We start from the raw sequence: 57,671 nt of genomic DNA, 5'->3' as shown, positions 1-57,671 counted from the left end.
TTCAAGCGGTGTATTGCCTGCGCCTGCGCCAAGACCAGCAGATGCCAAGTCAATACGTATTGCACCTGCATTTACAGCTGCAACAGAATTTGCCACACCCATACCTAAATTATGATGACCATGGAAACCAATTTCTATATTTGAATCTAAACTTTGACGTAAAGTATCAATACGATCTGTGACATCATTTGGCAACATATAACCAGCAGAATCGGTTACATAAATACAGTTTGCTCCATAAGATACCATCTTTTTCGCTTCTTCTAGAAGATGCTCAGGAGATGCCATATGCGCCATCATCAAAAAGCCTACAGTATCCATACCCAACTTACGAGCAGCAGTAATATGCTGTTCTGAACAATCTGCTTCTGTTGAATGTGTAGCCACACGAATGGTAGAAACACCAATTTCATGCGCCATATGCAAATGATCAACCGTACCAATTCCAGGAAGTAACAATGCAGTGACTTTGGCATTTTTCATCAACGGCACAACAGCAGATAAATACTCTTCGTCCGTTGCAGCAGCAAAACCGTAATTTACTGAATTTCCACCAAGACCATCACCATGTGTCACTTCAATCAGTGGGACTCCAGCATCATCAAGTGCAGTTGAAATGGCAATCATTTGCTCAATAGAGGTTTGATGACGCTGCGGATGCATACCGTCACGTAGTGTCATATCATTAATAATAATTTTAGACATAGTATTCATCCTTAAGCTTCAGTGGTTTGATTCGCAATGAGACGTTCAGCAAACATTTCAGCAGTACGTGCAGCAGCTGCCGTCATAATGTCCAAGTTCCCAGCATATTTAGGTAAATAATCACCCAAACCTTCAACTTCTAAGAAAATTGAAACACGGTTACCATCAAATACAGGACCATTTACAAGTTTATAACCTGGAACATATTTTTGAACGTCCTTAATCATGGCATGCACAGATTCCGTAATTGCAGCCTGATCAGGCTCACCTTCAACTAAGCAATGTACGGTGTCACGCATCATGAGTGGCGGCTCAGCAGGGTTAATGATAATGATCGCTTTACCTGCTTTCGCACCGCCAACCTGCTCAATTGCACCCGCCGTGGTACGAGTAAATTCATCAATATTTTTACGTGTCCCTGGTCCAACAGATTTTGTCGATACAGTGGCAATAATTTCGCCATAGTTCACAGACTGAACACGTGAAATAGCAGCAACCATTGGAATTGTTGCTTGACCACCACATGTCACCATATTCACATTCGGTACTTCGCCTGCTTCAAGCAAGGCTTCAAGATTGACTGGCGGTACACAAAATGGACCGATTGCAGCAGGTGTTAAGTCGATCATCAACACGCCAAGTTCATTTAACTTACGACTGTTTTCAGCATGCACATAGGCAGATGTTGCATCAAAAGCAATTTTGATTTCATCTTCTAGAACGTGAGGAAGTAACCCATCAACACCATCACTTGTGGTTTTAATACCCATTTTTTCAGCACGAGCCAAACCTTCCGATGTTGGATCAATACCCACCATCCATACTGGCTCCAACCATTCACTGCGTTGTAATTTATAAAGTAAATCTGTACCGATATTACCTGGACCAATCAAGGCACATTTAATTTTTTTCATGAACGATATCTCTTCAAAATAGCGTGATCAGACAGCACTCAAAAACTCTTACTTTTCTTTTTAATTGAAAATGTAGTCAGTTTTAATGAATTCATACTGTCGATGTAAAATCTTATTCCGCAGCGAATGCCGCAGTTACTGAACCAAAACCTTCAATTTCAACAAGGAATTCATCACCGGCATTGGCAACAACCATTGGCCCAAGCGCACCTGTTAAAATGATGTCACCTGCAAGTAATGGACGACCACGGCGTACCATCTCATCGGCAAGCCATACAGCAGCATTGAGTGGATTTGATAAACATGCTTTACCGATACCTTGAGAAACCACTTCCCCACGACAAGTCATAGTCATTTTGCAATTTACAAGGTCAAGATCTTCAAGTTTCACAGGACGTGAACCCAAAACATAAGCTGCAGAAGATGCGTTATCTGCAACGGTATCAATCAATGAAATTTTCCAATTTTCAATACGGCTATCGACTACTTCTACAGCAGGCAATGCATATTCAGTTGCACTGATAATATCTGCGTAAGTGTGTTTTTCTTGAGTTAAATCTTTATTGATAACCAAAGCAATTTCAGCTTCAACTTTTGGCTGAATCAGTAATCCTGCCGGAATCGCTTCGCCATCGCCATACGACATGTCGGCGAATAACATACCAAAATCAGGAGAGTCCACACCCAATTGCTTTTGTACCGCAACTGATGTTAAACCAATTTTACGACCCACCAAACGACGACCTTCAGCTAACGCACGTTGTGTATTTACTTCTTGCACAGCATAAGCAATATCCACATCTGCACTTTCACCACCCAATTGTGGGCGCACAGGTGCAATCGCATTTTTTGACAATTCAGCTTCTCTTAAAGCCAAAGCAACCACTTCAACACTTGTTTCAACAACAGCAGAATTCGACATCATGTTTCCTTAAACTGCAAAATGGGTCAGTCACGTTTTAGAGGGCTGAATTTCTACATATAACATGTGAAATTTGGCGTAAATATGGTGCAGATCATCTATGCAGTTTACCCACATCTAACCACTTCATATTTTAAAACGTGTACTTTTATAAACAGTTTAAGCATCGAGAAATTGCTGTTTTTGTGCCAATACTTATTTTATTTATGACAATAGTTAGAACCTATAAATCTTGTCTACCGTTTAGACTGAAACAAACATGTTTTAAAAATCAATAACAAAAGTAATTTAAGTATTCAATATTCATTATTTATCCTTTTTGAAAAAAATAGCATCTACGACTAAATGCTAATAAGGTGAATTTTAAAACATCCTCAATCTGTAAAAACTCAAATAGCATTTGATTGATGACGAATATAAATAACACCGAAAAATATGCAAAAAAAAGCCGTATTTAAAAGTTAAAACTTTCCAATACGGCACTGATTCATTCAAAATATATTTTATTTTAAATACACATAAAATCGGAAACTTAGATTGCCTCTTTCATGCGTATTTGTGCATTTAAAAATTGATGTAAAGTAGCGACATCAGCTACAACGGCTAATGGATTAAATGACTGTAAAACTGCGGGCGTATGCACGCCATAATTCACACCCACACGAGGCATCGCAATATTCTGAGCCATTTCTAAATCATAAGAAGTATCACCAACCATAATCGCATGTTCAGCTTTTACACCTGTAAATTGTAAAATTTCAGCTAACATCAGCGGATCAGGTTTTGACTTAGTTTCACTTGCAGCACGAGTAATTTCAAATAAATCCTGACTTTGTGTTTGCGCTAAAACACGATCAAGACCACGGCGGCTTTTACCGGTTGCGACTGCCAATTTTACATTTTGACTTTTTAAGTCCTGCAACATTTCAGCCACACCATCAAACCAACGATCATCTGTAGAATTTACAACATAATGATCGCCATAACATTTTAGAATATCAGCATGTAGCTCAGGCACTTGAGGAAATAAAACTTGCGCCACCTCAGGTAAACCTAAACCTATGATACTTTTAGCATCTGCTTCTGTCAGTGGTTGATCAAACTGTTTTGCAGCAAACATTAAGCTCGCCACAATTTGTCCAACTGAGTCAAATAGTGTTCCATCCCAGTCAAAAATAATCAGTTCCACAGGTTTTTGCATGATGACTCCAATATTTGATTCAACTGATAATCTTCTCTTTGATCTAAGAGCATTTCCCTCTTTTAAAAAAAGAGGGATTAAGAGAGATTTAAAATAATAATGACACAGTGACTCATTTAAATTTTTCATTCATCCAAATTTGTCGGTGTTTCTTTGTCTTTTTTCTGCGCACGGAGCTGAGCAATTAAACTTTGCATATCTTCAGGCATCGGTGCTTCAATCACAGGATAACCTGGAATTTCTAAACGCATTGCATGTAGACATAAACGGCGTGCTTTTGGTCCACGATATTCTGTTTCATGACCATATTTATCATCACCAATAAGTGGATGACCAATGCTCAAGCCATGTACACGAATTTGATGGGTACGACCTGAAAGTGGTGATGCATACACAAGTGTTGCATGCATAAAACGTTCTTGTACATTCCACTGTGTTTTCGACTCTTTACCTTCTGTCGATACACGTACACGGCGTTCGCCATTTGATAATTCATAACGATGCAATGGTTGATCAATCAATTGACGATCTAAACTTACCTGACCTTTAGTAATCGCTGCATAGGTTTTTTTAATTTTATGTTCACGTAAAAAATCTTGTAGCGTTTTCAAAGTACTACGCTTTTTAGAAATCATGACCAAACCAGATGTATCACGGTCAATACGATGAATCAGCTCTAAATACTTTTTACCTGTTGCCGCACGTAAGCCTTCAATTAGACCATACGCCACGCCACTACCGCCATGTACGGCAATACCTGAAGGTTTATTGACAACTAATAAACCTTCATCTTCATACACGACACGAGTAAGCAAACTTTGTGCAACTTTATCAGATACAGGTGCAGCATCTTCTTTCTGTTCAAAGAAAATTGGTGCAACACGAATTTGATCGCCAATTGCAAGTTTGCTTTCAGCTTTAACACGTTTCTTATTGACCCGTACTTGTCCTTCACGAATTAAGCGATAAATGCGGCTTTTTGGCACACCCTTAAGGCGAGAAAATAAGAAATTATCAATCCGTTGACCCTCTTGATACTCGTCAACTTCAAACCAAGTTACATTTTGCCATTCTTGCGTAGAATTCATACAGTTAGGAGATCCAATAAAAAACGAAATTTTGATTAAAAACTGATCATTTAGACTATACTTTTCATACAAAATAAGCCTCTAGCCCATAGGCAGATGATTCAAGGTTTGCTATAGTCAGCGCACGGATACCACCGTAAGTGAAATTTAGTGTGATCTTTTTCAAAAAATGAGAATGTCGCACACAGTATAAAATTCACGACAGATACGGAAAGGTCCCAAAAGAATATGCCGACGCCGAAGGCTTTATTATATCGGCAAAAAGACAAACTGTTGCGTTTAATTGTATTTAAAGTACAAAAATCAGTTTGTTTAAAAATATATGTCGCCAAACTGGTCATAGTCCAGCGATTGGTTTTAAACATAAACTGAAACACATCAGACAAGTTGCTTTCTTTAGAGTGTTATTCAGGACATAAGTGATTGAGGCATTGGAACTGCACATTTTGTAAAGATACGATGATAATTCCGTATCAAGACGCTCTCCAAATAGAGACGCTCTTCGAGCAATGTGACAGTGGAAAGACGACTACATTCAGTCATCCAATGCACCACTTCAAGTACCAGTGAAAAACTCAAAACTTTAATTGTGCAAAGATTAAAGAAGTAACGCAGCATCAAGCAAGATAGATCGGTATCAAAACCAACTTAAGTATCTAAAAATACAACAAGTTGGTTGTAACCTTAAATCATCAAGGATGTTTCTATGATTTAAGTGTTGATCCACCCAAATTGTAGATGTTCGCTTCACTTAAAATAGCGATTTGTCGGTGTGAATCACTACACTATTAGGTGTTACACCCATGAAACGTATGCTGATCAATGCAACACATGCCGAAGAAGTTCGCGTTGCACTCGTTACTGGTCACCGTCTATATGATTTCGATTTAGAAAATCGTACGCGTGAACAAAAGAAAGCCAATATTTACAAAGGTCATGTGACTCGCGTTGAACCCTCGCTTGAAGCTGTATTCGTAGAATATGGCGCAGGTCGTCAGGGCTTCCTATCGATGCGTGAAATTGCCAATACTTACTACAAAGCCGATCCTCGCCAAACAAGCAACATTCGTGAACTCATCACTGAAGGTACAGAGCTGTTGGTTCAAGTTGAAAAAGAAGAACGTGGTAATAAAGGCGCTGCACTTTCAACTTATATTTCACTTGCTGGTCGTTATTTGGTTCTTATGCCAAACAACCCGAAAGGTGGCGGTATTAGCCGTCAAATTTCAGGTTCTGTACGTGAAGAATTGAAAAATATGCTTGCATCGCTCAATACACCTCGTGGTATGAGCGTGATTGTACGTACTGCAGGTATTGGTCGCAGCCAAGAAGAATTGCAATTAGATTTGCAACACTTACTTGATCTGTGGGCACAAATTCAAAATACTGCAACATCAGGTCCATCGCCAATGTTGGTTCATCAAGAAGCGGGCGTGGTAACACGTGCAATTCGTGATTATTTACGTGATGATGTTGCTGAAATCCTAATTGATAATGAACAAGCATTTGGTGAAGCGTATAACTTCGTTAAAGCAGTTATGCCAAATCAGTTAGACAAGTTAAAAACATATACATTAAACGAACCATTGTTTGCACATTTCGGTATTGAAAGCCAAATTCAGACAGCCTACGAGCGTGAAGTTAAACTTCCTGCTGGTGGTTCGATTGTGATTGATCAAACTGAAGCATTGGTTTCAATTGATATTAACTCTGCAAAATCAACTCGTGGTCATGATGTTGAAGAAACAGCATTAAACACGAACCTTGAAGCAGCAGAAGAAATTGCGCGTCAATTACGTTTACGTGATATTGGCGGTCTTGTGGTGATCGACTTTATTGATATGACCAAAGAGCGCAACCAACGTATGGTTGAAGCCAAACTTCGTGAAGCAACACAAAGTGACCGCGCTCGTATCCAATTCGGACAATTGTCTCGTTTTGGCTTAATGGAAATGAGTCGTCAACGCCTGCGCCCTTCTCTTGAAGAGGCAACGGGTTATGTATGCCCTCGTTGTCATGGCACGGGTATGGTTCGTGACTTACGTTCTTTATCTTTATCCATTATGCGTAAGGTTGAAGAGATTGCATTACGTGAACGTCACGGTGAAGTTCAAATTCAAGTCCCTGTTGAAATTGCTGCATTCTTATTGAATGAAAAGCGTCACAGCCTTGTTTATTTAGAACAAACTTCGGGTGTACGTGTCACTGTATTGCCACATCCACATTTAGAAACGCCACATTACGAAATTTCATATAATCCTGAAGGCTTTGCACCAACAAGCTATGAGCGTACTGAAGCAACACGCTTAAGCGAAAAAGAGTTGGGTTATGAGTCATCTGAGTGGCACTTAGAAGAAGAGCATGTTCATACAGCAGCTCCTGTTCAAAGTAATAACAATAAATCACAAAGAAAACCGACTGCACAGCAACCCGTTCAACAACAAAATGCTCAGCAATCACAACAACGTGTTCAACAACAGCGCCCTCAACAGCGTCAGCAAAATGTTCAAGCACAAGCAGAAGTTGCATCATCAAGCCCATGTGCTTGGTTAGAAAATTTGTTTGTACAAAAACAAGCGCGCACTGTAGATCAGTCACGTACGGCAAACAATGCAGCAGCAGCAATTGAGCAAATGATCAATGGCGGTGCTGTGAGCCGTGGTCAGTTTGGTCAGGTCAATACCAACACAACCGTCAATACACCTGTTGCAACTCCTGCTGTTGTAGAGACTGCTCCTGTTGCTGAAACCAATGCTTATTTGTCTCCTGCTCGTGCACAAGACAATCAGCAACATCACTACACTGAAAAATCTTATGAAAAATCAGTAGAACGTGATGACAAACCTCAGCGTAACAACAAAAAACGCAACAATCCAAATCACAAACAAAAAGAAGTTCGTGAGCAAGCACCTGAACAACATCATCAGGTGATTGAGGAAGTTGTACAAACACCTCGTCAGGAACAGCGTCACGAGCAACGCCAAGAACCACGTGAACAACAAAAGCGTCCAAACCCAAAATCACGTCATGAGCGTCAGCAACAAGATCGTGAACAACAGTTTGATGCTCCTGTTGAACAACAATCTGTTCCGCGCCGTGACCGTAACAATCAACAACGTCCAAACCGACCAAACCGTCACCGTGACCCAAATGTCTTCAATGAAGATCAGCAAAGTCAAAGTAATGCCCCTGTTGCACAAGCAGTAGAAAAAGTTGCACCACAACTAGCGCAGGTAAAAGTCGACCTTGTTGATGCACCACGTCATGACAACATGAAAACTGCAATGGTCGTTAATGTTGATAATGAACGTAGTGAAATTGTTGCATTAGCACCACAGCACGTTAAAGTCGCAGCGCAAGTCCAAGCTCAACCTATCGTAACGGCTGAAGTTGTTGCAACCGTTGCTGAAGTTATCGTTGAAGCAGAAGTACCACGTACACCTGCAACAACTAAACAAGAGAAATCACGTTCTACAGACATTCGTGCGAGCAATGATCCACGTCAACGTCGTCGTCAGCAACGTGAAGTCGCAAAAACCAAAGCTGCTGCACCAAAGTTAAACCCTTCACAAGTTCCAACTTTAGGTCAGTACACGATTGGTAGCTTAATCCGCCATGTTTATGGTAACGATTGTGCCGTTCTGATTGAACAGTTTGGTTTAATTCCAACATTTAACCGTGCTTTGCTTAAATTCACAGAAGAGTTTGCAGCAAACTTAACGGCTGAAACTGTTGAAGTCGAAGTAGAGAAAAAGCCTGTTACTCGTGATGCTGTTGTGACTCAAGTCAAAGTTGAGGCAGAACCTGCACCTATGCTTGATCTAACACCGCCAAAAGCTGTGTCTGATACACGTGTAGCAAATGATCCTCGTGAACGTCGTCGTTTAGCAAAACAAGCAGCTGAGCAAGCACACGAACAAGCAAAGCATGCTCACATTGAAGAAGTGGCCCAACCAAGCGTTGAAGTAACCGAAACAGTAGTTGAAGATGTTGTTATTGCTGATGCTGCTGTAACAGAAACTGCCCAAGCTGAAACTGTTCAAGCAGAAGAATCTACCGTTGAAGCAATTATAGATGCTGCTCCTACTGAAGAAGAAACTGTTACGATTGATTCAGCCGTTACACCGACTGAATCAACTGGAATTGCTCTAACTGAATCGGTTACTAAGCAAGCCGTCAGTACAGATGAAGCACAAACAGACACATCTAGCGAAACAACAGATAAGGTGGATGATGAAAAACCTGTTCGCCCACGTCGCCCACGTGGTCGTCCACCAAAGAAAACACCAGTCGCAGAGTGATTGATCTTTAGATCAATTGCACAAATGCGATAAAATAAAAAAAACCAGTCATTCCGATGACTGGTTTTTTTTGTTATTTTTAAGGATATTTTTAACCTTTTTATTAAATTAGGTTGATTGCACTAGTTTTTAACCTATAAAAAGACAGGTGTATAAAAGCGCAAATATTTTGCTTCAAATCGGCATGATTGGATTACGAAAAATAACAGGATTTCTATGAGCCAGACACCACAAAATGACTTAATCAGCATCTCTGATGTTGTTTCACATCTACCAAAATTTCTCCACAAAGTACCTCATTTACTTACAGGTTTGTCACAAGCTTATATTCGCACTGCAAAAACGCCCACAGGTTTAGGATTGGCATTTGAACGTGCAGTTAAACGTAATCCTTACGGTGATGCATTACTCTTTGAAGAGCAGCGCTATAGCTACCAAGACTTAAATGGTTGGGCAAACCAAATTGCACACTATTACCTATCTATTGGGTTAAATAAAGGTGATGTTGTCACTGTCATTATTGAAAACCGTGCCGAACTTATTGCAACGGTCATTGCTCTTGCTAAAATTGGGGTAACTTCTGCGCTTGTGAATACATCACAAATAGGCAAAGTTTTGTCACATAGCATCAACCTTGTTAATCCTGTGGCCCTTATTATCGGTGATGAATGCCGTGAAGCTGTTGATGAAATTCGTCAAGATTTAAACATTCCTCCTAATCGTTTTTATTGGTTTGCAGATCAACCCACACAACAAGACAAAGGTACAGCACCTAACGGCTTCCAAAATCTTGCTGAAATTGTTGATCAATTTCCAAAATTTAATGTACCGACAACACATAAAGTCCAAGGTTCAGATGGTTTATTCTACATTTACACATCAGGTACAACAGGCTTACCAAAAGCCGTAATCTTTACCAACAGTCGTTGGACACTCGCTTACGGCACGTATGGTCACATTCTCAACTTAAAAGAAGATGATGTAATGTACTGCACTCTACCGCTTTATCATGCTACAGGTATGGTGGTGTGTTGGTGTGGTGTGATTGCAGGGAGTTCAGCACTTGCAATTCGCCGTAAGTACTCCACTTCACAGTTTTGGCCCGATGTTAAAAAATATAATGCTTCTGCAATTGGTTATGTCGGTGAGCTATGCCGTTATCTGATGGATGCACCTATTTCAGAACTTGATCATTCACATCGTGTAACCAAAATGATTGGTAATGGTATGCGTCCAAACATTTGGAGCAAATTTAAAGAGCGTTTTGGTGTAGAGGAAATTTTAGAACTTTATGCATCAAGTGAAGGTAATGTCGGTTTTAGTAATATCTTTAACTTTGACAATACCGTGGGCTTTTCTCCAACACCGTATGCCATTATTCAATTCGATAAAGAAAAAAATGAAGCCATTCATGATGCAAAAGGCTTTTGTAAAAAAGTCAGCAAAGGTGAAGTCGGTTTATTGATTGGTAAAATTACCAGTCGCTCTCCTTTCGATGGTTACACCGATCCTGAAAAAAACAAATCTGTAATTATGAAAGATGTCTTTAAAAAAGGAGATTCGTACTTTATTACGGGTGACTTAGTCCGTGATATTGGTTTCCGTCATGCACAATTTGTCGATCGATTAGGCGATACTTTCCGTTGGAAAGGTGAGAATGTTTCAACTACGGAAGTCGAAAATATTGTCAGTGAATATCCTAAAATTGCAGAAGCAGTCGTTTATGGTGTCGAAATTCCTGAAACCAATGGTCGTGCAGGCATGGCAGCCATTACCCTACTTGATGGCATGACACTCTGCGAGCAAGATTTAACTAACATGGTTCAAGAATTCAAAAAAAATCTTCCTGCTTATGCTGTCCCTGTGTTTTTACGTATACAACAAACCGTTGAAACCACTGGTACATTCAAATATCAAAAAAACAAGCTGAAAGATCAAGGCTATGATTTAAATCAAACTTCGGACCAACTACTTGTGCTATTGCCTTCAGCCACAGCATATACCGACCTGACTACTGAAATCCAAGCCAATATTGCAGCTTACAAGTATCGTTTCTAACCCAATAGCGCTTATTTTTTGAGTAAAAAAACAAAAGTTGTTGTATTTATAAGCAAACACCAACAACTTTTGAATTTTTTACTTGCGCTCAATGGAGATCTTGCTACAATACGCTCCATCAAATGCAGTGGTGCTAGAACAAAATTCTTGCACTAAACATTAAGATTTCATCTAAATGTTTGCTCAGGGTCGTTAGCTCAGCTGGTAGAGCAGCGGACTTTTAATCCGTTGGTCCCGCGTTCGAATCGCGGACGACCCACCACTTATTTTGATTCCTTGATGGGTCGTTAGCTCAGCTGGTAGAGCAGCGGACTTTTAATCCGTTGGTCCCGCGTTCGAATCGCGGACGACCCACCATCATCTTTCCAGATTTTCCTGAAAAGTAATTAGATATATCTAAAAAGATATCATCTAATTTTTGTAAGAATTGCATTTCGCTAGTCTTACAAGAAATTTAGAATTTCATTCTAAAATTCACTCAGGGTCGTTAGCTCAGCTGGTAGAGCAGCGGACTTTTAATCCGTTGGTCCCGCGTTCGAATCGCGGACGACCCACCATTTATTCCCCTCTTCAAGATTATTTCTGAACTTCTTTATTCTGCGTTTCTTCAACAAAACCAAATCTAAATTCATTTTAATTAGACAATCCATACTAAATTCAATGGACTCACTTTTTCAAATTTTTACTTTTTATCATACTCACTTAAAATGTTGTTACACCCATTCGTATTCAGAATTGGTAGAGTCTTGACTATTAATAATCATCGTTTCCAATCCTATAACAACCCATTGTATTTTTTTTTAATTATTTCTCTTCTTGCTTATTCCATTTTAGCTTCTAAGTGATTTTCGCATTTAGCCGTTAAAATTTCGTCATCACATAATTATGCTCAGGTGCATGATGTCCTTTCACTGAAAAATAATTCTTATTGGTCTTATCAACATTTAAAATTTTATCACGGTCTATAACCAAGTTTTGCTCATCATTAATGCTATAAAAAAATTGAATTCCTTCTATTCTTTTTACAATAATTTGATGATGTTCTTCATCATAATGCCATGTATTCTTTTTATAGTTACGATTGGCAAGCTCATCATGGCTATCATTACTCACTCGCCCCTTATATACAAAAGTTCGATGTGCCGTACCATCAGGCAGCAAGTTAATAATAAATTCTGCTGATCCTTTTTCACAATGCGCAAATTTATCTTCACAATTAATTTCAGTATGATAGCGCCCAACAAAAGGCATCGATACATTTGAAACCTGCGCTACATGATCATCCTCTAAAGCTTGTGTTACAGCAGGTCCTGCAGCTTCTGTCAATTTTTCCCCTTCATCATCTTGCTGTGTTTTATCTTCTGTAATCTTTTTTTGAGGCTCGGTAGCTTCTGAAGCAACCTGAATATCCTCATGCATGCTCACGTCATCTTTTTGTTGGTTTGAACATGCCATAAGTAATACTGCAAAAATTGCTGTATTAGCGATACTCCAAACTGTTCTGTTTTTACATTTTCTGAAAATTTTATGCTTAATCAAAAGAGTTCATACCTTTTACTTCAAACCCATACATCTAGATCTGTATATAGTAGTGATTATCCCACAGACTACCATTCACCTTTAGTGCCCTTTTACAAAAGTATAAAAATACACAACTACCTATTTAAACTCATCTCGCATTTTAAGGAACTCATTTAAATTATACTTACAGAGCAATAACAAAATAATTTTGCTCTAGACTTTAAGTCGAATAGATCATCCCCATATTTATAAATGAAGCAATATTTAAACTTTTGTTTCTCTCATTTTTTATTTTTAAAGGAGCCTTGAATGACCAATTCTGGTTTATACCGTTCTAACCGACACAATATGATCGCCGGTGTAATAGGCGGTATTGCTGAACGTTTTGGTTGGAATCCAACACTATTACGTATCATCTTTGTGGTGGTTTCCCTAATGAGTGCAGCCTTTCCAGGCATTTTGGTTTACCTTGTATTATGGTTGCTCATGCCAAAGCAAACACAACGCATTGAAACTCCATACAACATGCGTACGGTGTCTGAAGAAAACAATTTTCATCGATAATACATTTATATAGATTTCTTACTTCATTTTTATACTGCGATCATTACCCCAATGTATCGCAGTTTTTTTGCCTTAGGTTTGACTTTAAATAGTAAACTTTTAAAGCTTTATTTTTTCAGCAATAACTGTTGCATAGCTGCAATCATATCGGCACGACTAATAATCCCAACGATCTTTTTACCATCAACCACAGGAATATAATTGAATGACCGCTCAACAAAATAAGGAATTAAATCCTGAATCGGTTGCTGAGGTTGTACCGTCACTACTTGCAGATTCATAATCTGTTTCACTAAATGCTGCCATGATGTATGTACATCTGTTGAACCTTTAAACCACTCCACCACTTCATACAATGCAAGTGTGCCCACTAATTCATTGTCCACATTCACTACAGGCAAACTCATTAAATTGACCTGCTTAAACTTGTCTAATGCCTTATGAATGTCATCTTCAGCATGTAAAAAAATTACATCTTTACTCATAATGTCCTGACATAAATAATCACCGACCTGTCGAGCATTGGCATTTTCTTGTGCTTTTAGAATAATTTTCTGTAAGTCATATTCACTGATATCGAGTAATTCAGTCTGATCAGCAAGCGCATCTTTAATGTCCTGCGGTTGAATTGTGACTTTTTGGGTTGGCGTTGGATCTTTAGAACGCGTATTGATTTGCGCAACTTGAGGAAATTGCTTACCCAGCATTCGGTTATAAATTACCGCAACAATCAGCAGTAAAATTGAATTGAGTAACACAGGATAAAAAACAAATGCATAACCTAGTTGATGAATCGACTCACCTCCCATCACAGCAGTAATTGCCACAGCCCCACTTGGTGGATGTAAGGAATCTGTACTCATCATTAGAAAAATAGTCAGTGCAACAGCCAAGCTAAAGGCAAGCGTCGGCTCTGCAATGAATAAGGCACAGCTAACACCAATGACTCCTGCAATGGTATTACCTATTACAACATTCCACGGCTGTGCTAAGGGGCTAGCAGGAACTGCAAATAATAAGACCGATGATGCTCCCATTGGTGCGATATACCATGCATTAAACCCACCTAGCACGTGCCAACTGATTAATGAAGAAATAGCTAGACCGATGAGCGCACCAAATCCACATAACACGCGATCTTTAAAGGGTAAAACTTTAAAATTTGGTTTTAAAGTGTTTAACGAGTTTATTGTAAATTCAGACACAAATATCGAGCTCAGCCTTTCAAAATATTACTAAATTATACGATAATGATAATTTAAAGGTATATTTATTTTATATCTTCTATTATTTAATTCTATTTTCCAAATGAAAAGCTCTCGAAGCCTTTATGATCAATCAAGTGATAGCACAGCTTTAAATTGATCTGCCTTTTCCAATATATAATCATCTACATTAATATGATTAAACTCAGTATGATAAATTGATGGCTCATCCATAGAGAGATTGTCTAAATCCTCTATCAGATCATACTAAACCATCATTGTTGAATGATAAATCGTTTTAAATTTTGGATTAAATTTTATATTTTCACAAATTTCATTTAATTCACTGGCAGCATACTCAGGTTCAATTTCACCAAGAATCACTTCGTCGCAATAAAACTATAAATATGCATAAATTGCAATTTTATCAATTGGGTATGGTAATCCAACTTCCTCAATAGATTGAGTAAAATATGCTTCTGCAATATCTACATCAAGAAAAATTTCTAGCAATAACGAAACTAAAGTAATAATAGACTCTGTTTCAAAACCTTGCTCAAGTTTCAATACTGCCCAATCGATATACTCTTGCCCCCTTGGGTATGAATTAATTTTTTGCCAATAATTTCTAAATAATTCATCTATTTCTCATTTTATTTTGATCACATTATCATCATAACTTAGCCAAATATTTTGATTGAATTCTGACCTTTATGAAAAACAATATAACTTGACCTATACCCTTTGCCACTCCCTCCCAAAATCCTTATACTGAGAACCAATTTTTCTAATACTTATAGTGGATGCTGCATGAGTCGCGCCATATCGCATATCGATACATTCCAAGGCTTAATTTTAGCCTTACAAAACTACTGGGCTGAACAAGGTTGTGTCATTTTACAACCTTACGATATGGAAATGGGTGCAGGGACATTCCACACTGCAACATTCTTACGTGCACTTGGCCCTGAAACTTGGAACGCAGCTTACGTTCAACCCTCACGCCGACCGAAAGATGGTCGTTATGGCGAAAACCCAAACCGTTTACAGCACTACTACCAATTTCAAGTCGTCCTTAAACCAAACCCTGACAATATCCAACAGCTTTATCTTGACTCTCTCAAAGCGATTGGTATTGATACACTTATTCACGATATTCGTTTTGTCGAAGACAACTGGGAATCTCCAACACTCGGTGCTTGGGGCTTAGGTTGGGAAGTTTGGCTTAACGGTATGGAAGTAACTCAGTTCACTTACTTCCAACAAGTGGGCGGTTTGGAATGCTACCCTGTGACAGGTGAAATCACTTACGGTCTTGAGCGTTTGGCAATGTACCTTCAAGGCGTAGATTCAGTTTATGATCTTGTTTGGACAAAGGGTCAATTCGGTACTGTGACTTATGGCGATGTGTTCCATCAAAATGAAGTAGAACAATCGACTTATAACTTTGAATATGCCAACGTTGAAAAAATGTTTGAGCTTTTCGACTTTTACGAAGCTGAGGCGACACGCTTAATTGAAGCTGAACTTCCACTTCCAGCGTATGAGCAAGTCATTAAAGCATCACACTGCTTTAACTTGTTAGATGCTCGTGGTGCAATTTCTGTGACTGAACGTCAGCGTTATATTTTACGTGTACGTACATTGTCACGCTCAATTGCACAAAGCTATGTAGATGCCCGTGCGAAGCTTGGCTTCCCAATGGCTGAACCTGAACTTCGTGATGAAGTATTGGCGCAATTAAAAGCACAAGTTGAAAGTGACGCAAAAGCTGAGGAGAATAAATAATGTCTAAACATACCGTTTTATTCGAACTTGGCTGTGAAGAACTTCCTCCAAAAAGCTTAAAAAAATTACGTGATGCCCTATTGGCAGAAACTATAAAAGGTCTAAAAGATGCAGGCTTGGCTTTTGATTCAATCGAAGCCTATGCAGCACCACGTCGTTTGGCTTTAAAAATTGTCAATGTTGATGGCGCTCAAGCTGATACTCAAAAGCGTTTTGATGGTCCTGCTAAACAAGCGGCTTTTGATGCTGAAGGCAATGCAACCAAAGCGCTTGAAGGCTTTATGCGTGGTCAAGGCATTACCGTTGATCAAGTCACAACGTTCCAAGCAGGTAAAGTTGAAAAAGTTTGTTATTTAAAAGACGTAAAAGGTCAAAGCCTTGACGTTTTATTACCACAAATTTTACAAACTGCTTTGGATAATCTTCCAATTGCAAAACGTATGCGTTCAGCAGCAAGCCGTACTGAATTCGTTCGTCCTGTAAAATGGGTTGTATTGCTTAAAGATAACGATGTGGTTGATGCAACCATTCAGGATCATAAAGCAGGTAATGTGACTTTTGGTCATCGTTTCCATGCGCCTGAAGCAATTGTTTTGGCAAATGCAGATGACTATCTACCAAAATTAAAAGCGGCTTATGTTGTTGCAAATTTTGAAGAACGCCAAGCAATTATTGACAGTCAAGTGAAAGCACTTGCTGACGAAGTAAATGCGATTGCGATTGTACCAAGTGACCTTCGTGACGAAGTGACTGCATTGGTTGAATGGCCTGTTGCGCTTCGTGCAAGTTTTGAAGAGCGTTTTCTTGCTGTTCCGCAAGAAGCGTTAATTACGACAATGCAAGATAACCAAAAATATTTCTGCTTGGTCAATAGCGACAATAAATTACAGCCTTACTTCATTACTGTTTCAAATATTGAGTCTAAAGATCCTGCTCAAATTATTGAAGGGAATGAGAAAGTTGTACGTCCTCGTTTATCAGATGCTGAATTCTTCTTCTTACAAGATCAAAAGCAACCACTTGCTTCTCGTAAAGAAAAATTAGCCAATATGGTGTTCCAAGCTGAATTGGGTACGCTGTGGAATAAATCTGAACGTATTGCAAAATTAGCTGTGGCTTTAGCGCCAATTACAGGTGCAAACCCTGCCGATGCTGAAAAAGCTGCACTTCTTGCAAAATGTGACTTAACTTCTGAGTTGGTGGGTGAATTCCCTGAACTTCAAGGGATTGCAGGGACTTATTACGCACGCCTTGAAGGTGAAAACGTTGAAGTTGCAGAAGCTTTAGGTGAGCAATATTTACCTAAATTTGCAGGTGATGTTCTACCGCAAACCAAGACAGGTACAACCATTGCCCTTGCTGATCGTTTAGATACATTGACAGGTATTTTTGGTATTGGTCAAGCACCGACAGGTTCGAAAGATCCGTTTGCACTGCGCCGTTCTGCAATTGGTATTTTGCGCCTTGTGACTGAAAATAATCTTGATGTTTCGATTGAAGAACTCATCAAACTTGCTTTAGCTGCTTATGGCGATGTATTAAAAGATCACGGCAAGACTTTGGCAGATGCTGTGGCATTCCTTGAAGGTCGTTACCGTGCCAAGTATGAAGATCAAAGCGTTGCTGTTGATGTGATTCAAGCAGTTCAAGCACTTTCTCCTAAATCTCCGTTAGATTTTGATAAGCGTGTAAATGCGGTCAATCATTTCCGTAACTTGCCTGAAGCTGCTGCTCTTGCTGCTGCCAATAAGCGTGTTGCAAATATCTTGGCGAAAGAAGCTGAACCTACTGGTGAAATCGTTGAATCTAAACTGGTTGAAGATGCTGAAAAAGCGCTTTATACCGAGATTCAAAATGTACTGCCTGTAGTTCAACCACTTTTGGATGCAAAAGATTACACTGAAGCACTTTCTAAACTTGCAGCTTTACGTGCGCCAATTGATGCTTTCTTTGAAGGTGTCATGGTGATGGCAGAAGATGCTGAATTGAAAGCCAATCGTTTACGCATACTTGCGCAGCTACGTGACTTGTTTACAAGTATTGCTGATATTTCGGTGTTACAGCACTAAGCTAAATATTTGAAATAAAAATAAAACCCTGCTTAAATAAGTGGGGTTTTTTTTAATATCTAGAATACATAATACCAAAATGAATACAACAACCCCCAAAAGCCCTTATAGCATTGATCTCAAACTTATTCTAATTCATTTTTTATTGTTGATTAGCAGTTACTTAATTTACAAAAACTTTGCCTACATCCCTGAAAAAAAAGATATGAGTGGAATTTTTTTCATGCTCATTTCCGTCTTAGGTGGAATTGTAGGATTAATTGTATTAGCGGTTAGTTTGCCCCGTTTAGATCGTACAGTTCGAAACTTATCTATGTATAAGTTCTTTTTAGCATTTCTCTATTGGGTTTCAAGCACAGTTATTTTTATCTTTTTTGGAATCAGCAGATTTTTCTATAACAATCCTTTAGTCCTTTTTGTTTTTGTACTGATTTTCTATAGTAGTATTTATTTCTCAGTCGTACGTATTGCCGATATGCGTAAAAAAGATTGGCTAGTTTTGGGTGGGATTTTTGGTGCTTTTGTACTTTTATTCTTTTTACCAAAGATTTAGAAAATTAAGTAGTTTAAATTTTCTTAGATAGTTACGTTGTTTTTACAACTGTTACGGATCTTTCAGTTTTACAGCACTAAGCTAAATATTTGAAATAAAATGAGAACCCTGCTTAAAAAAGTGGGTTTTTTTATTGAAAGAATTATGAAAAAATTAGAAGCAACACTTATTAATCTATTTATGTGGGGCGAATTATTCTCAACTCAAGGAGTTCTTGACACTACAATTATACAATGTGAAGGTTTTGTATTTGAATTTAGACAACAAGACATCAAATTAAAGCAAAGTGAATATATTAATAAAACTATTTTAACTACCATAGTTACAGTTCGTGATATTACAGAAGAGCAAATTCCTCAAATTTTAGAAATTATTGATGATATATGTTGGTTACTTTCTTTTGCGCAACAAGCACCTATTTGTCGTCATAGTTATAAGATTGACAATCTAGAAATAGAATCAAGAAACTGTATAAGCTTCATTATAAATTCACCTGCTTACATCATTGAAAATAGAGGTAAATCTATTCGAAGTTTTATAGAACAAGTTTATCCAACCTATAAAGAATTAAAAAATCCTAGAGAATTAGAAGTAGTATTTGGCTATCTAATAGAAATCAATAAACCTAATCTTGCGATGGAAACAAAACTGATAATTTCTTATGTACTGATGGAGCATCTAAAAAGAACGTATGCTGAAATTATTGGATATATAAAAACTGACACTCAATTTAAGCATCCACAATATCCAGATTTAAAAACTCAACCTCACGATATTGAAAATTATGAGCCTCTAAAAGATAAAGGTAATACTTATTATCGTCATAAAAAATTTGGAAAATGTGGTTCAACAGAAATGATTAAGCGGACCTTTGAAGGGGCAAGAATTACTCGTACAAAAACAAAATCTATTATTGATAAAAGAAATACAATGATTCACGAAGGGCTTCTTTTACCTTTTGGCGATCCTAAATATACCAATCAAGCATTTATAGATTTTCAGGAAGTAAATGACTTATTCCGCGAATATTTACTGAGTATTCTAAATTACCAAGGCGAATATTATTTAAGCAATGATCGTTTTTCTTGTTCAGTATGTCTTATATAAAATTATATTTATCATGCACAAATAACCTGAAACAATCTACAACCAAATAAATCTGAATCTTCTCATTGGATTCTATAAACTTAATTCATCAGATTCAGCCAAGACTAAAAGCAATGAATGCAAAAATCATCTTCTCTACTATTTTAACAACCCTTGCCTTCACCGCTTGCTCAATAACACCGACAGATCCTAATGCCCCTATTGTCATCGAACAACATAAAAACATCTCTGCTGAACCCTCAACAAAACATAACCTTGCACGTCTCATTAAGCAAAAAGACAACTGCGTAATAGAGTTTACAGGCAACTTTGAAACAGGCAAAGCCACAGAACATTGGATTTTTAAAGGTGATCAACTTATTTCCGCATTTTCAAATGTCGATGCAGACATTGAAAAAACACACACAATATTTGATATTCAAGATGCACATAAAATTAAAAATTTCAATGCACTGAAAAAGAACTTCAATGCTTCATCACTCGAAATCTGTAACTAATCTCCACAATACCTCAGTAAATCCGATTTACTGAGTAAGTTTCTATACATGCTTTTACCAACAGTGTACAACGATGCCTCATTTTGCAAGTATCATGTCACTATATAAAAGGAAGGTACATTTAATAATGCAGAAAATCAAAGTATTAGCGCTTAGTTTTACACTTTTTGGTACAACATCCATTTATGCACAAACCACTACTGAAAATAAAACTACACCATACGGTGACAACCCTAATATTTTTAAGGTGATTGCGAAAAAGACAGGTTCTGCTGTACAAAATACAGCTGAGAAAGTCGGAGAAGCAACGGAAAATGGTATCCGAAAAATCAAACCAAAATTTGATGAAACTATCGACAATACCAAAACATATACCGCAGAACAGGCGACCATTGCCAAAGAAAATACACAGAAAGGCATAGATACAGCAGTTAAAAAAGTGGAACAAACCACAGACCGTGTTTTAGGTCGAACTGAATATAACGTGCCCATTGAACAAGGCAGTTTAAGTCAGTCCAAAATACCCACAAAAACAGCTTATGAAGTGACTGCTGCCACTCCTACGACTACAGTTCTAACCCCTCTTACGCCTATAGCACAACCAACAACTGTGCAAAATACACAAGTAGAACCCGAGATCATCAAACAATCCTTACCTATAGAAAATACGACAACCAAACAAACGGAAAATTCTTCAACCAAAGCATCGAATGAAGATGATACCAGTGGCGTTCCTCGCTAAAAATAATGTAAATATTCCTCATTTATTTCAAATGAGGAATCTGGATAAAATCCCAAAGGTTTAAAGCACAAACTCATGTTGGTTCAATGCTTTCATCAAACGATGCCCGACATAAAAGTGCAGTCCCGATAGCATGACAAATACAGCCATTCCAAGAGATGCACTATATTCAAAAAATGGATAAGCCCCTGAAGATAGGAAACAATAACTGAGCCACAATTGTACCAATGCCAATAAACATGCCACTGAAAATTGTAAAATTGAACGAACTTTGACAATAATACTGATAAAAAAGATGATCAATACTACAAGTCCAATCAGTAAGGGTAAAAATGAAAAGGCTTTATGTACATCTATTTGCGGATTCTGTGCTAAATACTGTTGTGCATAGATATCTAAACCAATAAAAGAAAAAGTCGCTAAAAAAATCAAAAGTTCAAAGACACCGAAAAACTTAAGTTGCTGTTGGGTTGTTTTCACGATGTAAAACTCCTCATTTTTATCTGTTTTGCTGGGTAGAATAATGATGTATTGAGGCAATTTTTTATATAGACCGATTAAAGACCGACCTGCCGAATGGGTTTCCCCTGTTGAAATGCCGATGCATTTTCTGTTAATTGTTGCACAATACGTTGCCTAGCATCAACACTGCCCCATGCACTGTGCGGTGTAATAATTAAGTTAGGAATATTATTGGCAAGTAGAACGTTACCCTCTTTTGGTGGTTCAACGCTGAATACATCGGTTGCTGCACCAGCAATTTTTCCTGTACGTAAAGCTGTTGCCAAGTCATGTTCATTGACAATGCCACCTCGTGCACAGTTAATTAAAAATGCACTTGGCTTCATCTTCTCAATGGCTTTGCTATCAATCAGATCACGCGTTTCTTCTGTCAGTGGGCAATGTAAGCTTAAAAAATCAACTTGTGGTAAAAGCTCAGACAATGCCACGCGGTTTCCAGTTGAACGATTAGGCAAAGCACCGACTATAATTTTCATCCCAAAAGCTTCGGCAAGGTTAGCCACAGCCTGCCCCAATTCACCATAACCCAAAATGCCTAAAGTCTTTCCTGCAAGCTCCACAATTGGAAAATCAAGCAAACAAAAGATTGGCGATTTATTCCATTCACCTTGTTTTACTGCATGATCATATTGAATAACTGAAGTCGCCAAAGCGAGCATGAGCATTAGTGTATGTTGCGCCACCGCGGATGTGCCATAGCCCTGGCAGTTACACACCGTAATGCCTTGCGCTTTGGCTTGAGCAAGATCAACATTATTTGTCCCTGTCGCGGAAATCAAAATCAGCTTAAGAGATAAACATTGTTTTAAATTTTCTGCATCAAGCACGACTTTGTTAGTGATCACGACGTCAGCATGTTGTACACGTTCCAAAACCTGTGTGGCTAATGTAGATGGATACAACTCTAAATCAGTAAATACTTCACGTAATGCACTAAAATCAAGATCATTTTTATCCAATGATTCACAATCTAAAAATACAGCTTTCATGTGTTCCCTTATCAATCATAGACAGTATTATGTACTTCTTTTATATCATGTATTCTAATACGTATACTTTCCAAATAATGACGATAGGTCTAAAGTATTTTAAAAAATAAACCCTGAAAAATTCATAGAAAATCATAAATAACAAAGAGTTTTCAACTAATGATGCAATATATCTACGCTACAACACTTTTTTTATTGAGCAATATTTTAATTACACCCATCTCATTGGCAAAACCAGTGCAAGACGAAAAAGTCTTACAATCTGTAGAAAATTTTGATCAATTTCAAACGACTGAAGGTAATCAAATTAAACTCATTAAAACTCCACAAGGCTGTCGAATTGAAGCAATCTTTTATGGAGAAATAGGTCGTACTAAAGAAAACTTCTTATTTGCATATATCCAAAATAAACTACACCTTCAACATGCTGCACATTATGAATATCATTACAGTCATGGAGGATTAACTAATTTATCCGAAAATAAAGGAGAATTTTCCACAACTGTTCAACGAGTCGAACTTGATCCCAAAGCATCTGAACAGCAACAGAGTTTCAAAACCTACTTACAACTATTTCCTGTTACTGCGTTACAATCTTGCCATTAACCCCATGTAAATCTATAAAAATTCGCCCTCATCCTTTCATAGAAGGACGAAAATTTTATTAAATCATCGTGAATTTTTCGTTGTCTTGCACTGACTCAGACTCAAAATTACAATTCCCTTGCTCATCTGAATGCATATATAAGTTTTTATAGCTCAATAAATAAAATTCTGGGCATTTTTTAATGACAATCGGATGCATATCCAAAGATAAAGCTTCATCTTGTTTGAATAATTTGGTCACACGGCGATCATTCATACAGATCAAATAGGTCTGTTTTTTCACTTCAACCTGAACTAAACCGCTATGTTCAACATGCAATGGAATAATGTATTTACCATTAATATCAATTACCTGCTGTTCATAACTTTCAACTTTTTGGGTAATTACATTAAAAACTAAAATATTGCCAAAACGATCTTGCAGTTGATTTTTTTCTTCAAAAGCAAAATTGACCTGTATACCTAACTTTTCTAAGTCTTGTTCATCGACACGTTTATTGGTCAGTAAAATTCGGGTAATGGTTTGTTTTAAACTCGCATCAAAAAAGTTTTTATCGAGTTGTAAATCAATCCCTTTCAGAATATTTCCTAAAGCTTCATTGTGTGCACCAAGTAAATGAGCAACCACACTACGATAGTAAAACTTACTATTTTTCTTCACTTCACGCATTTGACGATAAAAATAAATCGGCTCAAATGGACGTTCGATAAAGTCATGCAGTAATGCTGAACTTGCCAAAACAGCAATGGCATCATGTCCTGTATAAGGTAGATGTAAGGTATGCAACTGAGGAATAAGCGGTTTAATTTTTAAATAATGCTCTTTGTCATGTTCAAAATAAGGATCATAAACAATAATATATTCACACTCAGGATTAATATCCTGTGCTTGAATCTGCATATCTGCATTTAAATCTGCATCATAAAAATCGGTATAGCGCTTGTCTTCTACATCTTCAGGATTGATCGAATATTGTGGCACCATTGCCACCACACGGTTCATTTTGAGTGGCTTAGAATATTTAATTGCAGCATAACCACCCATCGAGCCACCATAGCCGACAATACGTTGATACTTTTGCAAAATGGGTGTTAAAAATTCAAGTAAAGCAGACATACTTACCGCAGGAAACCAAGACTTTTGCTTGGGCATAATGCCGACCATACTATAATCATATTTCATCAATGACTTTTCAGCATTGATTGATGTTCCTTTCGCACGCGTAATTAAATCGCCAAAAGACAACACTAGCGTTTCAGTCGTTCCCTCTAGGTAAATGGCTCTGATATGCTCATCTTCAAAAATTATCTGCTTATCCATCGCAATACCGTGAACCGGACTCTCCAAAAGGCAAAAAAATGAAACAATGAATGACTTGCCGAGCCATTACATGTGGTGTCATATTTTATAGATTCTACACAGATTAAAAAGCGCAAAATATGACACATTATTTACATCCTGCTGCACAAAAAGGCTTCAGTTCAGCAGCTGAATTGTACCAACAAGCACGCCCAGATTATCCTCAAGACATCGTATCTTGGCTCAAAAATGAACTGAATTTAGATCAGGATTCTATTGTTGTCGATCTTGGTTCAGGAACAGGAAAGTTTTTGCCTTATCTCAAACAGATCACACCTCATATTATTGCTATTGAGCCTGTTTCAGAAATGCTTGAACAATTGAAAATAGTACATCCTGATGTACAAACCATACAAGCGAACAGCGATGAAATTCCACTTAAAAATGAATATGTTGATGCTATTGTATGCGCCCAATCTTTTCATTGGTTTGCAAATGCTGAAAGTCTACGTGAAATCCATCGGATTTTAAAACCCCAAGGACATCTTGGGCTCATTTGGAATCAACGTGATGAACAGGTTAATTGGGTTAAAGCAATTGCTGACTTATTGGCTCAATACGAAGGTGATACCCCACGCTTCCATAGTGATTTATGGAAAAATGCCTTTAACTCAACAGAAATGCAACAATGTTTTGATGCTCCAACATTAAGTACATTCAATCAATTACATACAGGCTTAGTCGAACAAGTCGTGAGCCAACGTTTGCTCTCAACGAGTTTTATTGCCGCTATGCCAAGTGCCTCGCAAGTTCAAATGAAACAACAATTTGAAAAACTAGTATATGATTACACAGGAAAGCAAGCTCAGGATGAAATTAGCTTTCCCTATCGAACTTATGCTTACCATTATCAAAAATTGGTCGGTCAGTAATACATAAAAAACATTAAATCAGTGTCAGGATATGAATATGAAGCTCCGTTTTCAACCCGTTGTATTGAGTATGTTGTTCAGCTCCATGGTGTTGGTTGCAGGCTGTTCTCAATCCAATGATGCAAACTCTGATAGTAAAAATAAAGATCTGTCGAGTGATGTAAAAAAAGAGCTTAAAACTGCTCAGATTAAACCATTCCCAAAAACAGCAGATGATAGACATGATATTGATCTACTCATTGAATATGATCAAAAATTCAATGAAATGAATAGTGCGCTTGAAGCTGATTTGAAAAAGATGCTTGATGAAGGTAATCTCACACCTGAACTTGAATTACAACGCAAACAAGACAGTGTACGTTCTGCTCAAAATATGCTGAAAGATTTAGATTTAAAAACCGAGCAAGGGCGTTATATTCAAGGGTTGCTCTATCAATATTGGGAAAAACAAGCAAAAAAATATAAAAATGGTCAGAGTTCTATGAACCAAAAAGATCATCCCAATAATAAAGTTAAAGGAATGGGCGATTTAATTACTGCCAATAACCAACTTGAATATTGGAAATCACAAAACTCTTATACCGAAACCGATGAAACGAGTAATACAGAGGCTGACGGTGAGGCTTCGAGTGAAGTTCAAACAGCCTATTAACCTAATATTTAAAACTTGAAAGATTGCTTCAGGTTTTAAATATCAAACGCATCTTAGGTAATGTTTAGGAAATTCTAACTCGACATTGCCATTGTTCCACACCTTGCATAGATGAATCTTTGGCTTCCCACGGACGAATATGAACAAGGTGAATGTCGTCTTGTCCTATTTTTTCAGCCGTAAATTTAAAGGTTTTTGTACCAGGAACACCCACCATGCCTGCATTGGCCTTGCCTGCCAAATAGGTTTCTTCCATCTTCAATAAAGTCACAGGTTTAGCGATTTGCCACTGATAACCTGTCGATGGATTCTCAGGCAAAGTTACAACAATCACCTCTCCCTGATCAACTTCTAACAATGCAGGACACTTCTGCTTCAAGATATATTGATGTGTTTTACCATCCACTGTTGATCCTGAACTTTGACACGCTGTTAATCCCAACATCAGACAAGTAAATGCCATACCCATGAATAATTTCATAATTTTAAACACTCATACTCTCTTATAAATTTTAACGATATCAAATCTTAAATATTTTGTTTTTCAATCCATTGAATTGAATCTACTCGAATGAGTTTACATGCCCCATCACCAACGCCATTCCAATCGAGTGCCGATTTCCACACCAAATCTTTATCGTTAATTTGTACCAAATCACCTGTTAAATGCACCAAATCACCACGTTTCACTTTTTTGATATCTTCAGCCACTTGCGGATTGGCAGGAATAATATGCATATTACTTACCAATTGCGTTGCCATTTGTGCAGGCAATGGTGGATGTGCCATCTGCCAATTTAAGAAGCGGTCATATTGATTAATCGAAATCTGACGGGCAATATCTGGTCGAGTAAAAACACCTCGTGTCACAGCGTAATCGATGGGTGAAAACTTAGCTTGCTCATCATTAGTATATTCTTTTGAACCCAAAATACGGAACTCACCTTGAAAGGCTTCAAGTACTGAGATTTTTTGATCCGCATCAGTTGGGGCTAAACCATTGGCAATATTATATTCAGGATTAAATTTTTTAAAATTTACCGACTGTGACTTTAATGATGACCTAAATTGCGACTGTGCTTGTTGTTTCGCAATAGCACTGTTTGGATGTGCAATATTCGCTTTCAAGTCACTGACAGCGTTTTGTCTAGCATTCTGTCCTGCAACATTAACCGATTGAAAAGCATAGGACTGTAAAGCAAATAAGCTCAAAGCCCCGATACACAAAAGATATTTTAAGCCTGTTGCCGATGACTTATAAATCTTTGACTGTACGCACTCAGCATTGTGTTTCATCTGTCCTTGCTTCCCATTCAAACTTTATTCATATTTATCATAAGCCTGAAAACTGAAATAAATATTTGCTTTCGGTAACAATATGCAGAATTTTCGTCAAGCTTTTGTCAGTTCTGCACAGTGACATTTTGGATAAACAGGCTAAAATTATACTATAAAGACGCTATATCAATATCTGACAACACAGCTCACAATAAGAAGCCAAAGCCATGATTTATAAGTATTACCAACAGCATGTTTTCCCGCATATTCTGAATCAAGTGATGCAAGTACCAAGCCTCATGCAAAGTCGAGCAGAATTACTCAAAAGCATTCAAGGCGATGTATTAGAAATTGGTTTTGGTACAGGTTTGAATATTCCCTTTTATCAAGCAGTCGATACACTCTATGCGCTTGAACCCAATGCGGATGTCTTTCAACTTGCTCGAGAGCGTATTTTCAAGGCACCATTTTTAGTTCAGCATTTACAAGCAAGTGCTGAAAAATTACCTTTTGCTGATAACTCTGTTGATCATGTGGTGAGTACGTGGACAATGTGTAGTATTGCCAATTTAGATAAAGCTTTGGCTGAAATTCGCCGTGTGCTCAAACCCACAGGTACACTACATTTGGTCGAGCATGTTGAATATCATAACAATGACACATTGAAAAAATTGCAAAATTTATTAACCCCGATACAAAAAATTATTGCTGATGGCTGTCATCTCAATCGCAATATTGAATTATTATTGCTCAATGCGGGTTTTAAATTTACACAAAAATCTTATTATGATGCTGAAGGTATTCCACGCATTGGCAGACGCATGTTTTTTGCTCGCGCACAGAAAATAGCGCATGAGCATTAATACAATAGATTAACTTTCAATTCATATTTTAATTGTATAAAAATTGACTGAGGTCTTTGCACTGACTTAGACCTCATCAAAATCAATACGAATCGTTTCAAAACGTACTCGTCCCTCTCTAATCGCTTGTGCAATCGCTTGTTGCCCTTTGGTTAAACGTGCTCCACCACTTTTAATATCGATCAATACCACTTCAATATCTTCAGCTTGTCCATCACCATCACGAAAATCTGTATAGCCATCAAACACTATATAATCAATGGGGTCACCTAAAAATTTAGCATCACTCGGTAAATACCGAAATTCAGGCATAATTGGTGCCATTTGCTCTGCCATTTTTCCTTTAAGTACAGCACGACTCGTATTTACACTGCGTTTCTGCGCGTGTACCAATGCTTGTTGATGCTCCATTTCAAGCTCAGTAATATACTGCTCGTACTCGGCTTTAATTTTTCCATTTCGTGTTCCCGACAACACAAGCGTTGTCAGTACGATGCCAATGCACGCTCCGATCAACATTGCCATCCCAACGGACATGCGCAATTCCTATATACTTTAGTTTCGCTCAATGTAAACAACTTTCTCATTTTACTCAATGTAAACAAACTTATAACTTTTATGCAATGTAACCTATCTGTGCAAAATTAATGCTAAGCTAAGATAAAGAATGCTGTGCTGAATCAATTATTGAAGGACTCATGAAAACTATACTTATTGCAAATTTAAAAGGTGGTTGCGGCAAAACAATGACGGCGATTACGCTCACTTCAGCACTCGCTCAAAAAGGCTATAAAGTCGCTCTTGCCGATGCTGACACGCAAAAATCTGCATTGCAATGGTTAAAACAACGTCCTGCACATGCAGCACCTATTCAAATTTTAGATTGGCGTCATGAAAAATCGATTGGCGATGCACCCAAAAATTTAGATTATTTAATTATTGATGCACCAGGGGCACTGACAGGTGAACATGCCGAACAACTCATTAGTGAATGTCATGCCATTGTTACGCCACTTCAACCCTCTTTCTTTGACATAGACAGTACCAAACGCTTTTTAAAACATATTCAAGAGATTAAACGTATTCGCAAAGGTAAAGTTGCTGTGCATTTACTTGCCAATCGTATAAAAGCCAACAGTGCCAGCTCAAAAGAAATTCAACAATTTTTTGAAAAAATTGAGCATCAGCCTGTCGCATGGATTGCTGAACGTAGTGCCTATGGTCAACTTGCTATGCAAGGTTTAAGCATTTTTGATAAAAATCAAAAAAACTTTTTACAAATTCAGGAACAATGGCAACCTCTACTCAATGCGCTAATTGAAGACTCATCAAGTTGGTTTTAAAACTTTATTATTCAATGCTGAATCACTAAGCTGATCTTGTCGACACTCAGAAAACAGCACATTTTTGAATTTTCATATATGATGGAAACAGAAAGCGAGGATTCTATAACTGGTTTTTATGTTATGAATCGAAATAATAATCTCCTATTCATCCGAGTAATTTGTGCAAGAATTTAATCCGACTTTACAGCGTGCATTGCTATTTGGGCTGCTTTTTATCCTGATTTTTCTTGGATTTGACATACTCAAGTACTTTATCGTGCCTGTGCTATGGGCATGTATTATTGCCTATATGACATGGCCCTTGTATAAGCGGATTCAACGATTTTGTGGTACGCAACGTTCTACACTCAGTGCCTCAATCATGATTACGATCATTGTTTTAGTCATTGGGCTTCCACTCACATTTGCAATTTTTATTTTGCAACACGAAGGTCGAAATCTCTATTTTGATCTACAACGTCAGTTTTCTTCAGGTCATTTAAGCGTTCCCGACTTTATTCGTGAACTACCAATCATTGGTAAAGAAATTAGTCGTACTGTCCGTGAAATTAATACCGATCCAAATAGCTTTTCACAAACCATTGGTGTTTGGATTCAAGGTCACATGAATTACGGTAAATTTGTACTCAATGAAATTACCCGAAATTTAGTGAAACTTGGTTTTGCAGTGATGTCGTTATTCTTTTTTTACCGCGATGGCCAGACTATTGTGGAACAAGTCAGTAAAGCATTACACAAAATTATTGGTCCTCGTGTGCACCACTATATGGACACTATTTCAGAAACAACTCGGGCAGTTGTCTATGGGGTTGGACTGACTGCGATAGCACAATCCATTCTTGCGGGTATCAGTTATTTTGTCGCAGGTGTACCTAACCCAATGGTATTGACCATTGTGACATTCCTTTTCGCTCTCATTCCCTTTGGTCCACCATTGGCTTATGGTGCAGTGTCATTGTGGTTATTTTCACAAGGGCAAACAATGGAGGCAATTGGTGTCATGGCTTGGGGCGTGTGTGTCGTCAGTACTGCCGACAACGTTATTCGCCCATTGGTGATTTCAGGTGCAACTAAAATTCCATTCTTACTGATTATGTTTGGTGTTTTAGGTGGATTGGCAAGTTTTGGCTTAGTCGGACTGTTTATTGGTCCTGTAATTCTAGCTATTTTACTGGCAATTTGGCGTGAATGGTTACACGAAACTACGGCACCTGAGCCAATGCCAGACAGTACACTTGCTTATGATCTTGATGATGATCCTGATTTTAAATAATTGATTTTATTTTTTATTTGATAATAAAGCGATGCCATTTTCTATAGCATCGCTTTATTTTTTGCAATTTCTTCACGCTTCAACGATGATTGTTCTAAAATATTAAAATCATTCAATACTTATTACACACCAAGCACGCAATCATCCGTTAATAAATCTATACAATCAAACTGTTAAAAGCTCCTAGTATGACAAGCACACTTTTGTTTGAATAAATAGAATAACAAACAAAATTGGAATACTTTTTCATGCCTCAGGTTTACTCATATTTTCAAATACTCGCTGCATCGACCTTACTTGGTTTTTCTCTCGTAGGCTGTAGCGCGACACCATCGAAAGAAAAAAATAGCACTGAAAAAGTTGTGGTTCTTGTCAATGCTGTAAGTTCAGAAGGTATTGGTGCAAAACTAGGGACAATCACATTGCAAGATACTGCTCGTGGTTTAAGTATCCAGTCTAAGCTCTCTAATCTCCCTTCTGGTTTTCATGGTTTTCATATCCATGAAAAAGGCTCATGTGCTCCTGCTGAAAAAGAAGGCAAGAGTGTCGCTGCACTTGCAGCAGGTGGACACTTTAATCCACATCAATCAGGTCATGGCACACCAAATGATGGTCATATGGGCGACCTACCTGTACTCAATGTTGACTCAAGTGGTAATGCCAATACGACCGTTTTGGCGCCTCGTTTAAGTTTAAAAGATGTGAAAGGGCTTGCGATTATGATCCATGCTGGTGGGGATAATTTCTCAGACTATCCAAAACCATTAGGTGGTGGCGGTGATCGTATTGCTTGTGGTGTAATCCAATAATCTATTTGCGGAAATATTTGTGGATAAAGTAAGCTTTATCCACAATTTTAAAAAGATGTGGGTACATTCTATTTCCCTTTCTCAAATATCCACTTTGTTTCGATTAGTGATTACACATAGCACAGTTTATTGCTAAAGATTAAAATAGAAAAATTCCACTCAGGCTTATATTTCCGTGAATTCTTTGCATGCATATTTCCGAAACATCCACTCGAGTTCAATTCTGATCTATTGCTTGCAAATTTTTATTGTGCTGAGTGGAACAACACTAGGTTTATATTTTTCAGGTTATACCGAACTTATTGTTCCCATTACTTTAGGTGCAATTGCGACAGCATTGACCGATTTCGATGATCGTCTCAGTATTCGCCTGCGTAATTTAATCTATGTTTGCATCTTATTTTTTGCAGTCAGCAGTATTTTATATTTACTACATCCTTATAAATTCATCTTTATTTTATACCTATCACTCTCTAGTGGCATGCTCATGCTTATGGGGGCATTTGGTCAACGCTATGCAACCATTTCATTCGGAACAATTTTATTATCAATTTATACCATGTTTGGATTGGGTGAATATGAACATTGGTATCAACAATCGATCTATTTTGTATTAGGTGCATTGTGGTACGGCACGACATCTATTCTATTTTATTTGCTTAAACCGACCCAAGCAGTACAAGACAATTTAGCGCAAAGTTTTCAAGCCCTTGCTCAAGTCCTTGAAAAAAAAGCCAAGCTCTTTGATCCAGATAATACCCACAATGTCGAACAGCTCCTTTATAATTTATCTTTAGAAAATAGTCTTGTGGTGCAACATTTAAATACTACGAAAGCCTCTTTACTCACTCGGCTCAAAGCCTCTCGTGCAAATAGAAACACGATTTATTGGCTAAATTTGTATTTTTTAGCCCAAGATATTCATGAACAAGCGACTTCAAATTATTTGCACTATGAAAATATTCATCAAAATTTTAGTCGTACTGATTTAATCTACCGCATTCAAAAAAACATTCGCCTACAAGCGCGCCATTGCGAACAACTTGCGCAGTGCATTATTCAAAGACAAAGTTTTCAGGTTCATCCCGATCATGAAATGATTTTAAATAATTTAGAAAATTCACTTCAAGAATGGATAGAGCAAAATCCACAAAACTTAGAAGTAAAGAACTTACTTTTAGTGTTCAATAATTTACGTAATGTCCAAGCGCAATTTAAAAATCTCAGCATTGAGCAAGAAAGCTACCAACAAAGTTATACACGCCATCAAGACAATTTGAATCTACTCGATGATGATATTCATGGCGTAGATGATTTATGGCTCAAGCTTAAACAAAATTTGACCCCGAATTCAGCATTATTTCGTCATTCCATCCGTATTGCCTTTGTCTTTGCTATTGGTTATGCCATTTCACTTTTACCCTTTGCCAAAAATGGCTATTGGATTTTACTCACGAGTTTATTCGTCTGTCAGATCAGCTACTTTGCCACTAAAAGCCGTCTTAAAATGCGAACTTTGGGCACACTTTTGGGTGTTATTTTAGGTATTCCCGTTCTATATTTTGTGCCAAGTATTGAAGGGCAATTGGTGCTCACCATTATTTTTGGCGTGTACTTTTTTTATTTACGTTCCAAAAAATATGCCATGGCGACCCTCATGGCAACACTTATGGTTTTGCTTATTTTCAATCTAAAAGGTGCGGGTTTCTCAATTATTTTACCAAGAATTATGGACACTCTTTTAGGCTGTGCCATCGCATGGTTTGCTGTGAGTTTTATTTGGCCCGATTGGAATTTTCGCAATATTTCCAACAACATCCGTAAAAGTAGCCAAGCTACTTTGGGGTACTTTGATGCTGTAGTTGAACAATACCAACATGGTAAAACAAATAGTATAGAGTACCGTCAATCACGCCGTTTAGCTCATAATGCTCACATTGAGCTATCCAATATGATTTCGAGTTTAAGTACCGAACCTCATCCGAACCAAGATTTAATTCACAATGCATTTCGTTATTTGGTCTATAGCCACAGCCAACTCAGTTATGTGTCAGCTTTAGGCAGCCATCGTACACAAGTACAAGATGCTCAAATTTTAGATTTAATGTTGTGGTGTAAAGAAACATTAAATGATGTCTTACTCAATCAAACCCCTTTAGATCAAACGCTGATTACACAAAAATTGAATGACATTCATCAACTCAGTGAGCAAGATGATCTATCTGATAATCTGCAACTTGCCCTCAAACAAATCAGTTTGTTGCTTGAAACTTTACCTGAATTAGTCAGGCTTAAAACAGCATTGCTTAAGTTGGAAATTAAATAAATTACAATATTTTCACTTTCAAAATGACATTTGTAAAATGTTGAAGTAGAAAATAACGGAATGATATTTTTAAATTTTGTTCAACTTTTCATCCATTTAAGCTACACTCGATATTCATTCTCATTTGATTAAGTGACCATGAATATCAAAAGTTTACGTGTTGTTGGTTTTCTTGAAGGGATTTCCTTCTTACTGCTTATTTTTATTGCAATGCCCTTAAAGTATATTTGGGACAATCCTATTTTGGTTAAATATGTCGGTATGGGGCACGGCGTATTATTTATTGCATTTTTAGTTGTTCTTTTTGTTGTATGTGAAAAGCAAAAATGGTCACTTAAAATGTTTTTACTTGGATTAATTGCCTCTATTTTACCCTTTGGCCCTTTTGTTTTTGATCATAAATTGAAAAAATCAGAACAGAATTAAGTTCATATCTCATAGTATTTTCCTGATATTTTGAATAAAGAGGGAAGCTATTTCCCTCTTTATTACTCTACTTAATCATAATAAGATTAAAACTCACCTCTCTCTTTTCTTTCTTGCATAATCTTATTCAAAGTTTGTCGTGGAAAACTAAACCAAATTAAAATCAGTGTGATACAAGATAATGCATAAGCCCACAGGTGAAAATGTACATAAGCGATACGTACCAACTCAATCACAATAAAAAAACTAAACATCATCAGCACTGAAACAGCAGCAGCAACGGTTCCTTTAGATACATTAGATGACATCAGGGCAAAACGATACAAAACTGAAAAGCTAATTCCCTCACCAAAACTAACCAAAGTCATGCCCAAAACAACACTATATAAAAAGTACTCTTGCCATATTAAGCCCAATCCGACAATCAATGTTCCACATAACATTAGGGGTAAACCGATCAATACAGTTTGACCTAATCTCAAACGATCAATCATTTTGATCAGGACAATATTGCCCAAAATCAGTCCACCTAAAACAGGAAATTGTGCCAATCCATATTGCATACTACTCAGACCAAGTTCTTCAACCAACATGACAGGAGATAGCGCAATCCAAAGCATGAGTGGCATGGCTACCATCGGCAGACCTAAAGTAAGTGCTAGAAAGTTTTTATTCTTAAATACTTTCTTATAATCATCCCAAATATAAGCCAATGGCTCTTTTGGAATACTTACTTTCACTTCAGGCATTTTTGCTTTTAAGCCAAACCAACTGAGAAATGCTAAAATCGCAATGCCAATAAAGCCCCAATGCCACGACACATGATCGATTAAAAATGCACCAACCACAGGACCCAATAAAGGTGCGAGTAGTGAAATATTCGCCATGAGTGCCATGACTTTAATGGCATCTCGTTCTTCAAAACTTTCTTGAATGGCAGCATAACCCACCGCAGCAATCACAGATAAACCAAAACCTTGTAGAAAACGTAAGGTAAGAAAACTTTCAATATTGTGTGTCATTAAAATTAATAAACAGGTAATCACAAAGAATGCGACCCCTGCCAATAACACTTTTTTCCGCCCAAGTCGGTCTGACAATGGGCCGAGTAACCAAGCGACACATGCTCCACCCAACAAATAAAATGACATGGATGAAGGTGCCCAAGCACTGCTCACGCCAAAATCCTTGGTAATGGCAAGCATGGCAGGCTGTACGAGATCATTCCCGATATAAACAGAAAATTCAAACAATACCAATGCTAAGGGAAACATAAATGTGGCACGACTTAACGGTACAGTTTGATGGCTCTGCTCGGATAAATTTTGATTTTGCATACAGTTTCAAACTTCTAAGCATTTTGTCAGTAGACAAATCAATCAACTGACACGAATTTTATAATATCTAATCTTTTATCTACTTGAGAAATACAGGAAATTTTAAGAGAAATCTGTATCGTTCCATCAGGAGATTAAGGAACAAAAGATCAGCTTGTTTTTAAATAATATGGATATGCGCTGGATACGCAATTGATGCATCGTGTTCACAAGATGCTATTGAAAAGAACAATAAATATTTAAATTTTAGACTATGAATAATCTAAATATCGTATAAAAAATAGTAAACATCCATCATTACGATACCAATGTCACTTTGTACAGTTTAGCAAATTTTCTGCATGCTGACGAGTATGTAGAAAATAGTGCATGATCAGAAACTTAGAATAATCGGTTTATTCACTGCTTTGTGGATTCAAAAAATGACCATTTTTTAAGTCTTCATAGGCTTGTAAGATTTCAGAATAATTATTCATCACAAAATAGCCTTTACCATAAATGGGTTCATTTAAAGGTTGTCCCGATAAATAAAGAAAATGGCTGTCTTGTATTGTTGTGAATTCAACATCACTGCCTTTATTGGACATAACAGCCATGTCTTGCGATTCAAGGTGCTCATCAGCATCTAATATGTGTACTCGCCCTGAACGCATATAGAATAATGTCGTACTCCCCTCTTGTGCAGGCAAAGTCAGCGTTTTTCCCGCAGGAACAAAGACGTCAAAAACATGCATCGGAGTGTGTGTTTCTGCAGGTCCTTGATGTTGCAAATATTCACCAGCAATCACACGAATATAACCTGCACCCTGATTCAATGTTATTTTCGGAATCTGATTTTCACGTAGGCTTTGGTAACGTGCAGGGTTCAATTTATCTTTCGCTGGCAAATTCACCCACAATTGGAGCATTTCAAATGTTCCTCCTGTTTTAGAAAATTCGGGACTAAACACTTCTTCGTGCAATATGCCTGATGCAGCCGTCATCCATTGCACATCGCCCGCACCAATAAGACCACCTCCACCCGATGAGTCTCTATGTTCAATTTCTCCTTTAAAAACAATAGTCACTGTTTCAAAGCCTCGGTGTGGATGTTCACTCACACCTTTGCGTAACCGTGTAGGTTGTAGTACGCCTGGCCCTAAATGGTCAAGGAGTAGAAATGGCGAAATGGTATTTCCCAATTCGTAATGGGAAAAAACGGAAACAACAGGGGAAAAATCACCGACTGCGGTTCGTGAATCATTGGAATGGATGAATGCGAGTGTTTTCATTTTTTACACATCATTTAAGTTCTATACGTAGATTAATCAAAGCATTCTTTATTCACTATAGCCCGATGCAAATGCTAGTTCCATTGCATTGTTCAAAGAACATATTTTGGATATGTTTTTTATATTACATTATCCAAATATCCCAACATGATTAACCATAAAAATGTTGCTTTAAATTAAAGCTATACTCTGTCAAATAGTTCTTTAACTTTTCAATATCATTGGTTTGCTCTATTTTACGTGAGCACAATATTTCAATTTTAGCATTCAAAAGTTTTAAGATTTGAATCTGTTCAGCTTCAGGTACTTGAGCTTTTTCTTTTTGCTGTTTTTTGATTTCTAAATAGTCTTCTGCCCAATGAAGTAATGGATCATTGGCATCGATCTGCTCAAATAGTTCAGTAATCAATAACTCAGGCATAATCTGCTGTGTAGCCAACTCTGCTGACATCAAACCACGAATGGAATAAAATACTTTCTTATAAGTGAAATTGTCCGCTACTTGCATCACATTCATTCCACCCTTTGCTAGAGATAAATAATGATAATACAAAGCCTTATAATCTACTTCCTCAAGTAATCTATCTTTAAATTTATCCCATTCAGGAAATTGATTGAAGTAGATAATATGCGCTCGTACCCACTCCAAAACAGTTGGGTTACTTTTCGCTAAAAGCCCAAACATTTTATTCAAATCAAAAGATACAAAATCAAAATCACCATCCATGATTTCGATCAAATCACGATGCTGGCGATAGTCGTAATACTGTGCTTTTGACGGTAAATGAAAACCTCGTACATCATAATCACTGTCTGGGCTTGCCATCCCCCATAAACGACTACCACTTTCGATATAAAACAATGGATGTTCGTCTCTATTTTGGAACAAATTTTGGATTTTTTGCTGAATGTTCATGATTATTCGCCACTCAATTTACTAATGGAAATTTAATTCGTTCTAAAATATCACTTCCCTGAACAGTATGAAAAAGCAGTCGTTAAAAAAACTGCTTAAATCTAGCTACGATTTATGCGGTTTCGCTTTTAACTTCAACCAAAAATCAAATATTTATTAAGGGCATTTTGCTGTTTGGAACGTCTTGGTATTTTTACCACGTAAGCATTGATACTCTTGTGTCTTATCAATCCGTTGCCACTGGCCATCGACATTCTTAAAGCGATAAATACTACGAATTGACTTTACCGAATCATCCATTAAACCTGTTTCAGTCAGTTTAACTTCGGCAACTGTCGGATTTTCCACCTGATTGAAATATTGACGTAACTCTACAGTCGACAAATTTTTACGTAAGTCCGAACGCTCATTTAGCACTTGAGCGATAGGTGTGTCACTACCTCCACTCACTTGACTGACCAATTTTTGCGTTGTCGCGCAACCTGTAAAAACTAAAGTACTTAAGAGAGAAAGACAAATTAACTTGTTCATTATTGTTTTTCCTAAAAAAGAAAGGCTTTACTTATGATGCAATAGCTTTGCAATTTATACTGTAGAAACTATGTTTCTAAAATCAATTTATCTAAAAAACTTGATAGATCTATCACGATTATTCAACTTTAGAATGCTTTTTTGGGACAATAAAAAACGCTCTAAAAAGAGCGTTTTATTCCATTTATTCAATCATTAAAGGTCGAATAATTTACCTGGATTCATAATGCCGTTTGGATCAAAAACTTGTTTCAAAGCCTTCATATAACCAATTTCTTCTTCAGAACGTGTGTAGTCCAAATATGGTTTTTTCGTCATCCCTACACCATGTTCCGCAGAAATTGAACCATCATATTTTTTCACAGTTTCAAACACATATTTATTCACAACCTGACATTTTGCAAAGAACTCATCTTTAGACAAATCGGCAGGTTTTAAAATATTTAAATGTAAATTACCATCACCAATATGACCGAACCAACAAATTTCAAAATCAGGATAGTTTGATTCTACAATTGCATCAATTTCTTTAATGAACGCAGGAACATGTGTGATTAATACTGAAATATCATTTTTATAGGGTGTAAATGGTGCAATTGACTCTGAAATATCTTCACGTAAACGCCATAAGCTGTGCACTTGATCGAGGCTTTGGCTCATCACACCATCAAGCACCCAACCTTGCTCCATACAATGCTCGAAGATTTCCATTGCTGCATCCATAATCGGTTCAAATGGCGCTTCAAATTCAAGCAATACATAAAATGGACAAGCTGTTTCAAATGGACGCTGTACATGACCATTATCCAAAACTTTCTGCATTGCCAATTCACCAAAGAACTCAAATGCAGTTAAATCAATTTTATTTTGGAATGCATGAAGTACAGGCATGATCGCATCAAAATCAGGTACACCGAGTACCATCACTTGTAAATCATGTGGTGCACGTTCAAGTTTAATTTCAGCTTCAGTCACTAAACCTAAAGTACCTTCACCACCAATAAATAAATGTTGAAGCGCATAACCCGTTGCATTCTTGATCATACCTTTATTTAAACGTAGTACATCACCTTTGCCTGTTACAACAGTCAAGCCCAACACCCAGTTACGTGTCATACCATACTTAATAACTTTAATACCGCCTGCATTGGTACCAATGTTACCGCCAATTTGTGATGAACCAGAAGATGCAAAATCTACAGGATAATACATGCCTTTTTCTTCGGCATAGTTTTGCAATTGTTCAGTCACAACACCTGCTTGTACTCGAACCATGCGATCTGCAGGATAAAACTCTAAAATTTGGTTCATCTTGTCAAAGCTAATCACGATCTCGCCATCAGCTGCAACCGCACCTGCCGATAAACCAGTACGACCACCTGATGGTGTAATCGCAACACCCCATTGATTGGCTAGTTTCACAATCAACTGCACTTGTTCAGTGCTCGATGGGAAAACGATAACAGATGGATTTGGGTCAAAGTGCTTGGTGTGGTCACGCCCCCAGTTTTGTAGACTATCCGCATCGGTTTTAATACGGCTTTCACCGACAATTTCTGTCAATTGGGTCAATAACTCAGGGGTTAAAGCGACTGGAGCATTCATCGTTTTCAGACCTTGCAAGAAGTAGAACAAGTATTTTCAGGTGTATACGCCTTGTATCAAATACAAGAGTACATCAAGAACATGTGAAGCTTTAATCGGCAATATATTTATCACCAATATTCACAGAACAATATTATAAGCCATTTTTCACAAAACCCGCAGAAAATCATGTTTTCTAAATGACACCTTTGAAATTACGCATTTAGGTAAAACCTACGCGACAAGTTTTGACATATTTTTCACAAAAATGATGAAAACAAGATCATTAAAGAAAATGATTATCTGTGATGTCCTATGCTATTATATCGCCACTAAATTTGGCCTTTGTAGCGGAGCCGTAATGAGCCAACATCTTTCTCTACCTAAAGATAAAATTCGTTTCTTGTTGTTAGAGGGCGTTCATCAGAATGCTATCGACACGCTAAATGCTGCTGGTTATACCAACATCGATTCCCGTAAAACTGCGCTTGAAGGTGAAGCGTTGAAAGAAGCGGTTAAAGATGCTCACTTTATTGGTATTCGTTCACGTACTCAATTGACTGAAGAAGTTTTCCAAGCAGCCAATAAATTGATTGCTGTCGGTTGCTTCTGTATTGGTACGAACCAAGTCAATCTAAATGCAGCTATGGAACGTGGTATTCCTGTATTCAACGCACCTTACTCAAATACACGTTCAGTAGCTGAACTTGTACTTGCTGAAGCAATTCTTCTTCTTCGCCGTGTACCTGAAAAATCTACAGATACACATGCAGGCGGTTGGAACAAATCTGCAGTGGGTTCATTTGAAACTCGTGGTAAAGTTTTAGGTATCGTAGGTTACGGTTCTATCGGTTCTCAACTTTCAGTTTTAGCTGAAGGTTTGGGTATGCATGTTATTTATTATGATGCTGTGACGAAACTACCACTTGGTAATGCACGTCAAGTTGGCTCTATGAATGAATTGCTTGCAACTGCTGATGTTGTATCTATTCATGTTCCAGATGTTCCGTCTACACGTAACTTCATGGGTAAAACTCAGTTTGCACAAATGAAACCTGGTTCAATCTTCATCAATGCTGCACGTGGTACATGTGTTGTGATTGAAGATCTTGCTGATGCGCTTAAATCGGGTCACATTGCAGGTGCTGCGGTTGACGTATTCCCGAAAGAGCCTAAAGCAAATGGTGAAGAATTTGTTTCTGCACTTCGTAATATTCCAAACGTGATTTTAACACCGCACGTTGGTGGTTCGACTATGGAAGCGCAAGCGAACATTGGTCTTGAAGTTGCTGAAAAATTTGTTGCTTACTCAGACAAAGGCATGACTTTATCTGCTGTAAACTTCCCAGAAATTGCGTTGCCATTGACTGAAGGTAAACATCGTTTACTTCATATTCATAAAAACGTACCAGGCGTATTGTCTAAAATTAATAACTTATTCGCAGAACACGGTATTAATATTTCTGGTCAGTCTTTAATGACTAAAGGTGATGTTGGTTATCTTGTGATGGATGTAGATGCAACTGCATCTCAAGAAGCGCTTGATACACTTCACGAAGTTGAAGGTACAATCCGTGTACGTGTATTGTTCTAATTTAATTTTGTTTAAAAACCACAGGCTTCGGTCTGTGGTTTTTTTATTGAAAAAACTTAACTTTGGCAGCTTCCGCTCTTCGATTTATCGAAACAAATTTAGTATATTGTCTGCATGCCAAATTTAAAAAATACACCTCATGTTCAAGCCTTGTTTTTGTTACTGATCGCCATGATCAGTATGCAAAGCAGTGGCTCTCTTGCCAAAGTTCTGTTTGAGCAATTCCCAATTCTAACTGTTTCAGCCTTGCGCTTACTGCTTGGCTCACTCATCCTCGCATTGATTTTTAAAATCTGGCAACTCAATTTTAAACAAGTGAAATGGAAAGCCATTATCAGTTATGGCTTAGCTTTAGCTGGTATGAATGCGTTATTTTATTTATCTATTGATCGTTTACCCTTAGGCATTGCTGTTTCATTTGAATTTATTGGCCCACTCAGTGTTGCACTTTATCATGCACGGCAAAAGTTTGATTTTGTTTGGGTTGGACTTGCCATTTTAGGATTAGCACTGCTATTTCCTTTTGAACAATCTCATAGTTTAGACCCGATTGGGATTGCCCTTGCATTAGGTGCAGGTGCATGTTGGGCGTTATATATTGTTGCAGGTCAAAAGCCTACAGGCATTTCGGGTAATCATACCGTCTGTTTAGGTATGTTTGTAGGTATGCTCTGTCTAATGCCAATTGCATTATTTATGGGGATGCCGAGTGCCGTGTTTGAGCCTTCTAATTTTATTTATTTCATTGCTTTAGCGATTTTAGCCAGTGCATTACCCTTTTCTTTGGAAATGATTGCTTTACGTAATTTGAGTGCTTTGAGTTTTGGTACACTCATGAGTATTGAACCTGCGATTGCCGCTTTATCTGGTTTTATATTTTTAGGCGAGCAATTACTGTGGACACAGTGGTTAGCATTGGCAACCATTATTAGCGCTTCAGTTGGCTGTACTTATACAACACAGTTGGCAAGAAAAAATAAATAGGCTCTCATATTTATCAAAAAACTATGAGATGCGTTCTTTATGATAATCAAGCTAAGGCTTTAAATAAATTAAATATATACAAAATCCCGCATCAATGAGAACGGGATTTTAAATTTTACCCATTTCAATCAGGAAATTTTAAACTCAATTGAAGCTGCTTCAATATGCTGATGATCCCGAGCAAGCTGTAAATACTTCAATGCCACTTGTTTATCTTTTCTAACCCCATTACCGTCCTTATATGCTTGAAATAATTCAAAATAAGCATCGACATGACCCAGATCAGCCGCTTGAGTGAGAAAGTCTACAGTTTGCACAGAACATTGAGCTACACCGTGCCCATGACGGTACAACTGTGCAAGCAAATAATATGCATGAGGAATCTGCTGATCTTTAGCCAAATTGAGCCAATATAATGCTTTCGGCATATTTGACTGACGCTGTTCATGTATCGCCATACATAGCATAGCCTGAACATTTCCCTGTTGTGCTGCAGCATCCAGTAATATTAAATGTTGCTCATCATCTAAAGGCAGTAACATTGCCAATTCAAACTGAGCATCTTCATATTGTTGATCTGCAGCATGCTTAAGCCAAAATAGACTCTGTTCTAAATTTTTTTCAACACCCGTTCCATATCTCAAAAACTGCGCATACATATATTGTGCATTGGCATGACCAGATTCAGCTGCTTGCGCTACCAATACAGTCTTTTCAGCATCAGACATAGCGTTTTCTTGTTGCTGCAGTAATGCCATAGCCTGAAGATAATTGGATTCAATTAGATGTTCTGAGCATGCTAAAGTTGGCTGCTTTTTACCAGAATTTATTGTATATAATGTTATTTCAGACATATTTTGCCCTGAATTTGTAAATTTAATTGTCAGTTAATATCATAGTACCTGAGTTTTAATTTTTTACCAAAATATTACATGAATATTCATATATTTAAAAAATAGTTATACATTGATCTATTAATGATAAAATTTCTCGAGCATTTTCTCAGTATTCATATATGCAAAATACACAGTTAAAAGCCGTGATCTACATGGTGCTATCCATGGTCGCGTATCAAATCAGTGCATCATTTGCCAAGCAACTTTTTGAAGTACTTGATCCACTCACCGTTGTGACCTTGCGACTATGTTTTGCCTCTATTTTAGTTATTTTAATGTTCCGTTCATGGAAAATCATTAAGCGCCTTCCCTATTTAAGATGGTCAGATTTGTTATTTTATAGTGGCTCAGTCTGCCTAATGAATGCCCTCTTTTACGCATCACTTGGAAAGTTGCCACAAGGCATTGCCGTGGGTCTAGAGTTCTTAGGACCTTTAACGCTTGCATTACTTTCAATTAAACAAAAATCCGATTATCTTTGGGTTGCATTGGCGATTGTTGGTGTTTCATTGATGGTGCCTTGGCAAGACACCCAAAGTCCAAATTTTTCATGGTTAGGGGCTACTTTTGCAATAAGTGCTGGTTTTTTCTGGGCTTGTTATATTTATTTTGGACAACGTGTTGTTCGTCAAAATATTGGTATGCATGCACTCAGTATTGCGATTGTATTATCAGCATTGGTTATGTTACCGATCAGCGCCATTCACAATCCAACTGCCCTTTTTCAGTTTCAATATTGGCCTCAGGCCCTAGCTATTGCGTTATTGGCAACAGCTATTCCCTACGCACTTGATCTGATGGCACTCAAGCATTTAAGTAAATTGAGTTATGGAACACTGTCAAGTTTGTCACCTGCTTTGGGTGCATTGGCAGGATTAGTTTTATTAAATGAACATTTAAATCTTTGGCAAATCATTGCCTTAGTCTGCATTACCGCAGCATCTGTGGGTGTTACTTTTAATGCAGCTCGTTCTTCTAATATAGAAACATCTACTTCAAGTTAAAGACTACAAAAACAATGCTATTTTAAGTAATCACTAAAAAGCCGTTATTGATCATTTTCAATAACGGCTTTTATTTAAAATGCTATGCTGTCTAAAAAAATAAATACTCTACTGCGTTATCATTTGATAACCCAAGCGACAAATCAAAATACTGACTAAAATTAAAAATAGAACACGAATAAAACCACTACCGTATTTCAATGCCATTTTCACACCAAGCAATGAACCTGCAACATTCGCCACAGCCATCATTAGCCCCAATTGAAATAACACATGCCCTGTTGGGATAAAGAAACTCAGTGCTGCAAAGTTAGTCATAAAATTTCCAATTTTAGACAATGCTGATGCATGTAAAAAATCGACTTTTAAATAGCGGATAAAATAGAAAATAAAGAAACTACCCGTTCCTGGGCCAAATATTCCATCATAAAAACCAATGAGTAAACCACCTAGACCTGCCAGTAGTAAAATTTTATTGGTCACTTCTTGCTGAATATGTACTTGACCAAATTGCTTTTTAGTAAAGGTATAGATCGCAATCACGATCAGCATAAATAACACAAAGGGTCTTAAAAATGACTGTGGAATTAATGCCACACATGCTGCCCCTCCAAAGGAACTAATACATGCTGTTACAGCAATTACAGCCAATAATTTCCATTGTAGTTTAACTTTTCGCAGATAAGACCATGCTGCAGAGGCTGTCCCACAAATAGAGGCCAGTTTATTCGTACCAAAAACAGTCGCTGTCGCATAATGTGGTAAAGCACCCATTAAGGCAGGAATTTGAATCAGTCCACCACCACCAACTGCCGCATCAATTGCACCTGCACAAAAGGCAAAAAAGATCAGACTGAGTATCAGATCAAATTCCATACAAATTACTCTTCGGTTTTCACAATGTGAGAAATAATAACAATATTGTCATTAAAACAAATACTTTTTCTTAGAGATTAAGCACTCGCTTTGGTATTAGACGTTTTTTATCACTAATTTCAGCTAATCCTAAACATTTTTCACCATCAAAGACTAAGACTTCAGCTTCTGCAGGATGATCAATATTGCTTTCCATACCACGACTGAAAAATTCAGCACGACCTTCTGGTGCTTGAATCTTTAGAAAATGATCGACTGGTGCGTAAGGCTGAAGTAACAAGGCATCTCGTTCCGCATGCGTCAAACTTTCTAAATATTCAATGGTATATGTTGGAATCAGCTCAAAATGACCTGTTTGAATGCGGTGCAAATAGGTCAAATGCCCTTGAGTTCCTAATGCTTTCGCAATATCTTCACCCAAAACACGGATGTATGTTCCTTTCGAACACGTTACATCAAGCGTAATACTATTTTGAGTAAACTCTATCAATTGTATTGCTAGGATATGAATTGGACGTGCAGGACGATCAATTTCAATGCCCTTACGTGCAAGTTCATACAATGGACGACCATCTTTTTTAAGTGCCGAATACATGGGTGGAATCTGTAAAATGTCACCTGTAAATTTTGCCAATACTGCTTCGATTTTTTCTCGCGTCAGCTCAGGCACAGCCTGTTCATGGAGCACGTCACCTTCGACATCACCTGTTGTTGTGCTATGTCCAAGTTGTATCGTGGTCAAGTAACGCTTATTCGAGTCGAGTAAATAGTGCGAAAACTTGGTTGCTTCACCCAAGCAAATTGGCAATAAACCCGATGCCAATGGATCAAGCGCACCCGTATGTCCTGCTTTTTGCGCATTATATAGCCAGCGAACCTTTTGCAATGCCGCATTAGAGCTTACACCCAATGGCTTATTTAATAAAAAAACGCCACTCAGATGGCGACGATGATTTTTTTGAGATTTCGCTGACATATTTTGAACAAAAAGGAAAATGTTTATGCATTCTAACAAATTCCTTCGATCTATTTTTACAATTTTCAACTTTGCAAAAATTGAAGAATAGACCATTCTTTTTCAACTAAAAATAAAAGTTGAAATAGGATTTTAAACACTATGCAACAACATCAGAAAAAAATTACAGGGCTTATTGCAGCTATTATTTGTATTCTATCTTTAAGTCTATTTTTTTGGCTTAGACCCGATGTAACTCAGGATATACCTACAGCAACATCGACCTCCACACAAGATAATGCCACGAGCACTGAAGCAACATCAGCAATGGATGCCAATTCAGCACACTCACTCGTGAGTAATAGTCAGAAAGACACGCAAATCAATTGCCAAATTCGTACAGATGCATCTAATCGTTTGATTGTGAATGAACAAACTAAAGACTGTTTTGAGTATTTCATTACTCAATACGGCGAAAAAACCATTGAGCAGATTAAGGCAGATTTTCTCACCTATACCAAAGAAAGCTATAAAGATCCTGTCATGTCACAACTTAGTGATTTGTGGACACGCTATATGCAGTACCGCGAACAATTGGGTAATCTTCAAGTACCAACTGCCGATAAAGAATCTGCAAAATATTATCAACAGATTGTGAATAACACCCAAAATTTAAGAAAAAAATTCTTTTCAGATTATGAAATTCAAGGATTATTTGGTACGCAAGATACTTATGATCAATATACAGTTGATCGTATGCAAATCCTTGAAGATAAAACATTATCGGCAATAGAAAAAGCCAATAAACTTCAAGCATTATTTGAAAAATTACCTGAAGATTGGAAAGAAAATTTAAAACAGCTTAATCAACTTGAAGATCTTCGTAAGCTAACTGCAGAGATTAAGGCACGTGGTGGTTCTGCAGATGAATTACGCCAGATGCGTACTAATTTAGTCGGCCCCGAAGCTACTCAACGCCTTGAAACATTAGATGTGCAACGTAATGATTGGAAAGGCAAAGTCACACAATACTTAGCTGAACGTGACAACATCATGAAAAGTAATATGAGTGATTCAGCCAAACAAAGTGCTGTTAACCAATTAAAATTACAACAATTTTCGAATCAACAAGAACAAATCAGATTGCAAACTTTTGAAACTATCTATGACCAAGGAGGAAATTTGCCATTTGCTAATTAGCATCTAAATTTATTTTTTCAAATAGGGAATCTCATGAAAAAACGTAAAACAAAAAATATTTTAGCGTTGAGTTTATGTAGTGCATTATGCCTAGGAATTGGCAGCCAAACTCAAGCGTCACAGGGGCTTTTGCAAATTAAACAAACTGCAAAATCTAACTATGCACAAACCAAATATCCAATCGTCATGGTTCACGGGTGGTTGGGTTGGTCACGAATAGGGAACGATAGCTTTAATATTGATTATTGGTATCAAATTTTACCCGACATGGCTCGCAATGGCTCAACTGTATTTGCCGCACAATTATCACCAACAAATACAACCGCTGTTCGTGGTGAACAACTCATTGCTCAGGTTGAAGAAGTCATTGCTCTTACGGGCAAAGATAAAGTCAACCTGATTGGTCATAGCCATGGTGGTCCAACTGTACAATATGTCGCTACGGTTAAACCACAGTTTGTTGCATCAGCAACAGGCGTGGGTGGAACATTCCGTGGTTCAAAAGTTGCCGATGTCATTCAGAATAATTCTGGTCTCAAAACTTTTATGAATATTCTGGGGCAATATATTGTTGGTCCTCTAATCGCATGGGCAGAGGCTAATCCCGACACCCCAATTGATTTTGATGGGTCAATGAAATCACTGACTGAAACAGGTTCAGCAGCATTTAATTTTAAACACCCAACAGCTGCACTGGCTACAGACTGTAATAAAAGCGGTGCAACGAGTGAGAAAGGTATTTATTACTACTCATGGGGTGGTACAAAACAAACGACTAACCTCTTGGATATAGACACCATTTTGATGCAACTTGGTCCATTGGCATACGGTAACAATGACAATGACGGCATGGTTGCACGTTGTAGCACTCATTTTGGTAAAGTCATTCGTGATAATTATGCGCTTAATCATACGGATCTTGCCAACATGATGTTTGGATTAAGAGGACTACTCTCTCCTGACCCTGTTGATATGTATCGTCAACATGCAAATCGCCTGAAATTACAAGGGCTTTAATTCCTAACTTCGCCTGACAGAAACACACATTCTGTTAGGTTACTTTTCCCAAAAATTAAAACGCAAATAAAAAGAGTAATTGAAATGAAATTTAAAATGAATGCCCTCGGTATTGCTCTAATCCTTGGTCTAAGCACCATGACTGCATCTGCATCTGGACTACAAAAAGTCACTGCCAATTATGTCAGTTCCAATTATGCAAAAACCAAATACCCTATTGTGTTTAACCACGGTATGTTTGGTTTTACACGCTTAGGAACATCCTCTCTAGGCGTAGATTATTTTTACCAAGTCTTACCTGATCTTGCACGTAATGGTGCAAATGTTTTCGCTACACAAGTATCGCCTCTCGAAACCACAGAGCTTCGTGGTGAGCAACTTTTACAGCAGGTCGATGAAGTCATAGCACTGACAGGTTCAACAAAAGTGAATTTGATTGGACACAGTCACGGCGGACCAACCATCCGTTATATTGAAATTGTTGCGCCTGAAAAAGTCGCATCATTGACTTCTGTTGCTGGTACGATCAAAGGCTCAAAAGTTGCAGATGATCTTTTAGCCAATAAGTTTGCCAATAGTGCCATTACTATTGTGGGGCAATATATTCTTGCGCCTGTCATCACACTACTTGAAGGTAATCCATCTTTACCAAATAGCTTAGAGCATTCACTACAAAGTATTAGTGAAAAAGGCGCTACCGAATTTAATGCAAAATATCCAAGTGCAGCCATTCCTAAAGATTGTGGAAATGGACAAAAAGTGACTTCAAATGGTATCTATCATTACTCATGGACAGGCACATCTCAAGCCACCAATCTATTGGATGTCGTAGACAATGCCATTTCCATCCTTGCGCCTTTATCTTATAAGAATAAAGACAACGATGGATTGGTCAACCGCTGTAATACACATTTCGGACAAGTCATTCGTGACGACTATAATCAAACCCATTTAGATGAGGTCAATCAAATTTTAGGTCTAAAGGCACTATTTGGACAAGATCCTGTCTCTTTATATCGTCAACAAGCCAACCGTTTAAAACTTGAAGGTTTATAATTTTTTTTCAATTACTATTACAATACTGCTCTATGCCATAGAAGCAGTATTGTAAAATCATTAACAAAACCATCCAAATATAACTAAACAATAAGTTTAAATATTATAAATAAAACCATTAATTCAATATGACACAGTTACCATAAAATATAAGTAAAATAAATCACACTATGCATCCATTTTATCTATTATTTCAAAAAAACTCATTAAAACAGATATTAAAGACTTAACTGAAAATGTAAAAGCATCGACCTCAACTTTTAACACTTATTCAAAGATGCAATACCTTATTATTTTTGCCCACGGATTATTCAGTTTCGTTAGTGTAGTTGGTATTGACTATTTTTACCGTTTTTACCCGATCTAGCGCGTAATGACTCTGATACTTGGGTAACTCGTGTTTCAACTATGAACTCTACTGAAATTCGTGGAGAACAAACACTGTAACAATTTGAATAAATTTTAGCCATTATTAAAAAAGCAGAAGTCAACTTAATTGGTCATAGCCATATAGCCATGGCGGGCAATCCATTCGTTATTTTCTAAAATAATCCCCGACAAAGTTCTACCTGTCACACCAATCGGTTCTATTAATAAAGGTGTAAAATTCGCAGATATGCTCAAAGATGTACTGATTGGTGGAATTTTAGAAGCACCTGCTCGTGCAGTTTTTGATAATTTAGTCGCACCTGCTATTACTTTTGCTTCGGATCTTGATCCACAAATTTCCCCATACGATGCAAAGGTAGCATTACAAGCCTTAGGTACGACTAAATCACTTTAATTTAATCAAAAATTTCTAAATGGAGTCACTGCACGAGCTGTAGTGAAGGCACAAGCCAAGTAAATGGAACTTATTATTAATCATTTATCGGCAATTCTTCATTTAATACAATGCTAGAGCCCTACAGATTATGGAATGATCGCTTCATCTCTTATTGCTGGTGATGGTGTAGCTAGTCGTTGCTCTTCTCGATTTGATAAAGTGATTCGTGATACACACAATGGAATCACTTAAACAAATTTAATCAACTACTTGGAATTCTTGGTTTATTCTCTGCTGACCTAGTTCAAGTTTATTGTCAACATGCAAACGGCTTAAAAATACAAGACTTATAATTGGCAACTCAGAATAAGCCATAAAAAATGCGCCTAAAGGCGCATTTTTTTCACTCGTACAAAACTTAAAATTAAGCTTTAACTTTACGAGCTGGTAATTTTTCACGAATACGTGCAGCTTTACCAGACAATTCGCGTAGGTAATAAAGCTTAGCACGACGAACGTCACCACGACGTTTCACTTCGATTTTAGCAACGATTGGAGAATGTGTTTGGAAAACACGTTCAACACCAACACCGCTAGAAATTTTACGTACTGTAAATGCAGAGTTTAAGCCACGGTTTTTCTTAGCGATTACAACGCCTTCGAAAGCCTGAAGACGCTCACGATCGCCCTCTTTAACTTTAACAGAAACAATTACTGTATCACCTGGTGCAAACGCAGGGATATCAGTTTTTAATTGTGCATTTTCAATAATTTGAACTAAAGGATGCTTACCGCTCATGGGGTATCTCCAATGTGTGGGTCAGAAGAGGTCTGATCTCCACGGGGTATAGAGGCTAAAGCGCATAGACCCGATTATCTTTCTCTTTATGCTTGACCACTTCAATGCATAGAGAGCCTATTTAAAGAATACTTAAATAAGTTTAAGTACTTGCTTGAAAAAACTATTGTTTCTTCTCGCTTTGTAGCCATTTTTTTTGCTGCTTCGTCAACTCAACTTGTTCAACCAGTTCAGGTCGACGTTCAAGTGTACGTTGATAACGCTGCAAAAACCGCCATTTTTCAATATTGGCATGATGCCCAGATTTTAACACCTCAGGCACATCCAAACCTTCAAAATGGTCTGGCTTAGTATATTGTGGACAATCTAAAAGACCATCTACAAATGAGTCTTGCACATGTGATTGCTCATCAGACATTGCACCCGGAAGTCTCCGAATAACACTATCTAAAAGAACCATCGCAGGAAGTTCACCGCCAGATAAAACATAATCTCCAATTGACCATTCCTGATCAATATAAGTTTGGATCAAACGCTCATCGACCCCTTCATAACGCCCGCACAGTACTATCAATCCATCATATTCAACAAACTGTTGTACCGCTGACTCACGTAAGGTTTTCCCTTGCGGTGACATATACACCACAGGAACATGAACCGCACCCGCTTGCTGCGCAAGCATTTTGGCATGCTTGATCGCTTTCGCCAAAGGCTCTGCCATCATGACCATACCAGGACCACCACCAAATGGACGTTCATCCACTCTTTTGTAGTTGCCCTCAGCAAATTCACGAGGATTGATACAATGGACTTGAATCAATTCATTTTTTGCTGCACGCCCGCTAATACCGTACGCTGTAATCGCTTCAAACATTTCAGGAAAAAGCGTAATAACTGCAAAAAACATCGCAGACTCCTCTCTTTTCCTGCTGTGTTAACCCTTGTGAGGATTAATAATCTACGCCCCAATTTACGTAGATACGACCAGCTTCCAAATCAACGCGCTGTACCACATCTTTATGCCATGGAATCATTCGCTCTTCGCCATCGACACTTTCAGGTGTTGCGTGTACCACCATCACGTCATTGGCTCCTGTTTCAAACATTTCATGGATTTTACCGAGATTAACTTCTTGTTCAGCATCATCTAAACCTAATACAATTAAGCCTTTCAATGCTGTCCAATAATACTCATCCACGCCTGCTTGAGGCAGTTGCGATTTTGAAATCCATACATTTGCGCCAACTAAATTGTCTGCTGCAGTGCGATCACTCACATCTTTAAGCGAAACAACTAAGCCTTTACCATGTGGTTTCCAGCGTTTTACATCTACAATTTGCCAACCTGCTTTGGTTTCAATGTACCAAGGCAGATAGTCAAATATATTGCTCATAGGTTCTGTATTGGAATAGACCCAGAGCCACCCATTTAATCCATATGCTGAACGTAGCTGTCCAATCTGAATACGATCTTCGGGAACATTCTGTGTTGGTGTCATGGGCAATCTACTACCTAATTTTCAAAAATTATGCAGCAGCTGCAGCTTTCTTAGCTTGAGCCGCTAAAGAAGCAACACGTTCAGACGGTTGAGCACCTTGAGCAACCCAATGAGCAAGACGATCAGCATCTAAACGAAGTTTTTCTGCTTTACCTTGTGCTGTTGGGTTGAAGAAACCAATACGTTCGATGAAACGACCATCACGTGCATTGCGGCTATCAGTCACAATGATTTGATAGAAAGGACGTTTTTTAGCACCACCGCGTGCAAGACGAATAACAACCATGATAGAACCTTATAGTTTTTACGGATTATCCTTGTACCGACCATCGGCACAGCTCAAACCCCTTTCATAGAGGGCAATATTTTACGTCATCTTGCACACGAAGGAAAGATCATTTTTTGTTTATCCACATTTTTGAATTTAAGTTTAGCGTCCGTCCCAATTTGTCGATGCTGAAGGTACACAAGCTACACCAGCATTTTTGTCAGACCCTTTAGTCCAACAACGCTCTCCTCGAAAGTTGATAACAATATGCCCATCTTCAAACTGTTGAGCGGCTGTTCTTGGTGTTGCGACCAATAACCAAGTATTTACTTTTGCCCCTGTAGCACTCAGTGCATTAATTCCATCTATATCTGTTAGTTTTAAATCATACAATACTGTACCTGTTGTAGGAAAAACATTCCCACCAAATACCTTTGTATTAGCTAAGGTTAATCCTGCAAAATTATTATTTGCCATTTTATAATTGGCTAAATTACGAGAAATTTGTAACATAGCCGTCTGCATATCAACTCGTTTTGTCTTTTTTACATACTGTAAATAAGATGGATAAGCAATTGCTGCGAGGATGCCAATAATTGCCACCACAATCATCACTTCAACAAATGTAAAGCCTTTTTGGTGCATTACCACCCCTCCATTCCATTTGTTGCAGAGCCACAATCTGTATAAGAAACATTTGCTGATGTTTTATTTTTACAACGTAAGCCTGAACTCGTTAATAAATAAGTATAGTTTTTATTATTTGCTTCTTTTGACAATGCTTTAATTGCATAGTTACGCCCAACAGCACCATCATCTGTTAATTTCTTACTCGTATCTTGCAGATCCATAATCGTAATAACATATTTAATATTTGTACCTGTTGCACCCGTTGGTAAAGTAATTTCAGTTAAGGGATCATTATTTTTACATTTATTACTGCCAGAGGTATCTACAATCTGACCATAAATATACTTTGGATCAAAACAGCGATATGTAAAGTTTTTAGATTTGAAACGTTCAAGCTGTTCAGCAACTTTCTGAATTTCTTGTTCAGCTGCCGAAGCATCAGCCTTACGAGCATATTGTTGATACGATGGTATGGCAATTACTGCAAAAATCGTAATAATCACAATAACAACCATTAACTCAATAAGTGTGAAGCCTGATTGCTTTGCCTCTTGGTTACTAGCATTTCTGCTAGCAACCAAAGACAAATTCAGCAATGGACTCAATTTATAAATTATTTTATCCATTTATCATACCATTTCGTCGGGTTGATAATTTGCTGGCACGTCCATTTTCCAGTGCCTTTTTCATTTCCTGCTAATGTTTTATCTGGGCAGGCCGCTCCAGTTGTACTGGTAATCGGTGCCATAGCTAACCCACGAATACCCGTCCCTATTACATTGGCATTACATTCCGCAGCACCATCAGGGCAATCTGTCTTTTTAGTTTGAAAACCCGTTTTACTTTCCATTCCACTAGCACCACCATCTACTGTGCCATCAGTTTTCAGACATGCTCCATATGGTAAGCAGAATAATTGACGATCTGTCTCACCTACAACCCGAGGCTTACAAGGGTCTTGACCTGCCACACCTGTACCTTGAGGGTCATATACAGGTACTATTAAATTTCCAGTAATTGCAAAGGGTTCTTCATAAGCTTTCATACCACCAGCAACTCGAAATGCTGTTCCACCACGCTCAGTTCCATCACTCATACTAGATAAAGATCTATACCAACCATTTTTAGCACCTGTTGCCTTAAAGAAATAATCTCCAATTTTCCCTGTTAACTTCTGAGGATTTTTCTGCAAGCTATCCAAGGTTAGACTACTCGTAAGTAAAGTCACATTCGATTTCATTAAATTTATATTTACAAAATCTCGGTCAATTAAACCATAGACATTATTTACAGGTCTGCCACTTAAAGCTGTTGATGGTAAAAGTTTCTCTCGTCCAACTGTTGGTACAACATCCAAAGGTGTACTTCTATTTCCAGAGGCCACACCAACCACAAGGAAAGTATTAGCCCCCTCATCATGAATAGTTAATGTCGGTGCCTCATAAAAACGAGGTGCTTTACTTCCTGTATAATCCCACCCACTGTTATTCGTTGTATCATTGCTTGCAAGATTTGCTATACGCTTTACACGTACCCCAAATGCACTATAGGTAGACCCTGTTTTCGTTTGGTTATTATCGAAATCAGCACGGAATACTTGCCCACCCAAATCACCAAAATAAATATTATCAATTAAACCATCAGCATCGCGATCAATCGCACTGACACGACTCACAATACTATGTTTCAAATATTGTTTGTCACCGTCTGCAGTAGCGCTACTAAATGTCGCAGACCAAAGTAAATCACCTTTTTCCGCATCAACCATATATACAGCGTTACCTTGCGCCTGAGCTTTATTATTACATGCCGTATCTGGGTAATCCGTATTAGACACTGCTGAACTTAATGCAAAATTTGGGTTTTCATAACATTGATCATAACCACCACCAACAATCATTACCCTCTTATTTTCACCCTTAATACGAACATTTGCGAGTACTGGCTTAGACCAAGACTGGCCCATACGATTAAAACCGGTAACATCTTTTCCGAGTCTAAATAGTAATTTAGGGCTCGATGGCGTTAGAACATTCAGTGCGTAATAACTCTCCCCTCCCATACGCATACCGCCATAAATATTCATTTTCAACGCTTTAACAGTACTTGTTTCACCTGTAGAGGAAGCCCGTTGTGTTTTATACGTTGAATCAGAGATCCACATTCCATCTGTACCAGACACTGGAGAGTTAGTATCTGTTTGCCCTCTAACTAAGCCTTTTGAAGCAACACTATTACGTAAAAGTTCAGATGGTACAAAGACCATTTGCTCCTTACCTGTCGCACTATCTGCAATATGTAAACCACCATCCATTGTACCGTAAAGTACAGATTGACTACGTGTTGTTGTTAAATTGCCTGCCTGATCTAATGTTCCCGAATAAGTTAATTGTACAGGTAATGAATGAATACTTCCGCCCATAGAAAGGTGAGGAGAATTAGGCACTTCTAATGTAGTAGGCAAAACCAAATCTTCATCAGTTTCATCATATGGAACACTATAACCAAGATAGTTGAGTAGCTTGATCTTTGTGGCAATAGGAAAATCTTTTAATGTTGTCTGAGTTTTAAACTGTGATAATACATAATTAGAAGTACTACTTTCAGGAACAGTTCCTCCAGGAACTTGCAGTAATGAGGAACCATTAGTCGCGGATGTTAATGTACTGCCTCCATCCACTTTTACATCTGTAAACAAATTACGGACTGCATTCGCATTAGCAGTATAAGCATATTGCGGAGGTACTAAAGCTAAATTTTCAGCTTGCCCTAGTATTGGCATTGGAACTTTTGAATATGCACCACCTAACCGAACAATACCGCCGTCATTATAACTTTTTCCACTATATACGCTGTTACTGTTCCACAAGTCTTTGGTGCCACTATTAAATCCACCTTGAGAGTTATAAACCAAAGACCCTCCCGCAGCAGCAAATGCACCCGCATTATTTCCTGTTTGCACAACTTGATATTTTTTAAGATTTCCAGCCCAAACAACTTCACTACTTTGAGGATTAGGCTCTAAACCACGCAAATAACCATAAGGCTGAAGCCCTGAAGGGTTTAGATTATCTACTGGAACAGAAATTGCCCCTGTAGTTAATGGTTCTAAAGGAGCTTTACCTAAGTTGTTAATAAATGCAATTACACTATCCGTAACACCCGATGCTGATTGAGTTGTAAAAAAACCACCATTACCATAACCAGGCGAATTAACAGCATAAGCTCCCTTACCTGGTGAACAAGCATCATCACCACTTCGATCTGCTTGCGTTCTAGAACTCAGTCTACATGCATTTTGCACATACGACTGGGTGAGGCTATTCATATCGCTACCAAACCCAACAAATGCAGTCTGGATAGAAACTCCTGTTGGATTTTTATTCGCATCAAAAAGTTTTTTTGCGAATTCTCCCATACAATCCCATGAACTTCCTGTTCCACCACCTGAAAGCCCTCCTGTACAACTAAAGCCTGACCCCTTATCAGCCAAAGCTGTTCGCATTATAGTTGTAGAACGAGCAGTGGTACTGTTATTTGCAGCACCATCGGATAAAACATATACGCCCTGACCATCACAACTTACTCTATCTGCTTGTGCTGGTAATGGAGAGATATAATTCCCACCATTTTTAACAGCACTTATAGAGTTATTAAATCCACTATCAGCATTATTTCCTGTAACTTGGATCTCACCTTGAGTGTAGATAATACCTTCAGATGTTTCTAATACTTCATACTTAGCCAATTCATCTGCTGAAGGATTATTTGTAAGTTTTACCCAAGTTGCACAACTTTGAATTCCATTATTTACATCGGTATTATTATAACTACTGCATGAATAATAATTAGTAACGGTTTCTGTCTTCGTTAAAGTGGCTTTAACATTACCGCCTGAAAAATTTGATCGTACATAACATCGAGCATTTGA

At 37.8% G+C, this 57,671-nt stretch carries 54 protein-coding genes, 3 tRNA genes and 1 pseudogene (2 of these 58 cut by a window edge); 28 read left to right on the top strand and 30 right to left on the bottom strand.

The genetic code is table 11. The features are described from left to right. The 5 genes from dmpG to FW754_RS12150 all read right to left on the bottom strand — a co-directional run. Window positions 1-705, bottom strand: the 5' portion of a protein-coding gene (gene dmpG / locus FW754_RS12170) for a 4-hydroxy-2-oxovalerate aldolase (RefSeq protein WP_419349605.1). It extends 315 nt beyond the left edge of the window; the window shows 705 of its 1,020 coding nt (coding positions 1-705); its start codon is at window positions 703-705; the stop codon falls past the left edge of the window. Window positions 706-716: 11 nt separating this feature from the next. Next, a complete protein-coding gene (locus FW754_RS12165; RefSeq protein ID WP_419349603.1) occupies window positions 717-1,619 on the bottom strand; it encodes an acetaldehyde dehydrogenase (acetylating) in 903 nt (300 codons plus the stop codon). Between the two features lie 112 nt (window positions 1,620-1,731). After that, entirely contained in the window at window positions 1,732-2,541 is an 810-nt protein-coding gene (gene mhpD / locus FW754_RS12160; RefSeq protein WP_446324786.1) for a 2-keto-4-pentenoate hydratase, read from the bottom strand. A gap of 532 nt (window positions 2,542-3,073) precedes the next feature. Then, window positions 3,074-3,742, bottom strand: a complete 669-nt coding sequence (locus tag FW754_RS12155; RefSeq protein WP_446324785.1) for an HAD-IA family hydrolase — start codon at window positions 3,740-3,742, stop codon at window positions 3,074-3,076. A gap of 125 nt (window positions 3,743-3,867) precedes the next feature. After that, window positions 3,868-4,830, bottom strand: a complete 963-nt coding sequence (locus FW754_RS12150; RefSeq protein ID WP_409512780.1) for an RluA family pseudouridine synthase — start codon at window positions 4,828-4,830, stop codon at window positions 3,868-3,870. Between the two features lie 803 nt (window positions 4,831-5,633). Between FW754_RS12150 and FW754_RS12145 the strand changes: the two genes are divergently transcribed. From FW754_RS12145 to FW754_RS12125, 5 genes are all read left to right on the top strand, one after another. Then, window positions 5,634-9,131 (top strand): Rne/Rng family ribonuclease, encoded by a 3,498-nt coding sequence (locus FW754_RS12145; protein ID WP_446324784.1) that lies wholly within the window; start codon window positions 5,634-5,636, stop codon window positions 9,129-9,131. 216 nt (window positions 9,132-9,347) lie between these two features. After that, window positions 9,348-11,189, top strand: a complete 1,842-nt coding sequence (locus FW754_RS12140; protein WP_446324783.1) for a long-chain-acyl-CoA synthetase — start codon at window positions 9,348-9,350, stop codon at window positions 11,187-11,189. A 186-nt stretch (window positions 11,190-11,375) separates the two neighbouring features. Further along, window positions 11,376-11,451, top strand: a tRNA-Lys gene (locus FW754_RS12135). 19 nt (window positions 11,452-11,470) lie between these two features. Continuing rightward, window positions 11,471-11,546: transfer RNA gene (locus tag FW754_RS12130), tRNA-Lys, on the top strand. A 124-nt stretch (window positions 11,547-11,670) separates the two neighbouring features. Then, window positions 11,671-11,746, top strand: a tRNA-Lys gene (locus FW754_RS12125). Between the two features lie 304 nt (window positions 11,747-12,050). On the opposite strand, the gene FW754_RS12120 is transcribed toward FW754_RS12125, so the two are convergent. Continuing rightward, window positions 12,051-12,644 carry a hypothetical protein gene (locus FW754_RS12120; RefSeq protein WP_446324782.1) on the bottom strand — a complete coding sequence of 198 codons (594 nt, stop codon included), beginning with the start codon at window positions 12,642-12,644 and terminating at the stop codon, window positions 12,051-12,053. 375 nt (window positions 12,645-13,019) lie between these two features. Between FW754_RS12120 and FW754_RS12115 the strand changes: the two genes are divergently transcribed. Beyond that, a complete protein-coding gene (locus tag FW754_RS12115) occupies window positions 13,020-13,274 on the top strand; it encodes a PspC domain-containing protein (RefSeq protein WP_409512005.1) in 255 nt (84 codons plus the stop codon). Between the two features lie 107 nt (window positions 13,275-13,381). On the opposite strand, the gene FW754_RS12110 is transcribed toward FW754_RS12115, so the two are convergent. Together FW754_RS12110 and FW754_RS12105 are read right to left on the bottom strand one after the other, a co-directional pair. Further along, the gene (locus tag FW754_RS12110; RefSeq protein ID WP_446324781.1) at window positions 13,382-14,479 is read right to left on the bottom strand and encodes an HPP family protein; all 1,098 of its coding nucleotides are present in this window, start codon (window positions 14,477-14,479) and stop codon (window positions 13,382-13,384) included. A 399-nt stretch (window positions 14,480-14,878) separates the two neighbouring features. Then, window positions 14,879-15,046, bottom strand: a complete 168-nt coding sequence (locus FW754_RS12105) for a hypothetical protein (protein WP_446324780.1) — start codon at window positions 15,044-15,046, stop codon at window positions 14,879-14,881. Between the two features lie 243 nt (window positions 15,047-15,289). Here FW754_RS12105 and glyQ point away from each other — a divergent pair, with 243 nt between their 5' ends. The 6 genes from glyQ (at window position 15,290) to FW754_RS12075 (ending at window position 21,235) form a co-directional block, all read left to right on the top strand. Further along, on the top strand, window positions 15,290-16,267 hold the full coding sequence (gene glyQ / locus FW754_RS12100) for a glycine--tRNA ligase subunit alpha (protein WP_419347793.1): 978 nt from the start codon (window positions 15,290-15,292) through the stop codon (window positions 16,265-16,267). After that, a complete protein-coding gene (gene glyS / locus FW754_RS12095) occupies window positions 16,267-18,336 on the top strand; it encodes a glycine--tRNA ligase subunit beta (protein ID WP_446324779.1) in 2,070 nt (689 codons plus the stop codon). Before glyQ ends, glyS begins: the two co-directional genes overlap by 1 nt. Window positions 18,337-18,415: 79 nt before the next feature. Continuing rightward, a complete protein-coding gene (locus FW754_RS12090) occupies window positions 18,416-18,889 on the top strand; it encodes a hypothetical protein (protein ID WP_446324778.1) in 474 nt (157 codons plus the stop codon). 144 nt (window positions 18,890-19,033) lie between these two features. Next, the gene (locus tag FW754_RS12085) at window positions 19,034-19,996 is read left to right on the top strand and encodes a hypothetical protein (protein ID WP_446324777.1); all 963 of its coding nucleotides are present in this window, start codon (window positions 19,034-19,036) and stop codon (window positions 19,994-19,996) included. Window positions 19,997-20,109: 113 nt separating this feature from the next. Next, window positions 20,110-20,493 (top strand): hypothetical protein, encoded by a 384-nt coding sequence (locus FW754_RS12080; RefSeq protein ID WP_446324776.1) that lies wholly within the window; start codon window positions 20,110-20,112, stop codon window positions 20,491-20,493. A gap of 127 nt (window positions 20,494-20,620) precedes the next feature. Then, window positions 20,621-21,235 carry a hypothetical protein gene (locus FW754_RS12075; RefSeq protein ID WP_446324775.1) on the top strand — a complete coding sequence of 205 codons (615 nt, stop codon included), beginning with the start codon at window positions 20,621-20,623 and terminating at the stop codon, window positions 21,233-21,235. A 60-nt stretch (window positions 21,236-21,295) separates the two neighbouring features. On the opposite strand, the gene FW754_RS12070 is transcribed toward FW754_RS12075, so the two are convergent. After that, the gene (locus FW754_RS12070; protein WP_409511997.1) at window positions 21,296-21,715 is read right to left on the bottom strand and encodes a hypothetical protein; all 420 of its coding nucleotides are present in this window, start codon (window positions 21,713-21,715) and stop codon (window positions 21,296-21,298) included. 77 nt (window positions 21,716-21,792) lie between these two features. Further along, entirely contained in the window at window positions 21,793-22,746 is a 954-nt protein-coding gene (locus tag FW754_RS12065) for a 2-hydroxyacid dehydrogenase (RefSeq protein WP_446324774.1), read from the bottom strand. Window positions 22,747-22,905: 159 nt separating this feature from the next. Between FW754_RS12065 and FW754_RS12060 the strand changes: the two genes are divergently transcribed. After that, window positions 22,906-23,352 (top strand): hypothetical protein, encoded by a 447-nt coding sequence (locus tag FW754_RS12060; protein WP_446324773.1) that lies wholly within the window; start codon window positions 22,906-22,908, stop codon window positions 23,350-23,352. Between the two features lie 58 nt (window positions 23,353-23,410). Here the strand turns inward: FW754_RS12060 and FW754_RS12055 are convergent, their stop codons facing one another. Further along, a complete protein-coding gene (locus tag FW754_RS12055) occupies window positions 23,411-24,673 on the bottom strand; it encodes a hypothetical protein (RefSeq protein ID WP_446324772.1) in 1,263 nt (420 codons plus the stop codon). Window positions 24,674-24,792: 119 nt separating this feature from the next. Here FW754_RS12055 and FW754_RS12050 point away from each other — a divergent pair, with 119 nt between their 5' ends. Continuing rightward, the gene (locus FW754_RS12050) at window positions 24,793-25,584 is read left to right on the top strand and encodes a class I SAM-dependent methyltransferase (RefSeq protein ID WP_446324771.1); all 792 of its coding nucleotides are present in this window, start codon (window positions 24,793-24,795) and stop codon (window positions 25,582-25,584) included. 37 nt (window positions 25,585-25,621) lie between these two features. Beyond that, window positions 25,622-26,236, top strand: a complete 615-nt coding sequence (locus FW754_RS12045; protein ID WP_446324770.1) for a hypothetical protein — start codon at window positions 25,622-25,624, stop codon at window positions 26,234-26,236. 64 nt (window positions 26,237-26,300) lie between these two features. On the opposite strand, the gene FW754_RS12040 is transcribed toward FW754_RS12045, so the two are convergent. Beyond that, window positions 26,301-26,717 carry a protease inhibitor I42 family protein gene (locus FW754_RS12040; RefSeq protein WP_446324769.1) on the bottom strand — a complete coding sequence of 139 codons (417 nt, stop codon included), beginning with the start codon at window positions 26,715-26,717 and terminating at the stop codon, window positions 26,301-26,303. A gap of 47 nt (window positions 26,718-26,764) precedes the next feature. Continuing rightward, window positions 26,765-27,256: pseudogene (locus FW754_RS12035) on the bottom strand (hypothetical protein); the annotation flags it as partial. Window positions 27,257-27,741: 485 nt separating this feature from the next. On the opposite strand from FW754_RS12035, the gene FW754_RS12030 reads away from it, so the two are divergent. Beyond that, on the top strand, window positions 27,742-28,377 hold the full coding sequence (locus tag FW754_RS12030) for a class I SAM-dependent methyltransferase (protein ID WP_446324768.1): 636 nt from the start codon (window positions 27,742-27,744) through the stop codon (window positions 28,375-28,377). Between the two features lie 66 nt (window positions 28,378-28,443). On the opposite strand, the gene FW754_RS12025 is transcribed toward FW754_RS12030, so the two are convergent. Then, the gene (locus tag FW754_RS12025; RefSeq protein ID WP_409511989.1) at window positions 28,444-28,914 is read right to left on the bottom strand and encodes a Holliday junction resolvase-like protein; all 471 of its coding nucleotides are present in this window, start codon (window positions 28,912-28,914) and stop codon (window positions 28,444-28,446) included. Window positions 28,915-29,075: 161 nt separating this feature from the next. On the opposite strand from FW754_RS12025, the gene FW754_RS12020 reads away from it, so the two are divergent. The 5 genes from FW754_RS12020 (at window position 29,076) to FW754_RS12000 (ending at window position 34,557) form a co-directional block, all read left to right on the top strand. Then, complete coding sequence (locus FW754_RS12020; RefSeq protein ID WP_446324767.1) at window positions 29,076-29,720, top strand: AAA family ATPase; 645 nt, start codon at window positions 29,076-29,078, stop codon at window positions 29,718-29,720. A gap of 163 nt (window positions 29,721-29,883) precedes the next feature. Beyond that, entirely contained in the window at window positions 29,884-30,996 is a 1,113-nt protein-coding gene (locus FW754_RS12015; protein ID WP_409511987.1) for an AI-2E family transporter, read from the top strand. Window positions 30,997-31,244: 248 nt separating this feature from the next. Continuing rightward, window positions 31,245-31,805 (top strand): superoxide dismutase [Cu-Zn] SodC, encoded by a 561-nt coding sequence (sodC, locus tag FW754_RS12010; RefSeq protein WP_446324766.1) that lies wholly within the window; start codon window positions 31,245-31,247, stop codon window positions 31,803-31,805. Window positions 31,806-31,980: 175 nt separating this feature from the next. Further along, complete coding sequence (yccS, locus tag FW754_RS12005; protein WP_446324765.1) at window positions 31,981-34,131, top strand: YccS family putative transporter; 2,151 nt, start codon at window positions 31,981-31,983, stop codon at window positions 34,129-34,131. A 138-nt stretch (window positions 34,132-34,269) separates the two neighbouring features. Beyond that, on the top strand, window positions 34,270-34,557 hold the full coding sequence (locus tag FW754_RS12000) for a DUF3817 domain-containing protein (protein WP_409511984.1): 288 nt from the start codon (window positions 34,270-34,272) through the stop codon (window positions 34,555-34,557). Between the two features lie 86 nt (window positions 34,558-34,643). On the opposite strand, the gene craA is transcribed toward FW754_RS12000, so the two are convergent. The 5 genes from craA to FW754_RS11975 all read right to left on the bottom strand — a co-directional run bounded on the left by craA (window position 34,644) and on the right by FW754_RS11975 (window position 40,217). Then, window positions 34,644-35,894, bottom strand: a complete 1,251-nt coding sequence (craA, locus tag FW754_RS11995) for a chloramphenicol efflux MFS transporter CraA (RefSeq protein ID WP_409511983.1) — start codon at window positions 35,892-35,894, stop codon at window positions 34,644-34,646. A gap of 395 nt (window positions 35,895-36,289) precedes the next feature. After that, entirely contained in the window at window positions 36,290-37,165 is an 876-nt protein-coding gene (locus FW754_RS11990) for a pirin family protein (protein ID WP_446324764.1), read from the bottom strand. Window positions 37,166-37,316: 151 nt separating this feature from the next. Then, entirely contained in the window at window positions 37,317-38,081 is a 765-nt protein-coding gene (locus tag FW754_RS11985; RefSeq protein WP_446324763.1) for a nucleotidyltransferase domain-containing protein, read from the bottom strand. A 156-nt stretch (window positions 38,082-38,237) separates the two neighbouring features. Next, complete coding sequence (locus FW754_RS11980) at window positions 38,238-38,612, bottom strand: hypothetical protein (protein WP_446324762.1); 375 nt, start codon at window positions 38,610-38,612, stop codon at window positions 38,238-38,240. A 195-nt stretch (window positions 38,613-38,807) separates the two neighbouring features. Continuing rightward, on the bottom strand, window positions 38,808-40,217 hold the full coding sequence (locus tag FW754_RS11975; RefSeq protein WP_419347732.1) for an FAD-binding oxidoreductase: 1,410 nt from the start codon (window positions 40,215-40,217) through the stop codon (window positions 38,808-38,810). A gap of 340 nt (window positions 40,218-40,557) precedes the next feature. On the opposite strand from FW754_RS11975, the gene serA reads away from it, so the two are divergent. Then, entirely contained in the window at window positions 40,558-41,790 is a 1,233-nt protein-coding gene (gene serA, locus FW754_RS11970; protein ID WP_409511977.1) for a phosphoglycerate dehydrogenase, read from the top strand. 114 nt (window positions 41,791-41,904) lie between these two features. Beyond that, window positions 41,905-42,774, top strand: a complete 870-nt coding sequence (locus FW754_RS11965; protein ID WP_446324761.1) for an EamA family transporter — start codon at window positions 41,905-41,907, stop codon at window positions 42,772-42,774. Window positions 42,775-42,902: 128 nt separating this feature from the next. Here the strand turns inward: FW754_RS11965 and FW754_RS11960 are convergent, their stop codons facing one another. After that, window positions 42,903-43,628: a tetratricopeptide repeat protein gene (locus FW754_RS11960; RefSeq protein WP_446324760.1), complete on the bottom strand. Its 726-nt coding sequence runs from the start codon at window positions 43,626-43,628 to the stop codon at window positions 42,903-42,905. A gap of 161 nt (window positions 43,629-43,789) precedes the next feature. Between FW754_RS11960 and FW754_RS11955 the strand changes: the two genes are divergently transcribed. After that, window positions 43,790-44,674: an EamA family transporter gene (locus tag FW754_RS11955; RefSeq protein WP_409511974.1), complete on the top strand. Its 885-nt coding sequence runs from the start codon at window positions 43,790-43,792 to the stop codon at window positions 44,672-44,674. 108 nt (window positions 44,675-44,782) lie between these two features. Here the strand turns inward: FW754_RS11955 and FW754_RS11950 are convergent, their stop codons facing one another. Then, entirely contained in the window at window positions 44,783-45,556 is a 774-nt protein-coding gene (locus FW754_RS11950) for a sulfite exporter TauE/SafE family protein (RefSeq protein WP_409512008.1), read from the bottom strand. 64 nt (window positions 45,557-45,620) lie between these two features. Continuing rightward, window positions 45,621-46,526 carry a tRNA pseudouridine(55) synthase TruB gene (gene truB / locus FW754_RS11945; protein ID WP_446324759.1) on the bottom strand — a complete coding sequence of 302 codons (906 nt, stop codon included), beginning with the start codon at window positions 46,524-46,526 and terminating at the stop codon, window positions 45,621-45,623. 141 nt (window positions 46,527-46,667) lie between these two features. Here truB and FW754_RS11940 point away from each other — a divergent pair, with 141 nt between their 5' ends. The 3 genes from FW754_RS11940 (at window position 46,668) to FW754_RS11930 (ending at window position 49,778) form a co-directional block, all read left to right on the top strand. Continuing rightward, on the top strand, window positions 46,668-47,705 hold the full coding sequence (locus tag FW754_RS11940) for a lipase secretion chaperone (RefSeq protein WP_446324758.1): 1,038 nt from the start codon (window positions 46,668-46,670) through the stop codon (window positions 47,703-47,705). A gap of 33 nt (window positions 47,706-47,738) precedes the next feature. Continuing rightward, complete coding sequence (locus tag FW754_RS11935; RefSeq protein ID WP_446324757.1) at window positions 47,739-48,722, top strand: esterase/lipase family protein; 984 nt, start codon at window positions 47,739-47,741, stop codon at window positions 48,720-48,722. An 84-nt stretch (window positions 48,723-48,806) separates the two neighbouring features. Next, window positions 48,807-49,778, top strand: a complete 972-nt coding sequence (locus FW754_RS11930) for an esterase/lipase family protein (RefSeq protein ID WP_446324756.1) — start codon at window positions 48,807-48,809, stop codon at window positions 49,776-49,778. A 492-nt stretch (window positions 49,779-50,270) separates the two neighbouring features. Here FW754_RS11930 and FW754_RS11925 read toward each other — a convergent pair whose 3' ends face one another. Next, the gene (locus tag FW754_RS11925; RefSeq protein WP_446324755.1) at window positions 50,271-50,402 is read right to left on the bottom strand and encodes a hypothetical protein; all 132 of its coding nucleotides are present in this window, start codon (window positions 50,400-50,402) and stop codon (window positions 50,271-50,273) included. On the opposite strand from FW754_RS11925, the gene FW754_RS11920 reads away from it, so the two are divergent. Beyond that, complete coding sequence (locus FW754_RS11920; protein WP_446324754.1) at window positions 50,395-50,562, top strand: hypothetical protein; 168 nt, start codon at window positions 50,395-50,397, stop codon at window positions 50,560-50,562. The genes FW754_RS11925 and FW754_RS11920 overlap by 8 nt on opposite strands. A gap of 406 nt (window positions 50,563-50,968) precedes the next feature. Here FW754_RS11920 and rplS read toward each other — a convergent pair whose 3' ends face one another. From rplS to FW754_RS11885, 7 genes are all read right to left on the bottom strand, one after another. Next, window positions 50,969-51,343 (bottom strand): 50S ribosomal protein L19, encoded by a 375-nt coding sequence (gene rplS, locus FW754_RS11915; RefSeq protein ID WP_409511968.1) that lies wholly within the window; start codon window positions 51,341-51,343, stop codon window positions 50,969-50,971. A gap of 163 nt (window positions 51,344-51,506) precedes the next feature. Beyond that, window positions 51,507-52,250 (bottom strand): tRNA (guanosine(37)-N1)-methyltransferase TrmD, encoded by a 744-nt coding sequence (gene trmD / locus FW754_RS11910; protein WP_446324753.1) that lies wholly within the window; start codon window positions 52,248-52,250, stop codon window positions 51,507-51,509. A 43-nt stretch (window positions 52,251-52,293) separates the two neighbouring features. Beyond that, on the bottom strand, window positions 52,294-52,842 hold the full coding sequence (gene rimM, locus FW754_RS11905) for a ribosome maturation factor RimM (protein ID WP_446324752.1): 549 nt from the start codon (window positions 52,840-52,842) through the stop codon (window positions 52,294-52,296). A gap of 28 nt (window positions 52,843-52,870) precedes the next feature. Beyond that, window positions 52,871-53,128: a 30S ribosomal protein S16 gene (rpsP, locus tag FW754_RS11900; RefSeq protein WP_409511965.1), complete on the bottom strand. Its 258-nt coding sequence runs from the start codon at window positions 53,126-53,128 to the stop codon at window positions 52,871-52,873. A 144-nt stretch (window positions 53,129-53,272) separates the two neighbouring features. After that, window positions 53,273-53,755: a type IV pilin protein gene (locus FW754_RS11895; RefSeq protein ID WP_409511964.1), complete on the bottom strand. Its 483-nt coding sequence runs from the start codon at window positions 53,753-53,755 to the stop codon at window positions 53,273-53,275. Next, the gene (locus FW754_RS11890) at window positions 53,755-54,366 is read right to left on the bottom strand and encodes a type IV pilin protein (protein WP_419347708.1); all 612 of its coding nucleotides are present in this window, start codon (window positions 54,364-54,366) and stop codon (window positions 53,755-53,757) included. Before FW754_RS11890 ends, FW754_RS11895 begins: the two co-directional genes overlap by 1 nt. Continuing rightward, window positions 54,354-57,671 carry the 3' portion of a pilus assembly protein PilY gene (locus tag FW754_RS11885; protein ID WP_446324751.1) on the bottom strand. Its footprint extends 594 nt past the window's final position, so the window shows 3,318 of its 3,912 coding nt (coding positions 595-3,912); its start codon lies beyond the right edge, outside the window — the gene reads right to left on this strand; it ends in the stop codon at window positions 54,354-54,356. The genes FW754_RS11890 and FW754_RS11885 overlap by 13 nt, the downstream gene beginning before the upstream one ends.

Source organism: Acinetobacter sp. 1207_04 (assembly GCF_052850415.1).
Note: the sequence above shows the minus strand (reverse complement) of the source record. Positions and strands in the feature narration are given on the sequence as shown.

Excerpts from the sequence above, each read along its gene's own strand:
- FW754_RS12060 (WP_446324773.1), top strand. The coding sequence starts at position 22,906 with ATGATGCAATATATCTACGCTACAACACTTTTTTTATTGAGCAATATT.
- FW754_RS11890 (WP_419347708.1), bottom strand. The coding sequence starts at position 54,366 with ATGGATAAAATAATTTATAAATTGAGTCCATTGCTGAATTTGTCTTTG.
- sodC (WP_446324766.1), top strand. The coding sequence starts at position 31,245 with ATGCCTCAGGTTTACTCATATTTTCAAATACTCGCTGCATCGACCTTA.
- FW754_RS11980 (WP_446324762.1), bottom strand. The coding sequence starts at position 38,612 with ATGAACAAGTTAATTTGTCTTTCTCTCTTAAGTACTTTAGTTTTTACA.
- FW754_RS12150 (WP_409512780.1), bottom strand. The coding sequence starts at position 4,830 with ATGAATTCTACGCAAGAATGGCAAAATGTAACTTGGTTTGAAGTTGAC.
- FW754_RS11955 (WP_409511974.1), top strand. The coding sequence starts at position 43,790 with ATGCAAAATACACAGTTAAAAGCCGTGATCTACATGGTGCTATCCATG.
- FW754_RS11985 (WP_446324763.1), bottom strand. The coding sequence starts at position 38,081 with ATGAACATTCAGCAAAAAATCCAAAATTTGTTCCAAAATAGAGACGAA.
- mhpD (WP_446324786.1), bottom strand. The coding sequence starts at position 2,541 with ATGTCGAATTCTGCTGTTGTTGAAACAAGTGTTGAAGTGGTTGCTTTG.
- FW754_RS12045 (WP_446324770.1), top strand. The coding sequence starts at position 25,622 with ATGAAGCTCCGTTTTCAACCCGTTGTATTGAGTATGTTGTTCAGCTCC.
- FW754_RS11895 (WP_409511964.1), bottom strand. The coding sequence starts at position 53,755 with ATGCACCAAAAAGGCTTTACATTTGTTGAAGTGATGATTGTGGTGGCA.
- FW754_RS12000 (WP_409511984.1), top strand. The coding sequence starts at position 34,270 with ATGAATATCAAAAGTTTACGTGTTGTTGGTTTTCTTGAAGGGATTTCC.
- truB (WP_446324759.1), bottom strand. The coding sequence starts at position 46,526 with ATGTCAGCGAAATCTCAAAAAAATCATCGTCGCCATCTGAGTGGCGTT.
- FW754_RS12080 (WP_446324776.1), top strand. The coding sequence starts at position 20,110 with ATGAATGCAAAAATCATCTTCTCTACTATTTTAACAACCCTTGCCTTC.
- craA (WP_409511983.1), bottom strand. The coding sequence starts at position 35,894 with ATGCAAAATCAAAATTTATCCGAGCAGAGCCATCAAACTGTACCGTTA.
- FW754_RS12090 (WP_446324778.1), top strand. The coding sequence starts at position 18,416 with ATGAATACAACAACCCCCAAAAGCCCTTATAGCATTGATCTCAAACTT.
- FW754_RS12115 (WP_409512005.1), top strand. The coding sequence starts at position 13,020 with ATGACCAATTCTGGTTTATACCGTTCTAACCGACACAATATGATCGCC.
- FW754_RS12050 (WP_446324771.1), top strand. The coding sequence starts at position 24,793 with ATGACACATTATTTACATCCTGCTGCACAAAAAGGCTTCAGTTCAGCA.
- FW754_RS12085 (WP_446324777.1), top strand. The coding sequence starts at position 19,034 with ATGAAAAAATTAGAAGCAACACTTATTAATCTATTTATGTGGGGCGAA.
- FW754_RS11975 (WP_419347732.1), bottom strand. The coding sequence starts at position 40,217 with ATGAATGCTCCAGTCGCTTTAACCCCTGAGTTATTGACCCAATTGACA.
- FW754_RS12030 (WP_446324768.1), top strand. The coding sequence starts at position 27,742 with ATGATTTATAAGTATTACCAACAGCATGTTTTCCCGCATATTCTGAAT.
- FW754_RS11930 (WP_446324756.1), top strand. The coding sequence starts at position 48,807 with ATGAAATTTAAAATGAATGCCCTCGGTATTGCTCTAATCCTTGGTCTA.
- FW754_RS11940 (WP_446324758.1), top strand. The coding sequence starts at position 46,668 with ATGCAACAACATCAGAAAAAAATTACAGGGCTTATTGCAGCTATTATT.
- FW754_RS12165 (WP_419349603.1), bottom strand. The coding sequence starts at position 1,619 with ATGAAAAAAATTAAATGTGCCTTGATTGGTCCAGGTAATATCGGTACA.
- glyQ (WP_419347793.1), top strand. The coding sequence starts at position 15,290 with ATGAGTCGCGCCATATCGCATATCGATACATTCCAAGGCTTAATTTTA.
- FW754_RS12145 (WP_446324784.1), top strand. The coding sequence starts at position 5,634 with ATGAAACGTATGCTGATCAATGCAACACATGCCGAAGAAGTTCGCGTT.
- FW754_RS12120 (WP_446324782.1), bottom strand. The coding sequence starts at position 12,644 with ATGGCATGTTCAAACCAACAAAAAGATGACGTGAGCATGCATGAGGAT.
- FW754_RS12020 (WP_446324767.1), top strand. The coding sequence starts at position 29,076 with ATGAAAACTATACTTATTGCAAATTTAAAAGGTGGTTGCGGCAAAACA.
- FW754_RS11920 (WP_446324754.1), top strand. The coding sequence starts at position 50,395 with ATGCTCAAAGATGTACTGATTGGTGGAATTTTAGAAGCACCTGCTCGT.
- FW754_RS11960 (WP_446324760.1), bottom strand. The coding sequence starts at position 43,628 with ATGTCTGAAATAACATTATATACAATAAATTCTGGTAAAAAGCAGCCA.
- FW754_RS12155 (WP_446324785.1), bottom strand. The coding sequence starts at position 3,742 with ATGCAAAAACCTGTGGAACTGATTATTTTTGACTGGGATGGAACACTA.
- FW754_RS12065 (WP_446324774.1), bottom strand. The coding sequence starts at position 22,746 with ATGAAAGCTGTATTTTTAGATTGTGAATCATTGGATAAAAATGATCTT.
- rimM (WP_446324752.1), bottom strand. The coding sequence starts at position 52,842 with ATGACACCAACACAGAATGTTCCCGAAGATCGTATTCAGATTGGACAG.
- rpsP (WP_409511965.1), bottom strand. The coding sequence starts at position 53,128 with ATGGTTGTTATTCGTCTTGCACGCGGTGGTGCTAAAAAACGTCCTTTC.
- FW754_RS12025 (WP_409511989.1), bottom strand. The coding sequence starts at position 28,914 with ATGTCCGTTGGGATGGCAATGTTGATCGGAGCGTGCATTGGCATCGTA.
- FW754_RS11935 (WP_446324757.1), top strand. The coding sequence starts at position 47,739 with ATGAAAAAACGTAAAACAAAAAATATTTTAGCGTTGAGTTTATGTAGT.
- trmD (WP_446324753.1), bottom strand. The coding sequence starts at position 52,250 with ATGTTTTTTGCAGTTATTACGCTTTTTCCTGAAATGTTTGAAGCGATT.
- FW754_RS11990 (WP_446324764.1), bottom strand. The coding sequence starts at position 37,165 with ATGAAAACACTCGCATTCATCCATTCCAATGATTCACGAACCGCAGTC.
- rplS (WP_409511968.1), bottom strand. The coding sequence starts at position 51,343 with ATGAGCGGTAAGCATCCTTTAGTTCAAATTATTGAAAATGCACAATTA.
- FW754_RS12075 (WP_446324775.1), top strand. The coding sequence starts at position 20,621 with ATGCAGAAAATCAAAGTATTAGCGCTTAGTTTTACACTTTTTGGTACA.
- glyS (WP_446324779.1), top strand. The coding sequence starts at position 16,267 with ATGTCTAAACATACCGTTTTATTCGAACTTGGCTGTGAAGAACTTCCT.
- FW754_RS12140 (WP_446324783.1), top strand. The coding sequence starts at position 9,348 with ATGAGCCAGACACCACAAAATGACTTAATCAGCATCTCTGATGTTGTT.
- FW754_RS11965 (WP_446324761.1), top strand. The coding sequence starts at position 41,905 with ATGCCAAATTTAAAAAATACACCTCATGTTCAAGCCTTGTTTTTGTTA.
- FW754_RS12040 (WP_446324769.1), bottom strand. The coding sequence starts at position 26,717 with ATGAAATTATTCATGGGTATGGCATTTACTTGTCTGATGTTGGGATTA.
- FW754_RS12055 (WP_446324772.1), bottom strand. The coding sequence starts at position 24,673 with ATGGATAAGCAGATAATTTTTGAAGATGAGCATATCAGAGCCATTTAC.
- serA (WP_409511977.1), top strand. The coding sequence starts at position 40,558 with ATGAGCCAACATCTTTCTCTACCTAAAGATAAAATTCGTTTCTTGTTG.